This is a genomic window from Pseudomonas sp. GB2N2 (genome assembly GCF_054897705.1).
This window is the reverse complement of record NZ_CM142701.1, coordinates 1,894,079-1,949,752: the sequence shown is the minus strand read 5'-3', so window position 1 is coordinate 1,949,752 and position 55,674 is coordinate 1,894,079. Positions and strand designations below refer to the sequence as shown.

General features: G+C 59.0%; 54 protein-coding genes and 2 pseudogenes (1 of these 56 running past the window's edge). 27 read left to right on the top strand and 29 right to left on the bottom strand.

The features are described from left to right. From ACYZT4_RS08810 to ACYZT4_RS08800, 3 genes are all read right to left on the bottom strand, one after another. On the bottom strand, positions 1 to 893 hold the 5' portion of the coding sequence (locus ACYZT4_RS08810; RefSeq protein ID WP_461987003.1) for a cystathionine gamma-synthase. It extends 286 nt beyond the left edge of the window; 893 of the gene's 1,179 nt are visible here — the first part of the coding sequence; the start codon lies at positions 891 to 893; its stop codon lies beyond the left edge, outside the window. Next, positions 890 to 2,266 (bottom strand): pyridoxal-phosphate dependent enzyme, encoded by a 1,377-nt coding sequence (locus tag ACYZT4_RS08805; RefSeq protein WP_461987001.1) that lies wholly within the window; start codon positions 2,264 to 2,266, stop codon positions 890 to 892. Before ACYZT4_RS08805 ends, ACYZT4_RS08810 begins: the two co-directional genes overlap by 4 nt. A gap of 138 nt (positions 2,267 to 2,404) precedes the next feature. Beyond that, positions 2,405 to 2,671, bottom strand: coding sequence for a hypothetical protein (locus tag ACYZT4_RS08800; protein ID WP_461986999.1), 267 nt, complete (start codon positions 2,669 to 2,671; stop codon positions 2,405 to 2,407). Between the two features lie 375 nt (positions 2,672 to 3,046). Here ACYZT4_RS08800 and ACYZT4_RS08795 point away from each other — a divergent pair, with 375 nt between their 5' ends. Both ACYZT4_RS08795 and ACYZT4_RS08790 read left to right on the top strand, forming a co-directional pair. After that, on the top strand, positions 3,047 to 4,132 hold the full coding sequence (locus tag ACYZT4_RS08795) for a hypothetical protein (protein ID WP_461986998.1): 1,086 nt from the start codon (positions 3,047 to 3,049) through the stop codon (positions 4,130 to 4,132). 2 nt (positions 4,133 to 4,134) lie between these two features. Then, positions 4,135 to 4,488 carry a DUF1428 domain-containing protein gene (locus ACYZT4_RS08790; RefSeq protein WP_461986997.1) on the top strand — a complete coding sequence of 118 codons (354 nt, stop codon included), beginning with the start codon at positions 4,135 to 4,137 and terminating at the stop codon, positions 4,486 to 4,488. A gap of 13 nt (positions 4,489 to 4,501) precedes the next feature. Here ACYZT4_RS08790 and ACYZT4_RS08785 read toward each other — a convergent pair whose 3' ends face one another. Then, positions 4,502 to 4,696: a hypothetical protein gene (locus tag ACYZT4_RS08785; protein WP_461988609.1), complete on the bottom strand. Its 195-nt coding sequence runs from the start codon at positions 4,694 to 4,696 to the stop codon at positions 4,502 to 4,504. A gap of 141 nt (positions 4,697 to 4,837) precedes the next feature. Here ACYZT4_RS08785 and thpR point away from each other — a divergent pair, with 141 nt between their 5' ends. After that, entirely contained in the window at positions 4,838 to 5,377 is a 540-nt protein-coding gene (gene thpR, locus ACYZT4_RS08780) for an RNA 2',3'-cyclic phosphodiesterase (protein ID WP_461986995.1), read from the top strand. Between the two features lie 230 nt (positions 5,378 to 5,607). On the opposite strand, the gene ACYZT4_RS08775 is transcribed toward thpR, so the two are convergent. The 5 genes from ACYZT4_RS08775 to ACYZT4_RS08755 form a co-directional block, all read right to left on the bottom strand. Then, a complete protein-coding gene (locus ACYZT4_RS08775; RefSeq protein ID WP_461986993.1) occupies positions 5,608 to 6,705 on the bottom strand; it encodes a polyamine ABC transporter substrate-binding protein in 1,098 nt (365 codons plus the stop codon). 58 nt (positions 6,706 to 6,763) lie between these two features. Then, positions 6,764 to 7,648 carry an ABC transporter permease subunit gene (locus tag ACYZT4_RS08770; protein ID WP_461986991.1) on the bottom strand — a complete coding sequence of 295 codons (885 nt, stop codon included), beginning with the start codon at positions 7,646 to 7,648 and terminating at the stop codon, positions 6,764 to 6,766. Continuing rightward, positions 7,645 to 8,526, bottom strand: a complete 882-nt coding sequence (locus ACYZT4_RS08765; RefSeq protein ID WP_461988607.1) for an ABC transporter permease subunit — start codon at positions 8,524 to 8,526, stop codon at positions 7,645 to 7,647. The genes ACYZT4_RS08770 and ACYZT4_RS08765 overlap by 4 nt, the downstream gene beginning before the upstream one ends. Before the next feature lie 29 nt (positions 8,527 to 8,555). Further along, positions 8,556 to 9,698, bottom strand: a complete 1,143-nt coding sequence (potA, locus tag ACYZT4_RS08760; protein WP_461986989.1) for a polyamine ABC transporter ATP-binding protein — start codon at positions 9,696 to 9,698, stop codon at positions 8,556 to 8,558. Between the two features lie 215 nt (positions 9,699 to 9,913). Continuing rightward, positions 9,914 to 10,675 carry a gamma-glutamyl-gamma-aminobutyrate hydrolase family protein gene (locus ACYZT4_RS08755; protein ID WP_461986988.1) on the bottom strand — a complete coding sequence of 254 codons (762 nt, stop codon included), beginning with the start codon at positions 10,673 to 10,675 and terminating at the stop codon, positions 9,914 to 9,916. 280 nt (positions 10,676 to 10,955) lie between these two features. On the opposite strand from ACYZT4_RS08755, the gene ACYZT4_RS08750 reads away from it, so the two are divergent. The 4 genes from ACYZT4_RS08750 (at position 10,956) to ACYZT4_RS08735 (ending at position 16,263) form a co-directional block, all read left to right on the top strand. After that, positions 10,956 to 12,332 carry a glutamine synthetase family protein gene (locus ACYZT4_RS08750; RefSeq protein ID WP_461986986.1) on the top strand — a complete coding sequence of 459 codons (1,377 nt, stop codon included), beginning with the start codon at positions 10,956 to 10,958 and terminating at the stop codon, positions 12,330 to 12,332. 182 nt (positions 12,333 to 12,514) lie between these two features. Further along, positions 12,515 to 14,005: an aldehyde dehydrogenase gene (locus ACYZT4_RS08745; RefSeq protein WP_461986984.1), complete on the top strand. Its 1,491-nt coding sequence runs from the start codon at positions 12,515 to 12,517 to the stop codon at positions 14,003 to 14,005. A 52-nt stretch (positions 14,006 to 14,057) separates the two neighbouring features. Then, positions 14,058 to 15,356 (top strand): NAD(P)/FAD-dependent oxidoreductase, encoded by a 1,299-nt coding sequence (locus tag ACYZT4_RS08740; protein WP_461986982.1) that lies wholly within the window; start codon positions 14,058 to 14,060, stop codon positions 15,354 to 15,356. A 358-nt stretch (positions 15,357 to 15,714) separates the two neighbouring features. After that, positions 15,715 to 16,263: a cupin domain-containing protein gene (locus ACYZT4_RS08735; protein WP_008068184.1), complete on the top strand. Its 549-nt coding sequence runs from the start codon at positions 15,715 to 15,717 to the stop codon at positions 16,261 to 16,263. An 84-nt stretch (positions 16,264 to 16,347) separates the two neighbouring features. Here ACYZT4_RS08735 and ACYZT4_RS08730 read toward each other — a convergent pair. The 5 genes and pseudogenes from ACYZT4_RS08730 to ACYZT4_RS08710 all read right to left on the bottom strand — a co-directional run. After that, a pseudogene (locus ACYZT4_RS08730) lies at positions 16,348 to 16,683 on the bottom strand (alpha/beta fold hydrolase); the annotation flags it as partial. A 244-nt stretch (positions 16,684 to 16,927) separates the two neighbouring features. Further along, positions 16,928 to 18,049 carry an LLM class flavin-dependent oxidoreductase gene (locus ACYZT4_RS08725; RefSeq protein WP_461986980.1) on the bottom strand — a complete coding sequence of 374 codons (1,122 nt, stop codon included), beginning with the start codon at positions 18,047 to 18,049 and terminating at the stop codon, positions 16,928 to 16,930. 29 nt (positions 18,050 to 18,078) lie between these two features. Continuing rightward, positions 18,079 to 19,287 (bottom strand): LLM class flavin-dependent oxidoreductase, encoded by a 1,209-nt coding sequence (locus ACYZT4_RS08720; RefSeq protein WP_461986978.1) that lies wholly within the window; start codon positions 19,285 to 19,287, stop codon positions 18,079 to 18,081. 15 nt (positions 19,288 to 19,302) lie between these two features. Next, positions 19,303 to 20,526, bottom strand: coding sequence for a lipase family protein (locus tag ACYZT4_RS08715; protein WP_461986976.1), 1,224 nt, complete (start codon positions 20,524 to 20,526; stop codon positions 19,303 to 19,305). A 14-nt stretch (positions 20,527 to 20,540) separates the two neighbouring features. Continuing rightward, positions 20,541 to 21,614, bottom strand: coding sequence for an ABC transporter substrate-binding protein (locus ACYZT4_RS08710; RefSeq protein ID WP_461986974.1), 1,074 nt, complete (start codon positions 21,612 to 21,614; stop codon positions 20,541 to 20,543). A 313-nt stretch (positions 21,615 to 21,927) separates the two neighbouring features. Here ACYZT4_RS08710 and ACYZT4_RS08705 point away from each other — a divergent pair, with 313 nt between their 5' ends. From ACYZT4_RS08705 to ACYZT4_RS08695, 3 genes are all read left to right on the top strand, one after another. Continuing rightward, a complete protein-coding gene (locus tag ACYZT4_RS08705) occupies positions 21,928 to 23,001 on the top strand; it encodes a sigma-54 interaction domain-containing protein (RefSeq protein WP_461986972.1) in 1,074 nt (357 codons plus the stop codon). Positions 23,002 to 23,054: 53 nt separating this feature from the next. Next, entirely contained in the window at positions 23,055 to 24,074 is a 1,020-nt protein-coding gene (locus tag ACYZT4_RS08700; protein ID WP_461986971.1) for an ABC transporter substrate-binding protein, read from the top strand. Between the two features lie 190 nt (positions 24,075 to 24,264). Continuing rightward, on the top strand, positions 24,265 to 25,197 hold the full coding sequence (locus tag ACYZT4_RS08695; RefSeq protein WP_461986969.1) for a hypothetical protein: 933 nt from the start codon (positions 24,265 to 24,267) through the stop codon (positions 25,195 to 25,197). A gap of 210 nt (positions 25,198 to 25,407) precedes the next feature. Here the strand turns inward: ACYZT4_RS08695 and ACYZT4_RS08690 are convergent, their stop codons facing one another. Then, positions 25,408 to 25,812 carry a RidA family protein gene (locus ACYZT4_RS08690; protein ID WP_461986968.1) on the bottom strand — a complete coding sequence of 135 codons (405 nt, stop codon included), beginning with the start codon at positions 25,810 to 25,812 and terminating at the stop codon, positions 25,408 to 25,410. Positions 25,813 to 25,955: 143 nt separating this feature from the next. Here ACYZT4_RS08690 and ACYZT4_RS08685 point away from each other — a divergent pair, with 143 nt between their 5' ends. Next, positions 25,956 to 26,897, top strand: a complete 942-nt coding sequence (locus tag ACYZT4_RS08685) for a LysR family transcriptional regulator (RefSeq protein ID WP_461986966.1) — start codon at positions 25,956 to 25,958, stop codon at positions 26,895 to 26,897. A gap of 18 nt (positions 26,898 to 26,915) precedes the next feature. On the opposite strand, the pseudogene ACYZT4_RS08680 reads toward ACYZT4_RS08685, so the two are convergent. Further along, positions 26,916 to 27,221: pseudogene (locus tag ACYZT4_RS08680) on the bottom strand (alcohol dehydrogenase); the annotation flags it as partial. Between the two features lie 211 nt (positions 27,222 to 27,432). Between ACYZT4_RS08680 and ACYZT4_RS08675 the strand changes: the two are divergent. After that, positions 27,433 to 30,231 (top strand): amino acid adenylation domain-containing protein, encoded by a 2,799-nt coding sequence (locus ACYZT4_RS08675; protein ID WP_461986964.1) that lies wholly within the window; start codon positions 27,433 to 27,435, stop codon positions 30,229 to 30,231. A 93-nt stretch (positions 30,232 to 30,324) separates the two neighbouring features. Further along, entirely contained in the window at positions 30,325 to 30,993 is a 669-nt protein-coding gene (locus tag ACYZT4_RS08670) for an ATPase (protein ID WP_461986962.1), read from the top strand. Between the two features lie 90 nt (positions 30,994 to 31,083). Here ACYZT4_RS08670 and ACYZT4_RS08665 read toward each other — a convergent pair whose 3' ends face one another. Continuing rightward, positions 31,084 to 31,935, bottom strand: a complete 852-nt coding sequence (locus ACYZT4_RS08665) for a CAP domain-containing protein (protein WP_461986960.1) — start codon at positions 31,933 to 31,935, stop codon at positions 31,084 to 31,086. A 200-nt stretch (positions 31,936 to 32,135) separates the two neighbouring features. Here ACYZT4_RS08665 and ACYZT4_RS08660 point away from each other — a divergent pair, with 200 nt between their 5' ends. Next, positions 32,136 to 32,756, top strand: a complete 621-nt coding sequence (locus tag ACYZT4_RS08660; RefSeq protein ID WP_461986958.1) for a cell wall hydrolase — start codon at positions 32,136 to 32,138, stop codon at positions 32,754 to 32,756. A 130-nt stretch (positions 32,757 to 32,886) separates the two neighbouring features. Further along, on the top strand, positions 32,887 to 33,822 hold the full coding sequence (locus tag ACYZT4_RS08655; RefSeq protein WP_461986957.1) for a Ppx/GppA phosphatase family protein: 936 nt from the start codon (positions 32,887 to 32,889) through the stop codon (positions 33,820 to 33,822). Positions 33,823 to 33,958: 136 nt separating this feature from the next. Here ACYZT4_RS08655 and ACYZT4_RS08650 read toward each other — a convergent pair whose 3' ends face one another. From ACYZT4_RS08650 to ACYZT4_RS08640, 3 genes are all read right to left on the bottom strand, one after another. Next, on the bottom strand, positions 33,959 to 34,657 hold the full coding sequence (locus tag ACYZT4_RS08650; protein ID WP_461986955.1) for a dienelactone hydrolase family protein: 699 nt from the start codon (positions 34,655 to 34,657) through the stop codon (positions 33,959 to 33,961). Between the two features lie 87 nt (positions 34,658 to 34,744). After that, entirely contained in the window at positions 34,745 to 35,260 is a 516-nt protein-coding gene (locus ACYZT4_RS08645; protein ID WP_461986954.1) for an HvfX family Cu-binding RiPP maturation protein, read from the bottom strand. A 54-nt stretch (positions 35,261 to 35,314) separates the two neighbouring features. Next, positions 35,315 to 35,518: an HvfA family oxazolone/thioamide-modified RiPP metallophore gene (locus ACYZT4_RS08640; protein ID WP_461986952.1), complete on the bottom strand. Its 204-nt coding sequence runs from the start codon at positions 35,516 to 35,518 to the stop codon at positions 35,315 to 35,317. A gap of 355 nt (positions 35,519 to 35,873) precedes the next feature. On the opposite strand from ACYZT4_RS08640, the gene ACYZT4_RS08635 reads away from it, so the two are divergent. After that, the gene (locus ACYZT4_RS08635; protein ID WP_461986950.1) at positions 35,874 to 37,376 is read left to right on the top strand and encodes an aldehyde dehydrogenase family protein; all 1,503 of its coding nucleotides are present in this window, start codon (positions 35,874 to 35,876) and stop codon (positions 37,374 to 37,376) included. A 53-nt stretch (positions 37,377 to 37,429) separates the two neighbouring features. Here ACYZT4_RS08635 and ACYZT4_RS08630 read toward each other — a convergent pair whose 3' ends face one another. Further along, on the bottom strand, positions 37,430 to 38,359 hold the full coding sequence (locus ACYZT4_RS08630) for an alpha/beta fold hydrolase (protein ID WP_461986948.1): 930 nt from the start codon (positions 38,357 to 38,359) through the stop codon (positions 37,430 to 37,432). A 259-nt stretch (positions 38,360 to 38,618) separates the two neighbouring features. Here ACYZT4_RS08630 and cynR point away from each other — a divergent pair, with 259 nt between their 5' ends. From cynR to ACYZT4_RS08595, 7 genes are all read left to right on the top strand, one after another. Beyond that, a complete protein-coding gene (gene cynR / locus ACYZT4_RS08625; protein ID WP_461988605.1) occupies positions 38,619 to 39,512 on the top strand; it encodes a transcriptional regulator CynR in 894 nt (297 codons plus the stop codon). Positions 39,513 to 39,636: 124 nt separating this feature from the next. Next, positions 39,637 to 40,266 carry a glutathione S-transferase family protein gene (locus ACYZT4_RS08620; protein ID WP_461986946.1) on the top strand — a complete coding sequence of 210 codons (630 nt, stop codon included), beginning with the start codon at positions 39,637 to 39,639 and terminating at the stop codon, positions 40,264 to 40,266. 200 nt (positions 40,267 to 40,466) lie between these two features. Further along, positions 40,467 to 41,387, top strand: a complete 921-nt coding sequence (locus ACYZT4_RS08615) for a LysR family transcriptional regulator (RefSeq protein ID WP_461986945.1) — start codon at positions 40,467 to 40,469, stop codon at positions 41,385 to 41,387. Beyond that, positions 41,387 to 42,298 (top strand): LysR family transcriptional regulator, encoded by a 912-nt coding sequence (locus ACYZT4_RS08610; RefSeq protein ID WP_461986943.1) that lies wholly within the window; start codon positions 41,387 to 41,389, stop codon positions 42,296 to 42,298. The genes ACYZT4_RS08615 and ACYZT4_RS08610 overlap by 1 nt, the downstream gene beginning before the upstream one ends. Positions 42,299 to 42,446: 148 nt before the next feature. Beyond that, positions 42,447 to 43,070, top strand: a complete 624-nt coding sequence (locus ACYZT4_RS08605) for a DJ-1/PfpI family protein (protein ID WP_461986941.1) — start codon at positions 42,447 to 42,449, stop codon at positions 43,068 to 43,070. Positions 43,071 to 43,102: 32 nt separating this feature from the next. Next, entirely contained in the window at positions 43,103 to 43,783 is a 681-nt protein-coding gene (locus ACYZT4_RS08600) for a glutathione S-transferase family protein (protein ID WP_461986939.1), read from the top strand. A 70-nt stretch (positions 43,784 to 43,853) separates the two neighbouring features. Then, positions 43,854 to 45,926, top strand: a complete 2,073-nt coding sequence (locus tag ACYZT4_RS08595; RefSeq protein ID WP_461986937.1) for a 2Fe-2S iron-sulfur cluster-binding protein — start codon at positions 43,854 to 43,856, stop codon at positions 45,924 to 45,926. A 56-nt stretch (positions 45,927 to 45,982) separates the two neighbouring features. Here ACYZT4_RS08595 and ACYZT4_RS08590 read toward each other — a convergent pair whose 3' ends face one another. From ACYZT4_RS08590 to cynS, 3 genes are all read right to left on the bottom strand, one after another. Beyond that, positions 45,983 to 46,645, bottom strand: a complete 663-nt coding sequence (locus ACYZT4_RS08590) for a carbonic anhydrase (protein WP_461986935.1) — start codon at positions 46,643 to 46,645, stop codon at positions 45,983 to 45,985. Between the two features lie 58 nt (positions 46,646 to 46,703). Further along, positions 46,704 to 46,952 carry a DUF2790 domain-containing protein gene (locus ACYZT4_RS08585; protein WP_461986933.1) on the bottom strand — a complete coding sequence of 83 codons (249 nt, stop codon included), beginning with the start codon at positions 46,950 to 46,952 and terminating at the stop codon, positions 46,704 to 46,706. A gap of 105 nt (positions 46,953 to 47,057) precedes the next feature. Continuing rightward, positions 47,058 to 47,525: a cyanase gene (gene cynS / locus ACYZT4_RS08580; RefSeq protein WP_461986931.1), complete on the bottom strand. Its 468-nt coding sequence runs from the start codon at positions 47,523 to 47,525 to the stop codon at positions 47,058 to 47,060. A 413-nt stretch (positions 47,526 to 47,938) separates the two neighbouring features. Between cynS and ACYZT4_RS08575 the strand changes: the two genes are divergently transcribed. Beyond that, on the top strand, positions 47,939 to 48,385 hold the full coding sequence (locus ACYZT4_RS08575; RefSeq protein ID WP_461986929.1) for a cupin domain-containing protein: 447 nt from the start codon (positions 47,939 to 47,941) through the stop codon (positions 48,383 to 48,385). A 322-nt stretch (positions 48,386 to 48,707) separates the two neighbouring features. Further along, on the top strand, positions 48,708 to 50,771 hold the full coding sequence (locus tag ACYZT4_RS08570) for a pyridoxamine 5'-phosphate oxidase family protein (RefSeq protein WP_461986927.1): 2,064 nt from the start codon (positions 48,708 to 48,710) through the stop codon (positions 50,769 to 50,771). A 12-nt stretch (positions 50,772 to 50,783) separates the two neighbouring features. On the opposite strand, the gene ACYZT4_RS08565 is transcribed toward ACYZT4_RS08570, so the two are convergent. Next, positions 50,784 to 51,698: an NmrA family NAD(P)-binding protein gene (locus tag ACYZT4_RS08565; RefSeq protein WP_461986925.1), complete on the bottom strand. Its 915-nt coding sequence runs from the start codon at positions 51,696 to 51,698 to the stop codon at positions 50,784 to 50,786. 70 nt (positions 51,699 to 51,768) lie between these two features. On the opposite strand from ACYZT4_RS08565, the gene ACYZT4_RS08560 reads away from it, so the two are divergent. Continuing rightward, a complete protein-coding gene (locus ACYZT4_RS08560) occupies positions 51,769 to 52,689 on the top strand; it encodes a LysR family transcriptional regulator (RefSeq protein WP_461986923.1) in 921 nt (306 codons plus the stop codon). 430 nt (positions 52,690 to 53,119) lie between these two features. Beyond that, positions 53,120 to 53,344, top strand: coding sequence for a DUF2188 domain-containing protein (locus ACYZT4_RS08555; protein WP_461986921.1), 225 nt, complete (start codon positions 53,120 to 53,122; stop codon positions 53,342 to 53,344). Positions 53,345 to 53,453: 109 nt separating this feature from the next. Here the strand turns inward: ACYZT4_RS08555 and ACYZT4_RS08550 are convergent, their stop codons facing one another. From ACYZT4_RS08550 to ACYZT4_RS08535, 4 genes are read right to left on the bottom strand one after another with little or no spacing between them, the layout of a single operon-like run. Further along, positions 53,454 to 53,636 carry a DUF1289 domain-containing protein gene (locus ACYZT4_RS08550; protein ID WP_461986919.1) on the bottom strand — a complete coding sequence of 61 codons (183 nt, stop codon included), beginning with the start codon at positions 53,634 to 53,636 and terminating at the stop codon, positions 53,454 to 53,456. Then, a complete protein-coding gene (locus tag ACYZT4_RS08545) occupies positions 53,629 to 54,009 on the bottom strand; it encodes a hypothetical protein (RefSeq protein WP_461986917.1) in 381 nt (126 codons plus the stop codon). Before ACYZT4_RS08545 ends, ACYZT4_RS08550 begins: the two co-directional genes overlap by 8 nt. 39 nt (positions 54,010 to 54,048) lie before the next feature. Beyond that, positions 54,049 to 54,972, bottom strand: coding sequence for a CDF family Co(II)/Ni(II) efflux transporter DmeF (dmeF, locus tag ACYZT4_RS08540; RefSeq protein WP_461986915.1), 924 nt, complete (start codon positions 54,970 to 54,972; stop codon positions 54,049 to 54,051). Between the two features lie 17 nt (positions 54,973 to 54,989). Next, positions 54,990 to 55,265, bottom strand: a complete 276-nt coding sequence (locus ACYZT4_RS08535) for a metal/formaldehyde-sensitive transcriptional repressor (RefSeq protein ID WP_461986913.1) — start codon at positions 55,263 to 55,265, stop codon at positions 54,990 to 54,992. Between the last annotated feature and the right edge of the window lie 409 nt (positions 55,266 to 55,674).

The following is a 55,674-nucleotide window of genomic DNA, read 5'->3' as shown; positions in this document are numbered from 1 at the left end:
GCCAGTTCATGCTGCGGGTGTGACGGCAGGCCCGGGTAGTAAACGCGTGCCACTTGCGGCTGGCGCTCCAGCCATTGCGCCAGGTCCAGCGCGTTGCTGCAGTGGCGTTCCATGCGCAGCGCCAGGGTTTTTACGCCGCGCAGCGTCAGGAAGGCGTCGAACGGCCCGGCGATGGCGCCTACCGAGTTCTGCAGGAAACCCAGACGTTCAGCCAGTTCCGGATTCTGCCCGACCACGGCGATGCCGCCGATCACGTCGGAATGGCCGTTGAGGTATTTGGTGGTCGAGTGCAGGACGATGTCGAAACCCAGCTCCAGCGGGCGCTGGATCCATGGGCTGGCGAAGGTGTTGTCGGCCACGCAGATGATGCCCCGGTCACGGCACAGGCGCGCGACGGCGGCGAGGTCGGTCAGGCTCAGCAGCGGATTGCTCGGCGTCTCGACCCAGACCATCTTGGTGTCGGGCTGCAGCGACGCTTCGAAACCCGCGAGGTCGGTCAGGTCGACGAAGCTGAAACGATGCCCGGCGCTGCGTTTGCGCACCTTGTCGAACAGGCGAAACGTGCCACCGTACAGGTCGTTGCCAGAGACGATGTGCGAGCCGGCGTCGAGCAGCTCCAGCACGGTGGAAATCGCCGCCAGCCCGGAGGCGAACGCGAAGGCCTGGGTGCCGCTTTCAAGGTCGGCGACGCAACGTTCCAGGGCAAAGCGCGTCGGGTTGTGCGAACGCCCGTAATCGAAGCCTTTGTGCACGCCGGGGCTTTGCTGCAAGTAGGTGGAGTTGGCATAAATCGGCGGCATCAGCGCCCCGGTGGTCGGGTCCGGCGACTGCCCGGCGTGGATCACCCGCGTGGCGAAGGCGCGAGGGGCAGCGTGTTCATCGTGTTGACTCATGCGAGGGTTCTCCGTAAATGGTTGAGCAGGTCGACGCGGGTAATCAGGCCGTGAAAGCCCGACGCGTCGGCGATGATCGCCACCAGCCCGCGATCGAGCTCTGCCTGCAACGTCGCCAGACTGGCGCTGGCCGGCAGGGTTTCCACTTTGTCGGTCATTGCGCTGGCCACGGTCAAGCGGAAGTGTGTAGCGTCTTCGGCCATGCCCAGCAGAATGTCGGATTCGTCGATCACGCCGACCAGGTGCTGGCCGTTTTCCAGCACCGGCAACTGCGAGACGTCGGCCAGGCGCATGCGCTGGAACGCAGTTAATAACGTGTCATCCGGGGCGACGCTGATCACCCGGCCATCCTCGAAGCGCCGTGCGATCACGTCGCGCAGATCGCCATAAGGTTTGCGCGCGAGCAGGCCCTGATCGTTCATCCACTGGTCGTTATACACCTTCGACAAATAGCGGGTGCCGGTGTCGCAGACAAAGCTGACCACGCGCTTCGGTTCGGTTTGCTCGCGGCAGTAGCGCAACGCGGCGGCCAGCAAGGTGCCGGTCGAAGAACCGCCGAGAATGCCTTCGGCGCGCAACAGCTGGCGGGCGTGATCGAAGCTTTCCTCGTCGCTGATCGAATAGGCGTGGCCGACGCTGGAGAGGTCGGCAATCGACGGAATGAAGTCTTCGCCAATGCCTTCCACCGCCCAGGAGCCGGGGGTGGTCATGGTGCCGCTGCGGCTGTACTCGGCCATCACCGAGCCGACCGGATCGGCCAGCACCATGGTCAGGTTGGGCTGCACGCGTTTGAAGAACCGGGTCAACCCGGTCAGCGTGCCGGCGGAACCGACGCCAACGACAATCGCGTCGAGGTCGTGCTGAGTCTGCGCCCAGATCTCCGGCGCGGTGCTGCATTCATGGGCGAGCGGGTTGGCGGGGTTATTGAACTGGTCGGCGAAAAACGCCTCGGGAATCTCCTGCGCCAACCGTGCCGCCACGTCCTGGTAATAATCGGGATGGCCCTTGCCGACGTCGGAGCGGGTGATGTGCACCTCGGCGCCCATGGCCTTGAGGTGCAAGACTTTCTCGGTGGACATCTTGTCGGGCACCACCAGCACCACCCGATAACCCTTGGCGCGACCGACCAGCGCCAGGCCAAGCCCGGTGTTGCCCGCGGTGGCTTCGACGATGGTACCGCCGGGCTTGAGTCGGCCGTCGCGCTCGGCGGCGTCGATCATCGCCAGGCCGATGCGGTCCTTGATCGAGCCTCCGGGGTTCTGAGATTCGAGCTTGAGAAACAGGGTGCACGGGCCCGTATCAAAACGGCTGACGCGGACCAACGGCGTATTGCCGATCAGTTCAAGCACGGCAGGGCGGGAGTCGTTCGGCATGTTGTCACCTCTTTGCGATCATTCGCACGGGAAGGACAGCAACCGGCCACGCGTTTTCGCACGCCAGTCGCCAGCAATGCATCGCTAGGACCATAGGCCGCGAACGCGCTGCTCGCAACTTTTGCGGTACGACGGGTTTTAGAAGGTAAATGAACGGGATCGGGAACTATGTTGGGCCATTTCGGCATCCAGCAGGTGCTCGGCCAGCACATCATTCAAAAAGCGGAACTGATCGTTGAGACCGACCACTTCGTTGCTGAAATGGTTGGCGGCGGCGGGCATCAGCAGGGATTCGAAGTTCTTGTCGAACACCAGCGCCAGCACTTTGCGCGAAACAACCTGCTGCGCGTAGTAGTTGGTGCCGAATACCGGAAAGCTCACGGACAGGGTGACGTGGTGAATCATGATGTGCGCTCCTCGGTCAGGACGTACCACGAAAAAAAGCTCAGCGTGAGGGCTGTCAGGGCCAAGCAGGTCAGCAGATGAATCAACATGATTGTTCCCTCCGATGCGAGGTTTCGTGGTGGATTGAGGTTGATCCTACGCTGACGGTTTTTTAGCGGAAGGCATTCGCGGCGATGGTGAATATCGATGTGAATGATGGTCGGGTTTTTCGGTGTTCTTCAGGGCCTCATCGCGAGCAGGCTCACTCCCACAGGTGACCGCATTCCAATGTGAGAGTGAGCCTGCTCGCGATGAGGCCCTCGGCAACGCCTTTAATCTCGCCGCCTATACTCAAACCAGATCGCCTTCAACCCCAATGTTTAGGACACCGCGACCTTGAACCTGCGTGCGCCGATCATCGCCGTGCTGCTGGTGCTGGCAGGATGCGCCATGCCCGCGCGTGCGCCGGCGCCAGCGCCGCCGGTGATCATTTCCCAAATGACCTGGCAGCAAGTCGACCGGGACATTGTCGCCGCCTCCCAATCCGCTACCGAGCAGGCAAAAATCTATTCGCGCGGCGCCATGGATTACTGGCGAACCCGGGTCTATCAACTGACCGAAGAGAATTTCATACCCTGGTTCAGCAGCTATTGGACTCAGGAATGGTTGTCGATGAAAGTCAGCTGGTATTCCCTCAGCGCCCAAGGCGAGCAGGAAGCCTCGGCGAAACGCCTGGCGGAGTATCTGCTGGAGCAATACCAGAAGCGCGTGCTGGCCCCGGTCGCGGTCGAAATTGACCCGGAGCAGATCCTCGGCCTCGCCACGGCGTTCTACATCGACATCCTTCAGGAAGAGCTGCAGAAAATCTCCCAGCGCCACGGCGTGCCCATGGCCCAGCTGAATGGCCGCCTGCAGAAAATCCCCGCCATCGCCCTCGGCCCGCCGCCGGCCCGGGATGCGTCGCTGTATCAAGTGGTGCACACCCAGCCGCTGAATACGCTGCCGGCCTACGCCGCGCTGATCGACAAGATCCACAAGGCCGGCGGCAGCAAGGGGGTTGATTCCACCGACACCGCCATGGCCCCGGTGGCCAAGCGCGCCAGCCAGCGGATGGAGGCCGAAATGGCCCCGCGCGGTGCCGCCAGTGCGGTGGCGGCAGTGGCGGGCAAACTGGCCGGGGGATTGATCACCGTGGGCGTTGCGGGGATTCGCGCGTTGCTTCAGGCCAGCGACCGGCCGGACAGCGAAGCGCTTATCCGCAGCAGTCTGGGCAACACGTTCGACAAGGCCTGGACCAAACTGGTGCAGAATCCGACCAGCGGCGTGATGGCCGGCACGTTATACATGGCCGGGCAGATCGAAGGCAATCTGGCGAAGAGTGCCGACGGACCGTCGGTCAGTTCGGGCGGCGGCGCTGTCGATTGGCGTGCGCCGCAACCGACTAACCAGCGGTTCGACCCTCTACCCCCGGCAGGAGAATGACCATGTCTTACGTTGATGGCTTTGTCGCGGCGGTGCCCACCGCCAATCGCGAAAAATTCAAGAAGCACGCGGAAACCGCCGCGCTGATTTTCAAAGAGAATGGCGCCCAGAGCATTGTCGAATGCTGGGGTGACGACGTGCCCGACGGCAAACTGACCTCGTTCCCGTTGGCGGTAAAACTCAAGGACGACGAAACGGTGGTGTTTTCTTGGATCATCTGGCCGGACAAAACCACCCGCGATGCCGGCATGCAGAAAATGATGGGCGACCCGCGCATGCAGCAGGACGTCAACCCGATGCCGTTCGACGGTCAGCGGATGATCTTTGGCGGCTTCAATATCCTCATTCAGTCCTGAATGCCCGACAGGATCACTCGGCGGCCGGAGTGATCCTGCAGCTCTTGCGATTGCGGATTTCGTTTTCCGTCGGTCGCTGCCTGACGAATTCGAAACGCGGCTCACCTTCGCTATAGTGAACCAGCCAGCCCCATTCCAGCTCTGACTCATCCTGACCCGGTTGCGGTGGCATGGCCCACCATGGCTCTTTGCTGATGATCTGTCGCATGGCCCCGTCCCGTTCAATCGATTGGTTCAACTGGTTCAACTGGTTCAACTGGTTCAACTGGTTCAACTGGTTCAACTGGTTCAACTGGTTCAACTGGTTCAACTGGTTCAACTATAACGTGCAAGTCAGGAGGTGCCAGGCGTGAGCGACGAAACCCCGAAGCCGGTCAAACGGCTGTTTTTCGCTTTGAACTGCCCGCCCGAGCAGCGCAAGGCCATCGCACAATGGCGCGCCGCGCTGCAGTTGCGCAACGGGCGCCCGGTGCCGGCGGAAAATTTTCACCTGACTTTATTATTTTTGGGGGCGGTGGGCGTGGCGCAGATCGCCGAGATTTGCGCGGCGGCGGCGAAGGTTCGCGTGCCGGGTGTGCCGTTGAGGATCGCGCTGGATCGGCTGGACGTCTGGCGTAGGGCCGGCGCGTTGGTGCTCGCGGCGGAGCAGGCGCCGCCGGAGTTGCTGCGGCTGGTGTATGCGCTGGAGCAGGCAATGTTGCCATTCGGGTTCGAGGACGCGCCAAAGGAGTTTCGGCCGCACCTGACGTTGATGCGCGACTATGGAGCGCCAGTGCCTGAGTCGGCGACGCCACCGGAGTTTTTTCTGCGGGCTGATCGGTTTGTCTTGTTTGAATCGCACAAGGGGCACTATCGGGCGCTGGCCGAGTGGCCGCTGGTGCCCGCCTAAAAAAAGGCGCCCGAGGAGGGCGCCGAATTCACCTGAACCGAGGAAGCCAGGTGAGGCCGTTCTGGAGAGAGGTGCAGCGGTGGTAAGGCGCTGCGTGAACGGAAACAGTCAAGTTTGATGTTGCCAGTGATGGCCTCATCGCTGGCAAGCCAGCTCCTACAATGATCTGCGGTGCAACATTTAACTTGCAGGAGCCGGCTTTCCGGCGATAGCAATCCCAGGCCCGGCGATTATTTCCCGAGCTTCACCCGGGTCCAGCCGCGCGTCATCACCCGTTGCACGCCAATCGGCATGTCCGGAATCGCGTACAGCGTCGCCATCACCGCCAGCGGTGGATACGAGCCCGGGTCATCGCGAATCGCTTCATCCACCAACGGCGTCGCCGCGGCGTTGGCGTTGCTGTAGCCGATGTTGTTGGTGATCTCGGCAATGATGTCCGGGCGCATCAGGAAGTTCATGAACAGGTAAGCGTTCTCGACGTTCGCAGCATCCCGCGGGATCGCGACCATGTCGTAGAAACTGCCAGCCCCTTCTTTCGGAATGCTGTAGGCGATGGTCACGTCGTTGCCCGCTTCCTGCGCGCGGGCCTTGGCCTGCAACACGTCACCGGAGTAACCAACGGCCACGCAAATGTTGCCATTGGCCAGGTCGGAGATGTACTTCGATGAATGGAAATAAGCCACCGACGGCCGAATCTTCATGAACAGCGCTTCAGCTTCAGCGATCTGTCCTTTGTCTTGCGAGTTCACCGGGTAACCCAGGTAGTGCAGGGCGGCCGGCAGCATCTCTGTCGGCGAATCGAGGAAACTGATGCCGCAGGCTTTCAGCTTCTCGGCGTTTTCCGGTTTGAACAGCAAGTCCCAGGAATGGGTCGGCGCGTTGGTCCCCAGCACTTCCTTGACCTTGGCCGGGTTGAAACCGATACCGATCGAGCCCCACATGTACGGGAAGGCGTGGGCGTTATCCGGGTCGCTGGCCGAGGCGTTTTTCAGCAGCACGGGATTTAGGTTTTTCCAGTTGCTCAGCTTCGATTTGTCCAGTTCCTGATAGACGCCGGCCTTGATCTGCTTGGCCAGGAAACTGTTGGACGGCACGACGATGTCATAGCCGGATTTACCCGCGAGCAGGCGTGCCTCAAGGGTTTCGTTGCTGTCGAACACATCGTAGGTCACGCGAATGCCGGTCTCGTCTTCAAACTTCTTGACGGTGTCCGGGGCAATGTAATCCGACCAGTTGTAGACGCGCAGAACCTTGTCATTGGCCTGGGCGCCGGTGGCGATCGCGCCCAATAAGGACAGTGTCAGCAGAGTCCTGCCAAACATTTTCATCGGTACAACTCCAATTCTTCTTATCAAATCAAACGCAAAACCGTGAAACGTGACGGCACTAGGCCGTCGCTTCTACCCTTTGCTTTTCAGGTTGCTGCCAAGACTCGCTGGCGGTCTGGTCCATCGCTTCCTGGATCGCCCGTTTGCGGGTGGCTTCGGCGCGGCGGCTGAAGTACCAGACCATGAAGGTCACGATCGAAACGGCGAGCAGGATCAGGCTGGCCACGGCGTTGATCTCGGGCTTGACCCCCAGACGTACCGCCGAGAACACTTCCATCGGCAGGGTCGTGGAACCCGGGCCGGAGACGAAGCTCGCCAACACCAGATCATCCAGCGACAGGGCAAACGACATCATGCCGCCGGCCGCCAGCGAGGGCGCAATCATCGGGATGGTGATCAGGAAAAACACCTTGAAGGGTTTCGCCCCGAGGTCCATGGCCGCTTCCTCGATGGACAGGTCCAGCTCTCGCAGGCGGGCGGAGACTACCACCGCCACATAAGCCGCGCAGAACGTGGTGTGGGCGATCCAGATCGTGACAATGCCACGCTCCATCGGCCAGCCGATCAACTGCGCCATCGCCACGAACAGCAGCAACAGCGACAGACCGGTGATCACTTCCGGCATCACCAATGGCGCGGTGACCAGGCCACCAAACAGCGTGCGACCCTTGAAACGCGTGACGCGGGTCAGGACAAACGCGGCCAAAGTTCCCAGCGCCACGGCGGCAATCGCGGTGTAGCAGGCGATTTCCAGCGAGCGCACCACTGAGCCCATCAGCTGCGTGTTGTCGAGCAGGCCGGCATACCACTTGAGCGACCAGCCACCCCACACCGTCACCAGTTTCGAGGCGTTGAACGAGTAGATCACCAGAATCAGCATCGGCAGGTAGATAAACGACAGGCCGAACACCAGCATCATTTTTGAAAAACCGAAACGTTTCATCCCCGTGCCTCCATCTCTTTGGCCTGGCTGCGGTTGAACAGCAGAATCGGCACAATCAGAATCAACAGCATCACCACCGCCAGCGCAGACGCCACCGGCCAGTCGCGGTTGTTAAAGAACTCTTGCCACAACACACGGCCGATCATCAGGGTTTCCGGGCCGCCCAACAGTTCCGGAATCACGAACTCACCAACCACCGGTATAAACACCAGCATGCAGCCGGCAATAATCCCGTTCTTGGCCAGCGGCACCGTGATTTTCCAGAAGTTGTTGAAATTGCTCGAACCCAAGTCCGACGCGGCTTCCAGCAACGTCTCGTCGTGCTTGACCAGGTTGGCGTACAGCGGCAACACCATGAACGGCAAGTACGCGTAAACCACGCCGATGTAGACGGCGGTGTTGGTGTTGAGGATCTCGATCGGGTGATTGGTCAGGCCGGTCCACATCAAGAAGGCGTTGAGCAAACCGTTGTTGCTGAGGATGCCCATCCACGCGTAAACGCGGATCAGGATCGCAGTCCAGGTAGGCATCATGATCAACAGCATCAGGACGTTCTGCGTTTCTTTTTTCGCCTTGGTGATCGCATAGGCCATCGGAAAACCGATCACCAGGCACATCAGCGTGCTGAAAAACGCGACCTTCAACGAGCCGAAGTAAGCCGAGATGTACAGCTCATCCTCGGTCAGCAACAGGTAGTTGCCGACGTTAAGGAACAGCTGGAATTTCTGCTCGGCGAAGGTGTAGATCTCGGAATATGGAGGAATGGCCAGCGCCGCTTCCGAGAAGCTGATCTTCATCACCAGGAAGAACGGCAACAGGAAAAACAGGCACAGCCACAGGAATGGAATCCCGATGACGAGCTTGCGACCACTCGGCATCAGCCGCATGAACTGCTGATTGAGTGTTTTCATGAGCGCAGTACCACGCCGCTGTCGTCTTCCCACCACACGTAGACCTTGTCGTCCCAGGTCGGACGCGCGCCACGGCGTTCGGCGTTGGCCATGAACGACTGGACGATTTTGCCGCCAGGCAATTCGACGTAGAACACCGAGTGACCGCCAAGGTAAGCGATGTCGTGCACCTTGCCGCTGGACCAGTTGTAGCGGGCCTCAGGCTTGGTCGTGCTGACCAGCATTTTTTCCGGGCGAATGGCGTAGGTGATCGACTTGTCCTGCACCGAGGTGCTGACGCCGTGACCGACGTAAATCTTTTGCTCCAGGTCCGGGCTGTGAATGATCGCGTGACCTTCAAGGTCTTCCACGACGGTGCCGTCAAAGGCGTTCACGTTGCCGATGAATTCGCAGACCATGCGGCTGACCGGGGCTTCATAGATGTCGACCGGACTGCCGATCTGCGCGATCCAGCCGAGGTGCATGATCGCGATGCGCTGGGCCATGGTCATGGCCTCTTCCTGGTCGTGGGTCACCATCACGCAGGTCACGCCGACCCGCTCGATGATTTCCACCAGTTCGAGTTGCATCTGCGAACGCAGCTTTTTATCCAGCGCGCCCATCGGCTCGTCGAGCAGCAACAGCTTTGGACGTTTGGCCAGGGAGCGGGCGAGGGCCACGCGCTGACGCTGACCGCCGGACAGTTGATGCGGTTTGCGCTTGGCGTATTGGGTCATGTGCACCAGGCGCAGCATTTCTTCAACGCGGGCGTCGATTTCGCTGGCGGACAAACGATCCTGCTTGAGGCCGAAGGCGATGTTCTGCGCCACAGTCATGTGCGGGAACAGGGCGTACGACTGGAACATCATGTTGATCGGCCGTTCATACGGCGGCATGTCGGTGATGTCCACGCCATCGAGCAAAATCCGTCCTTCGGTCGGACGCTCGAAGCCGGCGAGCATGCGCAGCAGCGTCGACTTGCCGGAACCCGAACCGCCGAGCAGGGCAAAGATTTCGCCTTGATGAATCTCGAGCGAAACATCGTCTACTGCGCAGGTTTCGTCGAACTTCTTGGTGACGCGGTCGATTTTCACCAGAACCTTTTTCGGTGCCTGGTGACCTTCAAGAGCCTTCCTGTAAATGCTGGAGGCGTTTGCCATGTGAAACTCCCAACAGGTTTCAGTCGTCGGGCCAACGCGGCCTGACTTAAGAGTGGATTGCAAGCCCGGGTGGTGTGCGTTCGGGCTTATTCGGCGCCGCCGTCCTGGCTGCCTGGGTCGTACTTGTTGTTATTGCAGTGTGGTGTTATCGCGAAGGACGGACGCGCAAAGGCACGCCCGCCTGACTCGCGGGGGCAATCATTCATGGGTGTGGGTCAGCGGGTTTTACGTAGCGCGGCCCGTCGCCGGCATGCATCGCCGAACGCCTGGAAAATACTCAAATAAGGCGGGTTCGAAAGCACCTGCCATTCCGGGTGCCATTGCACGCCGACCGCGAAGGTCGGACTGTGGTCCACGGAAATCGCCTCGATCAAACCGTCCGGGGCAATCGCTTCAGCGCGCAGGCCCGGGGCGAGGCGGTCGATGCCCTGGCTGTGAATCGAATTGACCCTGAACTCCAACGGCAACGCCAGTGCTTCGAACACACCGCCCGGTTGCACCGTCACCGCATGCGCCGGGGCGTACTGCACCGCCAGCTCGGGACTGTCCGCTTCCCGGTGATCGAGCATGCCCGGCAGTTCATGCACCTTCTGGTGCAGGCTGCCGCCGAACGCCACGTTCATTTCCTGGAAGCCACGGCAGATGCCCAGCACCGGAACGCCCGCCGCGATGGCTGCACGTAATAAAGGAAGGGTCGTGGCGTCCCGCGCCGGATCGTGATCCGTGCCGGGAGCGCTGGCCGGGCCTTGATAGTGGAAAGGTTCCACATTCGATGGCGAGCCGGTCAGCAACAGACCGTCGAGATGCGCGAGCACATCCTCGATGTCGGTCAGTTCGCCTAAAGAAGGAATAACCACAGGCAGCCCCAAAGCCGCGACGCTGACAGCACGCAAGTACTTGTCGCCGCTGATGTGGTAGGGGTGCAGGCCAATCTGTTTGACGCACGCTGTAACGCCGATCAATGGCTTGAATGCCATTTTTATCACCTCGAAGTTTCACACTTGAACGAGCTTTTCCGGAGCTTAGCCTTGTTGATTTTAATTAACAACTCTCATGTAAAAAATTCTAAACGCCACACGTCCGATCGTTAGTCTTTACGCGGTGTCGGCGACCTATATGGCACTCTCGCGCCCAAAAAACCCCCGAAAATAAAGGATGAGAGGCGCGGTGTTCGCTATTGACTTCACTTTGCCGTTCGGGTTGACTGGGCTCCAGAAAGTGAAGTGAACATAATAATTAACAGCTAATAGGTGCAAAATGTCGGTCCCTCTGCGTACCGTTCAACTCAACGAAGCAAACGCATTCCTTAAGAAATATCCTGAGGTTTTGTACGTCGACCTTCTGATTGCGGATATGAACGGTGTGGTGCGCGGCAAGCGCATCGAGCGCACCAGTCTTCATAAGGTTTACGAAAAAGGCATCAACCTGCCAGCTTCTCTCTTTGCTCTGGACATCAACGGCTCCACGGTGGAAAGCACCGGCCTGGGTCTGGACATCGGCGACTCTGACCGGATCTGTTTCCCCATCCCGGGCACCCTGAGCATCGAGCCGTGGCAAAAACGCCCGACCGCTCAATTGCTGATGACCATGCACGAACTGGAAGGCCAGGCATTCTTCGCTGACCCCCGTGAAGTGTTGGCCAATGTGGTGCGCAAGTTCGACGATCTGGGCTTGACCATCTGCGCCGCGTTCGAACTCGAGTTCTACCTGATTGACCAGGACAACGTGAACGGCCGTCCGCAGTCGCCGCGTTCGCCGGTGTCGGGCAAGCGTCCGGTGTCGACCCAGGTCTACCTGATCGACGACCTCGATGAATACGTCGATTGCCTGCAAGACATCCTCGAAGGCGCGAAAGAGCAGGGCATTCCTGCCGACGCCATCGTCAAGGAAAGCGCCCCGGCGCAGTTTGAAGTCAACCTGCATCACGTCAACGACCCGATCAAGGCCTGCGACTACGCGGTGTTGCTCAAGCGTCTGGTGAAGAACATCGCCTACGACCACGAGATGGACACCACGTTTATGGCCAAGCCGTATCCTGGCCAGGCCGGCAACGGTTTGCACGTGCACATTTCGATTCTCGACAAAGAAGGCAACAACATCTTTGCCAGCGAGGATCCCGAGCAGAACGCCGCGCTGCGTCACGCGATCGGCGGTGTGCTCGAGACCCTGCCGGCGCAGATGGCGTTCCTTTGCCCGAACGTCAACTCCTACCGTCGTTTCGGCGCAGCGTTCTACGTGCCGAACTCGCCGAGCTGGGGCATCGACAACCGCACCGTCGCGGTCCGTGTGCCGACCGGTTCGGCGGACTCCGTGCGCATCGAGCATCGTGTTGCCGGCGCTGACGCCAACCCGTACTTGCTGATGGCCTCGGTGCTGGCGGGTATTCACCACGGCCTGACCAATAAGATTGAGCCGGGCGCCCCGGTGGAAGGCAACAGCTACGAGCAAAACGAGCAAAGCCTGCCGAACAACCTGCGCGACGCCCTGCGTGAGCTGGACGACAGCGATGTCATGGCCAAATACATCGACCCGCTGTACATCGACGTGTTCGTGGCGTGCAAGGAAAGCGAGCTGGCCGAGTTCGAGAACTCTATCTCGGACCTTGAGTACAACTGGTACCTGCATACCGTTTAATGGCTTGAGCCCGGTTCCAGGCTGAAACCCGATCCACTGTAGGAGTGAGCCTGCTCGCGATTGCGGTGAATCAGGCGGCATCAATGCTGACTGATGCGCCGCTATCGCGAGCAGGCTCACTCCTGCAGGGGGCTGAGCGGCATTCAGTCCCACTCCTTATTCCTCTGCGTCGAGTCACAACAATGACAAACACTCGCAGCGACTGGGAACAACGCTTCCAGTCCTTATCCATTGAAGGTCGCGCCTTCATCGACGGTCGCTACCGCGACGCACTCAGCGGCGACTCCTTCGAATGCATCAGCCCGGTCGATGGCCGGTTTCTGGCCAACGTCGCCAGCACGGACGAAGCCGACGCCAACGAAGCCGTCACGGTCGCGCGCCGCACGTTCGATTCCGGCATCTGGGCGCATTTGGCGCCCGCAGAACGCAAGCGCATTCTGATTCGCTTTGCCGATCTGATCCTGGCCAACCAGGAAGAACTGGCCCTGCTCGAAACCCTCGACATGGGCAAACCGATCACCGATTCGCTGAACATCGACATTCCGGCGACCGCTAACGCGATTCGCTGGAGCGCCGAAGCCATCGACAAGATCTACGACGAAGTCGCCGCCACGCCGCACGACCAGCTCGGCCTGATCACCCGCGAACCTGCCGGTGTGGTCGCCGCCATCGTGCCGTGGAACTTCCCGTTGATCATGGCCAGCTGGAAGTTCGCCCCGGCCCTCGCGGCGGGTAACTCGTTCATCCTCAAGCCGTCGGAAAAATCGCCACTGACCGCGATCCGCATCGCTCAGTTGGCCTTGGATGCCGGTATCCCGAAAGGCGTGTTCAACGTGCTGCCAGGCTACGGTCATACCGTCGGCAAGGCACTGGCGTTGCACATGGACGTCGACGTGCTGGCCTTCACCGGCTCAACCGCGATTGCCAAGCAGCTGCTGATCTACGCTGGCCAAAGCAACATGAAACGCGTCTGGCTCGAAGCAGGGGGAAAGAGCCCGAACGTGGTGTTTGCCGACGCGCCGGATTTGCGCGCGGCAGCACAAGCAGCGGCCAGCGGCATCGCCTTTAACCAGGGCGAAGTCTGTACCGCCGGTTCGCGCTTGCTGGTCGAGCGTTCGATCCGCGAGCAGTTCATTCCGCTGCTGGTGGAAGCGCTGCAAGCCTGGAAGCCCGGACATGCACTGGACCCGCAAACCACCGTCGGTGCGGTCGTCGATCAGCGTCAACTGGACAACGTGTTGCGCTACATCCAGATCGGCAAAGACCAGGGCGCGCAGTTGATTGCGGGTGGTAGTCGTACCCTCGAAGCCACCGGTGGCCTGTATGTAGAACCGGCGATCTTCGACGGCGTGACCAACGCCATGACCATCGCCCGCGAAGAAATTTTCGGCCCTGTGCTGTCGCTGATCACCTTCGACACGGAAGAAGAAGCGCTGGCCATCGCCAACGACAGCATCTTCGGCCTTGCCGCCGGTGTCTGGACCAGCAACCTGAGCAAGGCGCACACCTTCGCTCGCGGTTTGCGTGCCGGCAGCGTCTGGGTCAACCAGTACGACGGCGGCGACATGACCGCGCCGTTCGGCGGGTACAAGCAGTCGGGTAACGGTCGGGACAAATCGCTGCACGCGTTCGATAAATACACCGAACTCAAAGCGACCTGGATCAAGCTCTAATACTTCTACAACGGCGGTCGCTGGCGCGTGCTGGCGGCCATCGGAGAAACCTATGAAACAAGCCTCTACAGAACAAACACACGTCGACAGCTACTACGCTGCCACCCGCAACTTCACCGGCGACTTCCCGGTGCTGGAACAAGCGGTGGACTGCGACGTCTGCGTCATCGGCGCCGGCTACACCGGTTTGTCCTCGGCCCTGTTCCTGGCCGAAGCCGGCTACAGCGTCACCGTGCTCGAAGCCGCCAAAGTCGGTTTCGGCGCCAGCGGCCGCAACGGTGGCCAACTGGTCAACTCCTACAGCCGCGACGTCGATGTCATCGAAGAACGCTACGGCGACAAGACCGCTGAAGTGCTCGGCAGCATGATTTTCGAAGGCGCCGACATCATCCGTCAGCGCATACAGCACTACGACATTCAGTGCGACTACAAGCCGGGTGGCATCTTCGCTGCGCTGAACAAAAAGCAGCTCAAGGGCCTGGCCGAGCAGAAAAGCAGCTGGGAGCGCTACGGCAACAAAAACCTGAAGATGCTCGACGCGGCGGACATCAAGCGCGAAGTCGGTAGCGACAACTACGTCGGCGGCCTGCTCGACATGCAGGGCGGCCACATTCACCCGCTGAACCTGGCGCTCGGCGAAGCCTCGGCCATCATCGGCCTGGGTGGCAAAATCTACGAGCAGTCGGCAGCGGTGGAGATCACCTACGGCGAACCGATCACCGTGCGCACCGCCAAAGGCGTGGTCCGCGCCAAGTACCTGCTGATCGCCGGCAACGCCTACTTGCCGCAGGGTCTCGACAATCGTGTGACCAGCAAAAGCATGCCGTGTGGCTCGCAAATCGTCGTCACCGAACCGTTGTCGGAAAAGGTTGCGCGCAGCCTGATCAAAAACAACTACTGCGTCGAAGACTGCAACTACCTGCTCGACTACTACCGCCTCACGGCCGACAACCGCCTGCTGTACGGCGGTGGCGTGGTTTACGGTGCGCGCGAACCGGACGACATCGAACAGCTGATCAAGCCGAAAATCATCAAGACCTTCCCGCAATTGAAGGACGTGAAGATTGATTACCGCTGGACCGGCAATTTCCTGCTGACCATGTCGCGCATGCCGCAATTCGGTCGCATCGAGAAAAACGCCTACTACATGCAAGGCTACAGCGGCCACGGCGTCACCTGCTCGCACCTGGCCGGCAAGCTGATCTCGGAAATGATCCGCGGCGACGCCGAACGCTTCGACGCCTTCGCCTCGCTCCCGCACATGCCAATGCTCGGCGGCCGCACCTTCCAGGCCCCGCTCACCGCCATGGGCGCCGCGTACTACGCACTGCGAGATCGCTTCGGTATCTGACGTTGTGGGAGCGAGCCTGCTCGCGATGACGGTGGCACATTTAATATTGATGTCGCCTGACACACCGCCTTCGCGAGCAGGCTCACTCCTACATTGGATCTCCAGCGAACACGAAATGTGGAATCAGCACGCATCAAACTTTAGGCGCGAGCCTGCTCGCGAAGAGGCCGGAATAGCCGACATCCATATCACTCGACCCACCCCCATCACCAAAAACCATGCTTCTACAGCAACACCCCCAAACGTGATTTAATACCCGCCTTTCAAATATCCGGGACAGGGAAGCGGTACTTTCGCGGCCAAAAGTCGCCCGCCATCCACCCCCATACCCCTTAAGTATTTCTCGCATAAGGCTGTCATGGACACGGGCTCACGACTCAAATTAGTACGCGAAAGCTACAAACTCTCCCAGCGCGAGCTGGCCCGGCGTAGCGGCGTCACCAATGCCACCATCTCCCTGATCGAACAGAATCGCGTCAGTCCCTCCGTCAGCTCACTGAAAAAACTGCTCGAAGGCATCCCCATGTCCCTGGCGGACTTCTTCACCTTCGACCAACCCCCCCGCGAACACCAATACGTTTTCCGCGCCAATGAACAACCGGATCTCGGCCGTCATGGTCTGCGCCTGCTGCTGATCGGTGCCTCAGTACCGAGCCGGCAAATGCGCTTGCTGCGCGAGCAATACGCGCCGGGCGCCAGTTCGGGGGAAGAACCGATCGTGCACGCGGAAGGCGAGGAGTGCGGGCTGGTAACGCGGGGTACGGTTGAGTTGACGGTGGACGGGCAGATCAGCGTGCTCAATGCCGGTGACGGCTACTACTTTCCGACGACGTTGCCGCACCGGTTTCGCAACATTGGGCAGGATGAGGCGGAAATTATCAGCGCGAATACGCCGGCTAACTTCTGATGGTGAAATCGGCCAGTTAGCCGAATTCATTTCTTGCGATTGCACCACTTTGTATCGTTAACAAAGTGGTGCAATTCCACCCATTTACCCTTTGATAAACGCCAACAGGTCAGCGTTGATCATCTCGGCATGCGTGGTGGGCATGCCGTGCGGGAATCCCGGGTAAGACTTCAGCGTGCCTTGCTTTAACAACTTCACCGACTTGGCCCCGGTCGCCGGGAAAGGACAGATCTGATCGTCCTCGCCGTGCATCACCAGTACGGGAATGTCGATGACCGCGAGATTGTCGAAAAACTCGGTCTCGGAAAGTACCCTCACACCGTCGTATTGAGCCTTGATGCTCCCCATCATGCCCTGCCGCCACCAGTTCCAGCGAATACCTTCCGAAATGGTCGCACCGGGCCGATTGAAGCCATAAAACCTTTGAGGCTCGATAGGTCAGTTGAAGCCTGCACGCCGGATTTACGGCTGCTTCGCAACCGAACGCAGGCTTCGCCGGCTGCTACAGGGGTTGGGTGTTGTTTAAAGGTTTGAGATCCGGCAGGGCGAATGACCCCAGCATTGAGGACGCTTTCCTACACGATTTTCAGAACATCACGTCCCTGAGCAATCACCATCGCCGCGGTGCGACGATTCGACAAGCCGGGCTCCCACAGTTTTTGCGTCAGCCGACGATACGAACTGCCTCCGATTCTGTAGGCGAAGCCACCCGCGCCTTGCGCCGCCGTACTTCCTCACGCACCGCCGGAATAATCCAGCGTCCATAATCGACCGTGTCATACAGCGGGTCGTAGCCGCGGTTGAGGAAGGTGGTCACGCCCAGGTCGACATAATCGAGCAAGGCCTGGGCCACGGTTTCCGGGGTGCCGACCAGCGCGGTGGTGTCGCCGTAGGCGCCGACGGCGGTGGCGGTGGGCATCCACAGGGCGCGGTCGTGGCGGTCGCCCAGTGCGGCGGCGGCGAGCAAGCGTTCTGAGCCGGTGCCCTTGATGCGTTTTTGCCAGGGGCTGCCGGCGGCAAACTGCGGGTTGGCCTTGATCTGCTGAAGGATCTGCTCCGCGCGCTGCCACGCCAATTCCTCGGTCGCGCCGAGGATCAGGCGCACCGACAGGCTCACTCGTGGCGCCTCGACTCCGGCTGCACTCGCCGCCGCGCGCAGTTTGCCGATCTGTTCGGCGACACCGCTCAACGGCTCGCCCCACAACGCGTAGAGGTCCGCGTGCTTCACCGCGATCTGGTAGGCGATGTCCGACGACCCGCCAAAGGAAATCGGAATGTGCGGCTGCTGCAACGGTTTGACCGGCGAGAAAGCACCCTTGATGTTGAAATACTGTCCTTCGAAGTCGAACGGTTCTTCAGCCGTCCAGGTGCGCCGCACGATCTCCAGGTACTCATCGGTGCGCTTATAGCGCTCGGTCTTGTCCAGCAGGAAATCGCCTTCCTGCGGTTCAGCGGTAATGCCGGTAATCGCGTGCAAGCGAATGCGGCCGCCGCCGGTGGTGTGGTCCAGCGTGGCGAAGGCCCGAGCGGCGACGGTGGGCGCGGTGAGGCCGGGGCGATGGGCAATCATGAAACCCAGGCGCTCAGTGTGCGTCGCTGCGTACGCGGCAATCTGCAAACTGTCGGCGCTGCCGGGGCCGCTGGCGATCAGCACGCGATCGAAGCCGGCGTGTTCATGGGCGCGGGCGTGGTGGCGGATGAAATCCAGATCGAAATCCGGGCTGCGGATACCGCGGGTCTCGGACCACTGGCGGGGGAAGATCATGCCGACAAATTCAATGGACATGGAACGCTCCTTTTAGGTTTTTCATCGCCTCAGACGCCGGCCGGGCCGTTGGCCGAGCGCAGTTCCAGCGGCGCCGGCAGCGCACGACTCAACTCGGCGCGCTCACTGCGAAAGTGCGGAAGGATGTGCTCGCCCAGGCGGTAGGCTTCTTCCAGGTGCGGGTAGCCAGCCAGGAAGAACAGGTCGATGCCGAGGGCGTTGTACTCGCGAATCCGCGCCACCACGTTTTCATAACTGCCCACCAGCGCGCAGCCCGGCGGGATGCCGATGTAGCCGAAACCGGTCCACACGTTCGGGTGGATGAAGAAGTCATCGAAGCTTTGGGTTTCGGTCTTCTGCGCGAACTCGTTTTCGTAGCTGAGTTTGCGCGCGGTGCGCAGGCCGGCGTGTGCGGCCACGGCTTTGACGGCGCCTCGGGCAATGCCTTCGTCGAAGAAACGCTTGGCTTCGGTGCGCGCCAGTTCTTCGGTTTCGCGGGTGATGACGTCAATCGACAGACCAAAGCGAATATCGGTGCGCCCGTACTTCAGCGCGCGCTCGCGAATGTCGGCGATCAGTGCGGCAATCTCGTCCGGGTGCTCGGCGCGCATCAGATAAAAGTCAGCATGTTTGGCCGCGAACTCACGGGCCGGAATCGACGAGCCGGCGGTGCAGATCAGCGGCAGTTGGGCCTTCTTCAGTGGCCCGCGCAGGCCACCGCCCTCGGCCCGGTAGAATTTGCCTTCGTAGTGAAAGTTTTCGTTGTGCCAGTAACCCTTGACCACGTCCATGAACTCAATGGCGCGTTCGTAACGCTCGTCGTGAGCACTGAAGTCGCCGACCTGACGCTGAATCGCATCCGAACCGCCATTGATGATGTTCCACACCAGGCGGTTGCCGGTGGCGCGTTGATAGGTCGCCGCCTGCTGCACCGCCACCCACGGCGTGTAGTGGTAGGGCTGGAACGCGGTGATGAATTTCAGCGTGCGGGTTTCTCGCGCCAGCAGCGAGCAGACCGTCCACGGCTCCTCGCCGGACGGCGCGTTGACCATCAGCGCGCCGCCGAAACCGTTGATTTCCGCAGCCTTGGCGATTTGGCCGAGGTAGTCGATGTAAGTGAAGTGATCGCCGACGCTGAACCCCGAGACCGCGCCGGTGCTCGTGCCGCCCGCGTGCCAGTCGCCGCGATTGCGCGGGTCGCCGGGGAGGAATTGGGTTTCGCCATGCAGGGGCAGGCGGGTGAAAAATTCAATGCTCATGAGGGGCGCTCCGTCTTACTGCACGCTTGGGCTGCAGATCGGGGTGATGGGCTGGTCATTGATGACTTTGTGGGCGAACGGCACCGAATCCTTGAGTGACGCGTTGACCGTTTCGCTGTGGCCCAGGCCTTTGTAGAGATGGCCTTCGACCACCGAACCGGTTTTGCAGGCGTCCTGCATCAGCGCGACCTGGGTAGAGGCGGCCGGGGTTTTGTCTTCGGCGCCGGTGCCGATGAAAATCGGCTGGGCCAGTTTCAGGGTCGGGTAGGAAACCTGTTTTTGCCATGCGGCGAGTTGGTCGCCCTTGTAGTCTTTTTTCGCATTCGTCGGGGTCAGGCCGACGCCGATCACGTCGCTGACCAGTGCCGAGAGGCAACTGGTGCGCGCCTGTTCGAACAGCGGCAGGGCCTTGTCGGTGTAGAAGTCTTTCGGGTTGATGCTTGGGTCGTATTGCTGGGCGGCGAGCAGGGTGTAGAAGCCATAGGCGAGCGAGGCGTCGACTTTGTTCTCGTCCTGTTCACCGACGTTTTTTGCGCCGACGGTGTAAATCACACCGGTGCCGATGCTGCCTTTGACGCCGAGGTCCGGGGCATAGGTCGGTGCATAGGCCGCTGAAGCGAAGGCGCCGGCGCCGCCCTGGGATTGACCGACGATCAGCACTTTATTGGCCAGCCCCGGAACACCCCCGACCACCGCTTTTGCCGCATCGAGAATGCCGTAGGCGGCCATGCGATTGTTCAGCAGCGGATGCCCGCCGGGGACGCCGAGGCCCTGATAGTCGGTGGCGACGATGGCGTAACCTTCATCCAGCCAGCGGCTGAGGTATTGCACATCGCGGTACGAGCGACCTTGCCAGGACGGCGCACACACATCCGCCACACCAACGGTGCCATGGCCCCAACTCGCCACCGGCCAGCCACCGGCGGGCGCCTTGCCTTTGGGCAGGAACAGCGTGCCCGACACCACGATCGGGGTCTTGTTATCGATGCCGTCGGTGGAGGTGTAGAGAATGCGTTGGGCGCTGGCGGCGTTGGGCAGGCTCAGGGTTTTTTCCAGCGGCTCGCTACGCAGCAGTTTGCCCGGCGTGGCGGGAATCACCTCTTTCCAGGTGTAGAACGCCGAGACGCGGCCATCGCCTTGTTGCGGATCGGGTTTTGGCGCGTGCGCACCGGCGGCCAGGGCACTCATCGACAGCGCCAAAACGCTCAGGCCGAACACGAATTTTTGCGGCAGTTTCATCTGGATGTCCCTGTTCATGGGTTAGTACTGACCTGGCCACGCAGGGCCGGCCAGTAGTCGGCGAGTTGCAGATCGATCAGCGCCTGGTTGGTGAAACCGGTGGCCAGCGAAGGAGTGATGTCATAGGTGTCGCGAATCAGGTGGTTGGCCAGCGCATAGGCGGTCAGCGCTTGGTAATGGGCCTTGAGTTGCTGGTCGCTTTTTGGGGCCCAACGGTCTTTCCAGGCCACCGGGTCGTTCTGGTCATCGCGCCGTAGCACGCTTTCAGCAGTACCGGCGCGGGACGAGAGCTGGTAATAGGCGTCTTGATTTTTTTCCTGGGAGATCCACCACGCGGCTTTGATCCAGGCGGTCGCCAGCAGTTGAGTGATGTCCGGGTGCTGTGCGACAAAGCTGTCGGTGCCCCAAAGGTCCGAGACCAGACGCCAGTCGTTGGCGCCTTGCTTGGTCGACCAGATGATCTTGCCGACGCCTTTGTCTTCCAGCGCATACGCTTCGCTGAGCAGCACGGCGGCATCGACTTTGCCGGCAGACACGGCGGCCGCACCGACTTGCGGATTGAGGTTGGCGATCTTGAAATCGTCGAGCTGCAGGCCCTTGCTGGCGAGGAAGTTGCTGAAAGCGAATTCCCACGGACGGCCGCGATGCAGGGCCAGGCGTTTGCCCTTGAGGTCTTCGATGCTGTTGGCGCTTGAGCCGGCGGGTACCACCAGATAGATGTTGTTGCCGCTGCCGCCGGGCACGATCAGTTTGCCCGGCACGCCACCCGCGCCGGCGATCACCGACGGCAGGTCACCGCGCACGGCGAAGTCGATGCTGTTGTTGCTGAAGCCTTCGTTGATCTGTGGCCCGGCGCCGGCGTGGGGCAGGGCGATCCAGTCGAGCTTGACACCACGCTGTGCCAGTTGCTGCTCAAGCCAGCCGTCCTCGATCACCCGCCCGGCGATGCCGCCGAACACCGGTTTACCGCCCTGCGTGTAAGCGACGATGGCGATCTTCACCGACGCCGGTGCCTGTTCCGCCAGTGCCGTGGCACTGAGCAGTAACCCGGTCAAGGCGACCAGGCTGTTGCGCCAGAAACGTTTCATTGAAATCTCCCCAAAAAGTGGTTCTGTCTTGTTCTGTCCTGGAGAGGAGAGAGCAGATTGCATGCCAGTGGATTAAAAATGGCCTGCAGGCCCTGCGCTGTATGGGTTTCAGGACGATGCAGGCGGGGGGCGAGAACAGCCCGGTGTTGATAGGTAAGCAGACCGATGCTTGCCCATTGCTGCTCCAGCAGCAGGCTGGAAGCAATCGCGCCGCATATGGCTTATAGGAATATACAAATACTAATTAAGAATTTTTTAGTCTAAACAAACTCATGCACTATTGATCACGCGCTTTTACTGCCAGGAATGCACCATGTCGCTGATCACTCACCCAAACGCTCGCGAATTGACCAAGTCGGTGCGGGCCACCGTTCTGGTATTCAAGGACCCGCGCTCTCAGGAATTGCTCAGTCGCATCGAGCGTCTGGCGCCCAGCGAAGCCAACACGTTGATCATTGGCGAGACCGGCACTGGCAAGGAGTTGGTCGCCCGGCATATCCATCACTTGAGCCGCCGCGGCCGCGAACCTTTCGTGGCGGTGAACTGCGGGGCGTTTGCCGAGACCCTGGTGGAAAGCGAGTTGTTTGGCCACGAGAAAGGTGCATTCACCGGTGCCACGACCAATAAGGCCGGGTGGTTCGAAGCGGCCAATGGCGGCACGCTTTTTCTTGATGAGATTGGTGATCTGCCGCTGAACATGCAGGTCAAATTGCTGCGGGTTTTGCAGGAGCGTGAAGTGGTGCGGCTGGGCTCGCGCACGCCGATTCCGATCAATGTCCGTCTGGTGGCAGCGACCAACGTCAACCTCGCGGATGCGGTGGTCGCCGGGCATTTTCGCGAAGACCTGTTTTACCGTCTGCATGTCGCCACCATTCGCCTGCCGCCCTTGCGCGAACGGCCGGGCGACATCCTGCCACTGGCCGAATTTTTCCTCGAAGAACACTGCCAGCGTCTTGGTTACAACCGTGCCACCTTGAGTATCGAAGCCGAACGCAAGCTGCTGGAACACAGTTGGCCCGGCAACATTCGCGAGCTGGAAAACTCCATCCATCACGCGTTGCTGGTGTGCCGCAACCAGCGGGTTGCCCCGGCCGATTTGCACCTGGTGGACATGCGCTCCTCGGGCATGCGCCAGGAGCAGGCCGCGCAGGTCAGTCACGCGGCTGCCGGCCCGGTGGATCTGGAGTCAGCCCTCAACGCGCTGTTCGAACGGAACATCCCGGACCTTTACGAACACATCGAAGAAACCATCTTCCGCGCCGCTTACCGATTCTGCCACGGCAACCAGTTGCAGACCGGACGCCTGCTGAATATCAGCCGCAACATCGTCCGCGCGCGGCTGGAAAAAATCGGCGAATTGAACAAGACACTGACGGTGCAAGAGTAGCCATTCGTTCACCGTCGCTTTTTTCTGACCCGTCCACTCACAGCGAGTACTTCATGGCAACTCCCTACAAACCTTCAACGCTGACACATCTGGCAGCCTCTCTGGCAGCGGTCAGTGCGTTACTCAGCCCCGGCGCTCACGCCGAAGGCACGATCAGCATCGCCCAGCAATTCGGTATCGGTTACCTGATTCTGGATGTGGTGCGCGATCAGCAACTCATCGAGAAACACGGCAAGGCTGAAGGCCTGGACATCAAGGTCGACTGGAACAGCATTTCTGGCGCCACTGCGATGAACGAAGCGTTGTTGGCCGGCGCGCTGGACGTGGTGTCGGCGGGCGTGCCGCCGATGCTGACCATCTGGGATCGCACCAAGGGCAAGCAGAACGTCAAGGCCATCGCCTCGCTGGGCTCGATGCCGAATTACCTGCTGACCAACAATCCGAACGTGAAGGCACTGAAAGACTTTTCCGAGAAGGATCGCATCGCAGTGCCAGCCGCTGGGGTAGGGTTCCAGTCGCGCACTTTGCAGATTGAAACGGCCAAACAATTTGGCAATGACCAGTACAAGAAATTCGACGACATCTCGATCAGCCTGGCGCACCCGGACGCGACGGCGGCGCTGGTCGCCGGCGGTTCTGAAATCAACTCGCACTTTTCCAGCCCGCCGTTCCAGTATCAGGAATTACAGAATCCCAACGTGCATAAAGTGCTGAGTTCGTACGATGTGCTGGGCGGTCAGGCGACGTTCAACGTGCTGTACACCACCGAAAAATTCCACGACGAAAACCCGAAAACCTATAAGGCGTTTTACGACGCACTGGCCGAAGCGGAGAAGATCATCAAAGCCGACAAGTCCGCCGCTGCCCAGACCTATATCCGCGTCGAGCAATCGAAACTGCCATTGTCGCTGGTCGAGACCATCGTCAACGATCCGGAAATCAACTTCACGATTGTTCCGCAGCGCACGGCGATCTACGCCGAAAAACTGCAGGAGTTGGGTGTGCTGAAAAACAAGGCAGGGAGCTGGAAGGATTACTTCTTTGAAGAGGCCCACGACGGCGCCGGCAGCTGATTAAAGACGGCCAATGCATAAAACCCGCTGATATTGGCGGGTTGTTGCATTTTGCATGGTGCTGGGAAGTTCAAACTTTATAAGTCGTTGAAAAATATCTGTTTATTAAAAACTTGCGACTGGCACGTTGACTGCAATTCATCAGATGACGAGTTGTAACAACATCTTTCCTGCCTGGAGCGACACAATAATGAATAGATCCTCTGATGGTTTCTATCCTGCCGCTGAAGAATCAAGCTCGCTGTCGGGCGTTTCCTGGGGCGCGATTTTCGCGGGGGCCGCTGCGGCCGCCGCGTTGTCGCTGATCCTGGTACTGCTCGGTTTCGGGCTGGGTTTTTCCGCCGTTTCCCCATGGGCCCACGAAGGCGTCAGCGCCAAGGGCTTGGGCATTTCAGCGATCATTTGGCTGGCCGTGACGCAAATCGTCGCTTCCGGTCTGGGTGGTTACATTGCCGGTCGTCTGCGGGTGAAGTGGGCGAACATGCATGGCGATGAAGTTTACTTTCGTGACACGGCCCATGGCTTCCTGTCGTGGTGCGTGTCGACACTGGTGGCGGCGATCCTGATCGTCGGCTCGGTCAGCAGCGTTATCAGCGGTGGTGTGCAAGCCGGGGCGAGTGTAGTCGGTGGCGCTGCCAGTGCCGCGACTCAAGCGGCCGGGACTGCAGCCGGAAATACCAACAGTGATCAGTACGGTTACTTCGTCGACAGCCTGTTCCGCGACGATCGCCCTGCCGCCGTCAGTGATGATGCGGCCCGCGGCACTGTGACCCGAATCTTCGTACGCTCCCTGGGCAATGGCGGGCAACTGGCTGCAGAAGACCGTACCTATCTGGCGCAACTGGTGGCGCAACGGACCAACCTGACCCAGGCCGATGCCGAACGTCGCGTTGACGAAGTCTATGCCCGCACCCAGAAAGCCGTAGCCGACGCCAAACTGGCCGCGCAGCAGGCTGCTGACACGGCTGCCAAAGTCGCTGCGTTGACATCGTTGTGGATGTTCATCTCGCTGCTGATCGGTGCGTTTTTTGCCAGCCTCGCCGCTACCTTCGGTGGTCGTCGTCGGGATGCCGTGGTGTATCTGGAAACCGACGCTTACGTGACTACTGCACCTGTTCGTTAACCCTGGAGAATTTTCATGCGCTCATTACTGTTGCTCTTTCTCGGTGTACCTATCCCGATCATTATCCTGATCGCTCTGTTTATGCATTGATCCTCTGAGGCTCATGCCTCTGCCGCTTCTGCCTCTGGTAGAAGCGGCTTTTTTGTATTTTGCGGGAAGCATGCCAGAGTCTACGTGACGGCAAGTCTGCCTCCTCGAGCACGTTCCGAATTACTCAGGGCTGGTTTCCGGAAGCCGGGCAATCACCTTGATCTCGAACCGGAACCCATACAGCCAGGTCACGCCGACCCCCGTCAGCGTCGGGTGCGGCGCGTTCCCCCAGAACTCCGGCACGATGTTCCAGATGGTTTCGAATGTCGACTCGGGATCGACGATGAACACGGTCACGTCGACCACATCGTCGAAGGTGCAACCGGCGGCGCCGAGGATTGCATTGAGGTTGTTGAAGGCCAGTCGGACCTGAGCCTCCAGATCTTCTTCGGGCGAGCCATCCTCGGTGCTGCCGACTTGTCCCGACACGAATAGAAAGCCATTGGAACGAATGGCCGGCGAATAACGATTGCGCTCATAAAGCGCCTGGCGTCCGGGCGGAAAAACAACGTCGCGCTGTGTCATAAAGTACTTCCTTCGAGGGGTCTGGATCGTCCCGAAACTGATGATGGGGCAACTTTAGGGACTTGCGCCGGGGCGATAAACGAGCAACCTTGGTGCTCACTGTTTGGGATATCCAAACAATTCGATCGACATCCGGGGCAGCCATGGACCGTTTTGATGCAATGCAGGCCTTTGCGCGCGTGGTGGAGGCGGGCAGCTTCACCAAGGCTGCCGAAACGCTGCACATGAGCAAGACCACCGTGACCCAACTGGTGCAGCAACTGGAGGCGCGCTTGCGCGTCAAGTTGCTCAACCGCACCACACGCAAGGTCAACGTTACGGCCGATGGCGCGGTGTATTACGAGCGGGTGCTGCGGTTGCTGGCGGACATGGACGATGCCGAAACCAGCCTGTCCGGTGCCTCGGCAGTGCCGCGTGGCCGGTTGCGAGTGGACGTGCCGAGCCCGCTGGCCAGCCTGATTCTGATGCCCGCGTTGCCCGGGTTTTATGCGCGCTACCCGGATATTCAGATCGACATGGGCGTCAGCGATCGCATCGTCGACATCATCGATGAAAACGTCGATTGCGTGGTACGCGGCGGCGAACTCATGGATCAGTCGTTGATGGCGCGACGGGTCGCTGACCTGCCGCTCGGGGTTTTTGCCGCACCGAGTTATCTCGACCGGCTCGGCACACCCACGCATCCGCGGGAGCTGGAAGACTCGGAGCATCGTATCGTCGGTTTCCTCTGGGCGCGCACCGGCAAACCGCTGCCTTATACGATGCGCAACCACAGCGAAAACCTGCAGATCAAAGGTCGCTACGTGTTGGCCGTCGACGACGGCAATGCCTACCTCGCGGCGGGTCTCGCCGGGCTGGGTGTGCTGTGGTTGCCCCAGTACATGTCCACGGCGTATGAGGCGCGGGGCGAGTTGGTGCCGCTGTTTCCCGACTGGACCCTCGAGACGATGCCGCTTTATGTGGCCTACGCGCCCAACCGGCATATCAGCCTCAAGCTGCGCGTGTTCATCGAATGGATTGCCGAGTTGATGGCGCAGCATGCGCCGGTCAGTGGTCGGCCTGACACGCCACCGGGCGCTGAGTGATCGATCAGTTTCGAACGGTCATTTGCTCGCGTCCAGCACCACGCGGTAGCGCGCCTTGCCGCTGCGCAAGTGATCGATGGCTTCGTTGACTCGACTCATGGGGAAGTGCTCGACCTGCGGCAGGATCTGATGCCGGGCGCAGAATTCGAGCATGGTCGCCGTGGTGCCGGGCGATCCGACAGGGGAGGCGGACAGGCTCTTCTGTTGCGGGATCAGGTTGAACACGTGCACCGGAATTGCATCGGGCACGATGCCGACAAAATGCAGGCGACCCTTGGCGCGCAGGGTGCCGAGCATGGCCGGCCAGTCGAGGTGCCTGCCCGCGAAAAACGCCCAGGCAACGCGTTCATTCAGGTTGCACGCGTTACCGTTAATGTCCATCGCGAGCAGATCGTTCCTGCAGTATGCAGTCGACCTAAACTGAACTAGGCTATTTGTCTTTTGTTCGGCAACTGATAAATACCGAATCCTCTCCGCCAGGGTTTTCGGGGTAAGACGTCAACCTCGCATAGATCACGCAGAGCATGAAAACACTATGGCCGACCTTCGCCCAAACCCTGTGCTCAGCCTGGAATACCGTGCTGAGCGTCCGATCTTTTGGGATTTCCTGCAGCAAGCGAGTAGAACACCGGATGCCATTGCGGTGCTTTCCCCGGGCGCAACGTGCAGCTATCGTCAGCTTGAAGAGATCAGCCGGGGCATCGCTTCCAGCCTGATCGCCAAGGGCGCCACGGACGCAGACCGGGTGGTGATTGTCGCGAGCCGCAGTGCGGGGCTGGTCTATGCCATGCTCGGCGCGTTGCGTGCCGGATTGATCTTCACCGTGGCCGACTCCGCCTACCCGGCGGCACGCGTCGAGCAAATCGTTCAGGCGCTTGAGCCATCCTTTGTGTTGCTGTGCGGCGACGCGACCGTCGCTGAATCAACGGCGGAGCGTGCGGTTCATCCGCACATCGTTCGCATAGCGGAAAGTCCCGAAGCGGCATTGCATGCGTTCGGCGGTGAGCCGCAGCGTTTGCCGGAAGTCGATCCGGCCCGACCCGCCTATATCACTTTCACCTCGGGCAGCACGGGCGAACCGAAAGGGATCGTGACCCATCACGCACCGCTGGTGCACTTCATCGAGTGGCACACACGGCAGCATTCGCTGACGAAAGAAGACTGTTTCTCCTTGCTGTCCGGCCTGGGCCATGACCCTGTTTACCGGGATGTATTTACGCCGCTGTCGATTGGCGCGAAGGTCATTTGTCCTGCCCAGGCGACCCTCATTGATCCGGTGGCGTTGGCGACATGGATACAGGCGCACGGGATTTCCATCATTCACCTGACGCCGCCATTGGGGAAACTGATTGAGACCGGGGCGAAACTCGGCGGGCTGACTTTTAACGCCCTGCGATTCCTGTTCTGGGGCGGCGATGCGCTCAGCCAGACGTTGTATGAACAAATTCGCGTTATTGCACCGAATGCCGTCAATGTGAATTTTTATGGCACCACCGAAACACCCCAGGCCATGGGTTACCACTGCATTGAGCCGCAGGCCGGCAGCGGCAAAATCCCTCTCGGCAAAGGCATTGAAGGCGCACAACTGCTGGTGGTGAATGAGGCCAATCAGTTGGTCAGTGAAGGGGAAGTCGGAGAAATTATTATCCGCAGTCCTTACTTGTCGCTGGGTTACTGGAATGACACCACGCAAACCCGGGACAAATTTGTGGTGAATCCCTTCACCGATATTGTCGACGACATTTGTTATAAAACCGGCGACCTGGGTACTTATCTGCCTGATGGCAGTGTCACGTTTCTGGGACGCGGTGACAGTCAGGTGAAAATTCGCGGTCACCGAATCGAGTTGGCGGAAATCGAAGGCGCACTGTCGCGGCATCCACGCATCAAGCAGTGCGTCGTGATCGCGAACCAGGAGACGTCGCTCGCGAGGCTGGTTGCCTATTGCGTCGCTGCCACGCCGGTTTCAACCGCTGAACTGCGTGACCATCTCAGCAACGAATTGCCGGACTATATGGTCCCGGCGTTGTTTGTTTTCCTGGACGCTATTCCACTCACGCCTAACGGCAAGATTGATAAACGCGCGCTGCCCTCGATCGACCGTGACGCGACGTCGCTGGACTCGAGCCTCTCGCCGCTGACGCAAAAGCTGGTGGCTGCCTGGTCGGAAATACTTGAAGTCCCGCGCATTGATGCAAACCTGACGTTTGTCGAACTGGGCGGGGATTCCCTGTCGTTTGTCCAGGCGTCCATGGTGCTGGAAGGGCTGATTGGCCAACTTCCGCATCAATGGGAAATGATCCCCGTGCGGGAACTGGGTGAGCTGACTCATGCAGGCAGGTCGTCCAGGTTTGCACTTCGGGCCATGGAAGTTCCCGTGCTGTTACGCGTCATTTCCATCCTGCTGATCGTGGCTGGCCATCTGCATCTGTTTTCCAACTGGATGATCGCGGGCGAGACCAAGGTATTGTTTATCGTCTCGGGAATCAGCCTGGCGAGGTTTCAACTTCAAGCCATCAATGAGCGCGGTGACGCACGCACGCTTCTGAAGTCCGTCGTCAGTATTGCGGCACCGACCATACTCTACGCCGCTCTGGTACAGGCCGTGTTTGACAAGGTTCATTGGCAAACCCTGTTGCTGATTTCCAATTGGTTTCCAGAGCGAACTGTCGGGCTATTTACCTATTGGTACATCGAAGTGCTGCTGCAAATGATCCTGCTCATCGGGTTCGCCTTGTCGTTCGAGCGCGTCCGGAAACTGATCAGGGCCAACCCGTTTCAAAACCTTGTCATTGCAGCCTGTGCGCTGGCAGTGGCTGACATTCTGATCAGTGCCTATGTGTTTGATGCAACCGCACTCTATAACCGGGTGCCGCAGCACTATCTGGCGATCATGGTGCTCGGGATGGCCATTCATTATGCGAATTCGAGCACGCAAAAGTGGGTGATCAGCGCGGTGACCGTCATTGTGCTCGGAGGGCAGGATCTGCTGCTCCTTTTCGGCGGCGGACCGGAGGCTGAGGTGGCGAGAAGCTATATCGACATCGCCGTGCCGGCGGTGCTCGCGGTGGTCTGGTTCAAATCCATTCCCGTGCCCGGAGTGCTATCGCGAGGGCTTGCGTTGATAGCCTCGTCCACGCTGTACATCTATTTGACCCATTTCCAGTTCCAGTCGGTGGCCCGTCATATCGTGGATCAGCCAGCGGTCGCGGTCGTTGTTGCGCTAGCCGGGGGTGTCGGGGTGGCTTATGCCTGGAATAAGGTCGTTCGAGTGGTCTTGATGCGTTGGAATAAAGGGAAGAAAACCCGGATGAAACCCCAACCATCGGTTTAATCAATAACCACCATCAATAAACGCAAGTTCTGTTTTTCCGGCATCGGAGGAGGATGGCTACATACCGAATTCGCTTCCGAAGGAACCTGCGCGATGAGAATCCCTGCCTTGCTCGCCCTGGTCGCCGTGCTGACCGCCAGCGTTGCCGTCACTGCGCCAGCCTACGCCGCTGAACAGTCCTGCCACTTTGCGCCAGTCGCCGACAGCGCCGCCAACCTGCAGCATGCCCAATCGGTGGGTGTGCTCTACAGCGAAAACACCGTCAACACCCTCGAATACCTTGAGCAGTACCACACCGTAGCGCTGAACGGCGCGAAGAACCCGGCGATGGATTCACGCATCAGCAGCGCCTTCGTCAACAGCTCCGACCCGAAACTGGCGATCAACTGGCTAATGGGCTCGTTGCAGAAAGAATTTGCCTCGGTGACCGTCTACGACAACCTCGACGCGCTGGTGCAGGCGCATCCCGACGTGGTGGTGATGCTCGACACTTACAGCCGTCTGGTGTCCAAGCGCAATAATCAGGTGGAAGCGCGGTTCATGGCGAAATTCTACGACGCGAACCTGCAATACATTGGTCAGGCCGAAGGCTCACGCGCACAGCAAATGCCGTCGGTGTGGGTGCATGGCAAGGCTGCGCCGGAGATTGCCGCGCAGATCGACGAGCAAACCGCGCTGCAAGTGAGCGCGCTGAAACAGTTCGATGCCTCGCTGAAAGTACTGGTGACGTCGGGCAGTGTGGCGCAGGTCGCCAGCAACTGATCTCTTATATGGAGCAGCTGGCGAAGCCTGCGTTTGGCTCGGGCCGCGTTCGAACGCAGGCTTCGCCAGCGGCTACAAAGGGAGGGTGGTTCAGGGGGTACCGAACATCACCGTCCAGTAAATACCTGAGTCGCTTTTCGGGTCCACCGCGTACGCCGCGCCCAACTCCTGGAACTGCGGGTTCATCAGGTTGGCGCAGTGACCGGGGCTGGCGACCCAGCCGTCGACCACTTTGCGCACGGTGTCTTGGCCGGCGGCGATGTTTTCGCCGATCAACTGGGCGCTGTAACCCGCGAGTTCCGCCCGGTCACCCGGCGTGCGGCCGTCACGGTCCTTGTGGTCGAAGTAATTGTTGTTGGCCATTGACCGCGAGTGTTCCTCGGCCGCTGTCCCCAGTATCGCGTTCCAGGTCAGCGGTGCGGCGGCGGCGAAGGTTTGTGTGCCGCACTGACGCGCCCGGCCGCGGGCGGTGTTGAGCTCGGCCAGCAACTTCTGGCCTTCTGCCTGCCAGTCGCCCAAGCGTGCGCTCAACAGCGGGCGCGCCAACACGATGCGCCAGGCACGCTCGTCGCGGCTCACGCCGATATCGACGAATTGCGGGTCGAGCACGATCTGGCAAAAACTTTCCTGAATCGCTTTCATCGCCGACGCCGCATCACGCGGTCCGGACAGGCTGATCGCCTGCACATTCTTCATTGGGTAATTCGCCGCGACCATGGCCTGTTGCAGGTTGCCGATGCTGGTGGCGGACAGCGCCAGGCGTGGATCACCCGCCAGTGGCGGCAGCTCCGACGAGACTTCGCCCGCGCAACGCTGGACCTGGCTGCGGTAGTCGTTGATCGAGTCGATCAGTTGTTTCTCATCGACTGCCAGCGCTTTGGCGGCGAACAAAACGCCCAATGACAACGTGGCAAAACGCAAAACGGATGACAGGACACGCATGGAAATCTCCCTTGTTCGGACTGCGCCCATGATGCGCGATTTCCCCCCTCTGCGCGCAATGCCTTTTCGCGCCGAAATACAGGTGTTTGGCCGTCTGTCGGAATGAAAATGGGCTACTACAATCAAGCCATGTCGCCCGCCAGATGTACTAGGCGTCGATATTTTGTTGCCTGAATCCAGTCCACTCAGAAGGGTCGATCATGCGATTTATTTGTCTAGCATTCTGCTGTGCAATCACGTTACTCAGCGGCCAGGTATCGGCGACTGAACAGGATCAGAAAAAGGAAACGGCCGAAAACAAGGCTCAGGTGCTGGAACAGAAAGCGGCAGAGAAGGGTGCCGATGTGCCGGTGCCCAAAGCCGAAGCGATCACCACCTCTGAAGTGCAGGCGGTCGATCCGGCCGGCGTGGCGCCGCTGGACGATGCGATCACCTGCCTGGCGCGCTCGATCTACTGGGAAGCCAAAGGCAAATCGTCCGCTGACATGGAAGCCGTCGCCAGTGTGGTGATGAATCGCCTGGGTCATGAAGGTTTTCCGGACACGGTGTGCGGCGTGGTCAAGCAGGGCTCGGAAAGCAAGAACTGCCAGTTTTCCTGGTGGTGTGACGGCCGTTCCGATCAGGTCCAGGAAGAAACGCAATACGCGATCGCCAAGGAGATCGCGCGCAAGGCACTTAACAAACAACTCAACGACCGCACCAACGGCGCGATGTATTTCCATGACCGCGGGGTGAAACCCGACTGGGCGAAAAAATACATCAAGACCACCGAGACCGAGATGTTCCTCTTTTATAAACCCAAGGGTGGGGACGCCAAATAGCGGGTGTTATCGGGATGTGATCGGCCTGTCATCGGCCTGTCATCGAGCTCGTGCCAAGATCCTTGCAAACCGTCTTGAGCGTTCAGCAGGCCGGCGTCAGCTGACGGATGAATGTGCAAGGAAAACCACAATGAAAGGCGACGCCTCCCTGTTTGCGGCCATCGACCTGGGCTCCAACGCGTTTCGCTTGATGATCGGCCAGTCGGTCAAGCGCAACCAGCAACTGGTGATTCAGGAAGTGAAAACCCTGCGTGAACCGGTGCGGTTGGCGGAGGGTTTTCAGGGCGGCGCGCTGGACGAAATGGCGCTGGACCGGGGATGGCAGGCGCTCGCGCGCTTCGGCAAAAAACTCCGTGGCTTCGAGCCCGGTCGCGTGCGGGCGGTGGCCACCAGCGCAGTTCGCGAGGCCGACAACGCCCAGTTGTTCCTGGCCAGCGCCGAACGTCATCTGGGGTTTCGCATTGATGTGATCTCCGGGCATGAAGAAGCGCGGCTGGTCTACGCCGGCGTAGCTCATACGGTGCCCGGCACCCAGCGCAAACGGCTGGTCATCGACATCGGTGGCGGCTCCACGGAATTGATCCTGGGGCAGGGCGCGCAACCGCTGTTGACCGAGAGCATTGCCATCGGCAGCGGCAATTTCGGTGCGCGTTACTTTCAGGATGGCCGCATCACGGCGTCGGCGCTGCTGGAAGGCGAGCGTGTGGCCATCCTGCAGTTTGAAGGCGTGGCGCGGCGCTATCGCGCGTTGGGCTGGCAGCAAGTCATCGGCTCTTCCGGCACCGCGCGGATGCTGGCCAAAGTGCTCAAGGCCAACGGTTTGAACGACGTAGGCCACAGCGGCATTACTTACAGCGGTTTGCTACGCCTGTCGCTGCGCCTGCTGGAAGTGGGCCACGTCCAACAGCTGAGGCTGGCGGGTTTGCAAAGCCATCGCCAGAGCATCCTGCCCGGCGGCCTGGTGTTGATGCTGGCCGCGTTCAAGGTCTTCGGCGTTTCGCACATGACTCCTTCGGAGCCGGGTTTGCGCTTCGGCGTGATGCATGGATTGATGTCCAGACACTAAGGGCTGTTATCAGATTGCCGGTTTCGGCGTGCAGAGGACGGCGTCCGACACTCGCCCGTTTGACACGCTGCTGGCGATGGCGTCCGTGGGATAGCCATCGCCGGCACGCTGCGTTCCTGCAGAAAACGCTTGGGTTTTAGAGTTCCATACCCAGGAAGATCAACGTATTGCCATGGGCCTCAGCCGCTGCGCGCTGGTTGTAGCTTTCACGATGCGAGCAGTTGAAACCATGTTCGGCTTCCGGGTACACGACTATTTCAACGTTATCGTTGGTGTCGAACCGCTCGGCGATTTGCTCTACGGCTTCCAGGGGGATGTGGCTGTCCGCTTCACCGAAGTGCATCAGCAACGGCACTTCAATCTCATCGGCCCGGTCGAGTTGATTCTGGATGCCGCCGCCGTAGTAGGCGATGGCCACATCCACCAGCCCGTTGGCGGCGGTGTGGTACGAGAGCAGGCCGCCGAAGCAGTAGCCGATGGATGCAACGCCGCCATTCAGACCCGGTTGAGCTTTCAGGGCGTCGATGGCCAGTTCGATGTCCTTCTGCGCCTTGCCGACGTCGGTGGCGTTCATCAGCTCGACCGCGCGTTTCCAGCCGGCTTCGTCGTAGGTCAGTTCGATGCGGTGGCCGCTGCGCCAGAACAAATCGGGTGCGATTACCAGGTAACCGTCGGCAGCGTATTGCTCGGCGACGGAGCGGATGTGTTCATTTACACCGAAGATTTCCTGGATCAACACGATCCCCGGGCCTTTCTGGGTGTGCGGGATCGCCAGGTAAGCGCCGAATTTGCCTTCGGCACTGTCGATCTCGATCCATTGGGTGGTCACGCTCATGGTGGCTCCTGTCTTCGCAAGTGAAATGAGTCGGGAAACAGATGGTAGCCGAACACCGAGGCCAGTGCGCTGCCGAACGCTTACGTTTCAACGTTTATTACGACGCCAGAAGAATCGGGCCAGCAACGTATCGAGACTGAGCTTGCCGGCACCCGCGAGCAGCAGCGGCATCAGGGCGGCGAGGTAGATCAACGGCAGCTTGAAGTTGCCGTGGCCCTTGTTGCTGATGGAATAACCTTGTGCAAGCTCACTCACTGTAGACCAATCGGTCGGCCAGTGAACGGCAGCAGTCGCCACGATGGTCACCACGATCAACACGATTGCCGAAATCCGCGTGCCCAGACCGACCAGTATCGCCAGGGCGCAAATCAGTTCGGCCCACATCGACAGTTCCCAGTTCAGCGTGGCTGGCACTTGGTCGAAGGGAAACGGAAAGCGGTCCTGGATGTCGGCGAACCAGTTTTCGCCGTTCCATTTTTCCAGACCTGACTCGAAAAACTCCCAGGCGATGAACAGACGCAAGGTCAGGGGGGCGAGCCAGTTGCCGGCGCGGTCGATGTTCAGGTGCAGGCCCTTCACGGCCGACGAGATCGTATTGTTCATGAAAGTGCTCTCCGTTCAGTCAGGAATGCGGGGCCTGGCGGCCCCTCGCAGGGTTTACTCGCTGGCGCCGCACTTGCCTTCGCCACATTTGCCTTCGGCCGGTTTTTCTGCGGTGTCGGCTTGAACCTGGCTGTAGCCGTGGGCCAGTTGCTTCATGCTGAACGCTTCGGACTCGGAGGCCGATGCGACGCTGGACAGGGCCAGGCCGCCAGCGATGATCAGGCCGAGGGTCAGGGAGGAAGTCGAGAGCTTGAACATGGTGGTACTCCGTTGCATTGAGTGAGTTGAGCGCTTTGATCGGCTGAGCCAATCGACAGGCACATTTCATCAATCGGGTGTATCTGCGATGTGTCGCGGGTGCGGGGATTTATGGGTGGGGTGTGTCAAGGGTGGCGCTGTACACACTCTGATACCTAATGTCTGAATGTTTTTGAACACACTGCAATCCTGTAGCAGCTAGCTTGCTCCCGGCGGCGTTGCGACGAAAAACGCCCCGGCAACGCGTTTATTCAGGCAGCACGCGTTATCGTTGACGTCCTTCGCGAGCAAGCTCGCTCCTACTGGAAATTTGCGATACATTTTCCGGCCGTCCATTGCATGGTGAAACCGCTTCATGTCCTCTGCGCTCGAACGTCTAGTCGCTGGCACGCAAATCCCTTTCGCTGGTAACCGCGTCACTGTGGTCAGCCCCGAACTGGCCTTGCGCTTTCAGCCCGGGGACCACCTGCTGGTGGAGCAGGTCAGTGGCGAGCTATTGCTGATTCCGGTCGCTGACCAGAAAGCCGCGGCGGTCGCGATCGAGCGCGCGGAAGCGGCGTTTGCGGCGATGTCCGCCGTATCCGATCAGGCGATCAGCGAGTTTTTCGACCTCTTTGCCCAACGCCTGGAAGACCAGGACTGCTGGGACCTGATCGAGACGGCCAACCTGGCCGATATCGAGTGGGCCAAGTCGCGAGGACGCTCGACTACCCGATTGCTCGCCGACGAACGCATGCGCCGCGACATGGTCGCCGGCCTCAGGGCCTGGCGTGATGCGGCAGCTACCCGTGGCAAAGTGATCAGCTGTGTCGAGCATGACGGCTGGAAAGTCGAGCAGGTGGTGTCGCCCCTGGGCATTGTCGCCTTCGTCTTCGAAGGCCGGCCGAATGTCTTCGCCGACGCCGCAGGCGTGTTGCGTACCGGCAACACCGCCGTGCTGCGCATTGGCAGCGATGCCTTGGGCACCGCACAAGCCATCGTCACCCACGCATTGAACCCGGCATTGAACGACGCCGGATTGCCGGTGGGCGCGGTGTCGCTGGTGGAAAGTGTCAATCACGCCGCCGGCTGGGCAATGTTCGCCGACCGGCGCCTGTCGCTGGCGGTGGCCCGTGGTTCGGGGCGTGCAGTCAGCCAACTGGGCAGCATCGCCCAACAGGCGGGCACCGCCGTCAGCCTGCACGGCACCGGCGGCGCCTGGCTGATCGCCGACAAGGACGCCGACGCCACGCGCTTTGCCGCCGTCGTGCGCAATTCCCTCGACCGCAAAGTCTGCAACACGCTGAACGTCTGCCTGATCCACCGCGACCGCGCCGCCGAATTGGTTCCGCTGTTTCTGCAGGCCTTGAAACAGGCGGGTGCTGCGCGGGACGAGGGCTGCAAGTTGCACATCGTCGAGGGCAGCGAGACGTACCTGCCTTACGACTGGCGCCACGGCACCGTCGATGTTTGCCGGGCTGAAGGCTACGTGGCCGAAGCGCAGGCCGAACCGTTGCCGGAAGACCAGTTGGGCCGTGAGTGGGAATGGGAAGAAACCCCGGAAGTCAGCCTGAAAATCGTCGACGACCTGGACAGCGCCATCGACCTGTTCAATCGCTACAGCCCGCAATTTACCGTATCGCTGATCAGCGAAGATGCCGAGGCGCATGAGCGTTTCTACAACGCGGTCAACGCGCCTTTTGTCGGCAATGGAATCACCCGCTGGGTCGACGGCCAGTACGCGCTGAACAAGCCGGAACTGGGGCTTTCGAACTGGGAGAGCGGCCGCCTGTTTGCCCGCAGCGCGATTCTCTCGGGCGACGGCGTTTTCACCATCCGCAGCCGCATGACCCAGGTTGATTTGTCGGTCAAACGCTAAGTCCTGAGCACTACCGAACGCACGCGCCGGCATTGCCGGGGCGTGCGTTTTCGTTATTGCTTGATCAGAAATTGACGGGTGAGGGCGGCCACAACATCGAGCCTTGTGTCCATCACAAAATGTCCGCCTTCGAGGATAGCGATCTGTGCGTCGGGCAGGTCCCGCCTGAACGCTTCGGCCCCAGCAACCGTAAACGCCAGGTCATGCTTGCCCCAGATCACCAGTGTCGGCAGGTGATGCTCGCGCAACCATGTCTGCCAGGTCGGATAGGCCTCCAGGTTCGTACGATAGTCGAAAATCAAGGCCATCTGAATCTCGCCTTCACCCGGACGATTGAGAAACGCCACTTCGTCTTGCCACAGATCGGGGTTGTAAGCGGTGACGTCCGGGTCGCTGCCAATATGCCGCTGGCGTGTCACATCCAGAGAAAGATGGGCAGCCTGGAACTTGGCCTCGTACGCGTTCCTGTCGGCCCAATAGGCTTTGCGGCTTTCCCACATCTTGCCCAGACCGTCGGCGTAGACGTTGCCATTCTGGAACACCATGGAAGTCACTGCCTGCGGTCTGGCCATCGCCAATCGCATACCGACAGGTGCGCCGTAATCCTGCATGAACAGGCTGTACTTCTTGAGCCCGACGGTATCGGTGAAGTGTTCGATTAACGTTGCGAGATGATCAAACGTGTAGACGAAATGATCCGGCGAGGGCGCGTCGCTATTGCCGAAACCGGGATAGTCCGGTGCGATCAAGTGAAAGCGATCACCTAATTGCCGCATCAGTCCGTCGTACATGCGTGAAGAGCTGGGCACACCATGCAGTAACAACACTGCCGGTGCGTTGACGTCGCCCATTTCCCGATAGGCGACGTTCACGCCATCGACCATGACTTGGCGATACATCATTTTTGGCGTTTGCGCTTGAGCGTGGCCGAAGCCCAACATCAATGGCAATGCCAACATCGAAAGGTATTTGAAAAAGGACATTGCCAATACTCCAGCGTCATGCAGAGCCGCTCTGCGAAGAGGTTCAAGTCAGCGCGCGATCACGCGCTTCTGCGAATACTCGACACATCGACGATTGATCGGAACGGCTAACCGTGACAATGCGGTATTTCACCGGATGAAAGAATCCTGCACCACGTGAATAAATCGGGTTGGAAGGCGCCAGCCTGCGGATTGACCGATAGCCTCCAGGATCGATCTACAATGCATCGCATCAGCAATGCCTATAGAGGAAGTTCTCATGCTGCTACGACATTTGCGGTATTTGCTGGCCGTTGCGGATCACGGCGGTTTTACCCGCGCCGCTGAGGCGCTGCATGTTTCCCAGCCGACCCTGTCGCAACAGATCCGGCAACTGGAAGAAACGCTGGGCGTCACGCTATTCGACCGAACCTCGCGGACGGTGAAGCCGACCGATGCGGGGGTGGCCTACATCGAGTGCGCACGCAGGGTGCTGGTGGAATTGGCAGCGGGTAAGCGGGCATTGCACGATGTGAAGGACTTGTCTCGCGGCACCCTGCGCCTGGCGATGACACCTACATTCATGGCGTATCTGGTCGGGCCGCTGATACGCGATTACACCGCGCACTACCCGAATATCCACCTGGAAATCTTTGAACTGTCGATGGATGAGATTGAGACAGGCCTGGCGGACGACGCGCTGGATATCGCCATTGCGTTTGATCAGGTGAAAAATGCCGACATTGAATCAATCCCTGCCTTCGTCGAAACGCTAGGGCTGATGGTTGGGCGCGAACACCCGTTATACGAATGCCGAGCGCCGTTGGGTGCGGAACAGGTGGCTCAGCTGGAGTTTGCGTTCTTGACCCAAGACTTTGTCACTCGAATCTGCATTGATGATTACTTCGCCAAGGCGAAGATCACTCCAAAAGTGGTTATTGAGGTCAACTCGGTAAACACCTTGCTGGAGGTGATTCGACACACAGCGGTCGCCACCATCCTTCCGGAACCCATAGCGACCCAGGACCGCGCGTTGCGCAAACTTGCGCTAACTGGCAATGGTCCTCAACGGGGCGCTTCGGTACTGCGGCGCAAAAACAACTACCACAGCGCTGCGTCAGTCGCCTTCATGAAATTAATGCTAGGCACGGTTGAGGTTAATCCCGGGACATAGATCATTACGCTCGGTGAAATGCTGGATTGTAATTACTGGTCATTCCGCTGTTTGTGAGGGGAGGCGAAGATAGCTCCATCGACGCGATCACCGGGTCGAACCCAAATAATATTCGGAGTACGTCATGTCCCAGCAAGCGATCAAACTTTATCGCCACCCTCTGTCCGGCCACGCCCATCGGGTCGAATTGATGCTGTCCCTGCTTGGCCTGCCGACCGAACTGGTGTTCGTCGATTTGATGAAAGGCGCACATAAAACCCCTGAGTTTCTGGCCCTCAATAGCTTCGGCCAAGTGCCGGTAATCGACGATAACGGTACTGTTCTGGCTGATTCGAATTCGATTCTGGTATATCTCGCCGCCAAATACGGCAACGGCCAGTGGCTGCCGAGTGATCCTGTCGCTCAGGCAAACGTGCAACGCTGGCTGTCGGTAGCCGCTGGTCAAATCAATTCCGGGCCCGCGACCGCTCGACTGATCACCGTGTTCGGTGCCGGATATGACGCTGAAGAGGCCATCAGCAAGTCTCACAATTTGCTCAAGGTCATGGAGCAAGAACTGGGTAGCAGCAAGTTCCTGGCCGGCGATCAACCGACCGTCGCGGATGTTGCCGCCTACACCTATGTTTCCCATGCTCCGGAAGGCAATGTCGCCTTGACTGACTACCCGCATGTCCGTGCCTGGCTGAGCAGCATCGAAGCCTTGCCAAACTTTGTGGGCATGCAACGTACTGCGAAGGGCTTGCAACAAGCTTGATTTCAACTGGCGGGAGCTTGTCGGGATACCTTCCGCCAAGCTCCCCTTTTGTTGTTCGCGCGTTTTTCCTTTCACATGCTGCAGCAATCTTCTCGAGAAATTAAGGCGAAAGTCGTCGCAGCCGACAATACTGAAAAATTGTCTTTGTACGCATTTGCGCTCAGATATATCGCTGTCCTTTCATCAAGATAGGGTCGCCAATGGATCGCTTTCAAGAAATGCAGATTTTTATGGCGGTATCCGAGGAGGAGGGGTTTGCCGCCGCCGCCCGTCGTCTGAATATTTCACCCCCCAGCGTCACACGTGCCATCGCCGCGATGGAGGAACGAATCGGCACGCAACTGTTGTCGCGAACCACGCGTAGCCTGCATCTGACCGAAGCGGGCCAACGCTATCTGGAGGATTGTCGCCGGATATTAAGTGAGGTAGATGAGGCGGAGGAGGCTGCCGCCGGTAGCTACTCCATACCCTGCGGCCATCTGACGGTGACGGCGTCTGTACTGTTTGGCGAGTTGTTCATTGCGCCCCTTCTGGCCGAGTACCTGGATCTGTTTCCTTCCGTGCATCTCAACGCGTTGTTGGTTGACCGTGTTGTCAGCATGGTTGACGAAGGTATCGATGTGGCTATACGCATCGGCCATCTGCACGAAAGCAATCAGCAAGCCATCAAGGTGGGTGAGGTGAGGCAGGTGATCTGCGGCTCCCCCGGGTATTTCGAGCGTTACGGCAGGCCACGGCATCCCGGCGAGTTAAGCTCGGCCAACATCGTCATGTCTTCGGCCAGTCATCTGTTGAGCGATTGGCAGTTCGTCCATGACGGCAACGCATTGAGCTTTCGCTTTAACCCGCGTTTAGTCGTCACGGCGAATCAGGCCGCTATCAACATTGCCTGCCTGGGATGGGGCATCACGCGGGTGCTGTCTTACCAGGTCGCCAGCCAAGTGGCGGCTGGCGAACTGGAGGTCGTTCTACAGGACTTTGAGCCACCCGCGTTGCCGATTCAGGTGGTGTACCTGAAGAGTAACCGGGTGCCGGCAAAGGTTCGAACCTTCGTGGACTTCCTGGCCGAACGGCTGGTCAGTGACGCAGCGCTGAAACCCGTGATCAAGGGCGCGACTTGATGGATCGCTACCACGAAATGCTCATGTTTGAAGCGCTCTCCGAGCGTCCGAGCCTCGCGGCGGCCGCTCGTCGTCTCGATGTCTCGGGGCCGACGGTTGTACGGGCCATCGCTCGACTGGAAGCACGCCTCGGTGTCCCGTTGTTACAGCGAAGCACCCGAGGGGTGTTGCTGACAGAGGCCGGCGCTGCATTCATGGCGGACTGTTCGCGGATTCTCAAGGAAATCGATTTGGCCGAAGCTTCGGCCAAAGGCTTGCATGTTCAAGCGCAGGGCAACCTGACAGTGCTGATGCCACTTCTGTTTAGTCGCTATGTCATGACGCCGATGTTGGGGAGTTACATGGAGGAGTATCCCGAAGTCAAAGTCTTCGCCGATTACCACGACCGTTTTCCGAACATGAATGAAGAGGGACTGGATGTGGCCGTGTTGGTGGGCCATTTGCCCAATTCATCATTGATCGCCCGACCGGTGGGCCACGTTCGCTCGATCGTCTGCGCCAGTCCCGCTTACCTGGCCGCTCACGGTGAACCTGTCGTGCCCGAGGACCTCAAGCAGCATCGATTGGTAGCGATCCAGGGTTATCGGGACAAGGTCCAGTGGGATTTCCAGCACCAGGGGGAGCCCAATAACATCAAGGCGCGTTCACGGGTCAGTTGCGCCACGGTCCAGGCGGCTATCGACGCCGCGTCTCACGGGGCCGGTCTGACTCGCTGTCCAAGCTATCCCGTTTACGACCATCTGAGCAGCGGGCAATTGCGCCGGGTTTTGCAATCTTATGAGCTGCCGGCGCTGCCCGTGCATGTGGTTTACCGGGAACGGCTCAAAGTCTCGATGCGGGTACGCAGTTTTGTCGACTACATGGTCGAGGGCTTGCGTGAGCATCCGGCCATGCGCCCGGATGCGCTTTGAAAACACTCGACGATTGCGCCATTGAACGTTTCAGTAAGCGAAACAGTGGATTGTATTTTTTGGTCATTCTCTCGATTGCGGTTAAGGCGGAGCATGCGTTTACCCGCTCTCGTTGATTTCAACCCCACACAGCCGAGGCCAATGCCTGATGAAACGCGTGCTCATGTTACTTGCCAATGGTGTTGAGCCTCTGGAAATGGCGGCCTTTACCGACGTGCTCGGCTGGGCCGATTTACTCGGTGACTACCCGCTGGAACTGGTCAACGCCGGGCTTCGCAGAACCATCGTGACAACGTTCGGACTCACGCTCAATCCCAGCTTTTTATTGGATGAACTGGACGTGAGCACCTTTGATGCCCTGGCGTTGCCAGGCGGTTTTGAACCGGCGGGCTTCTACGAAGAAGCATTGAGCGAACACTTTCTGGCCACTATCCGTCACTTTGTCGAAGCCGGGAAACCGGTGGCGAGTGTCTGTGTGTCGTCAGTGTGCCTTGGCGCGGCCGGCGTGCTGCGTGGCCGGAACGCAACGACTTACCACCAGGTGGGCGGTAAACGTAAAAACCAGTTGGTTGAATCCGGCGCTGTCTTTGTCGATCGGCCGATCGTGGTCGACGGTCAGATCATCACGTCAAGCGGACCGGGCACCGCGACAGAAGTGGCTTTTCGGTTACTGGAGCAATTGACCAGTCCCGAAAACGCGGCTCACATCCGCGAAAAAATGCGCTTCGCGACCCCAGGTCGTGATTGGTACGAGACGCCACAAGTGGCTTAGTTTTTTCGTCGTTCTGTCCAGAGATTGAAACAATGAGCAGCGATTCCCCTGCGGTGGATTTTTACTACTGGCCAACGCCCAATGGGCAGAAGGTCGCCATTTTTCTCGAAGAGTCAGGACGACCGTACACGGCGCATCCTGTGAATATCAGCAAGGGTGAGCAATTCTCAGCTGAATACACTTCAATTTCGCCCAATCAACGCATCCCCGCGCTTGTTGATAGCGAGGTCGATGTCTCGGTTTTCGAATCTGGCGCTATCCTGTTGTATCTGGCGCAGCGCCGTGGACAATTTTTCCCCAGCGATACGAAAGCAGCCGCGGACGTCCTCCAGTGGTTGTTCTGGCAGGCGGCCAGCCTGGGTCCGATATTGGGTCAGACAGTGTTCTTCCTGAACTATGCCTCCGAGCATGTACCCCTCGCCGTGGCTCGATTCAGTAAAGAGACTGAACGTCTTTACCGGGTGATGGAACAGCAGTTGAGCGAGCGCCCGTACATCGCAGGCGAGTATTCGATTGCGGACATGGCGATTTACCCTTGGGTGCTTCAATACGAAAAGCAAGGCATGACACTCGACAATTACCCCTGGGTGGCCGCCTGGCTGGCGAAAATCGGCGAGCGCCCGGCGGTGATTCGGGCCTACGCCAAAGGGGAGCAGATTCGTCCGTCAGGCCAGACCGATGAAGACAGGAAAAAACTCTACGATCTTCCGTAGTTCAACCCTTCACTCACCGGCCGGTGAGTGAAGGCACCTGTTTACCCATGCGTGACGTGTAGAGGTGAGCATGAATCAGATGGACGAGCCTGGGGCATCGCCCTGGCATGCGGGTGAATTGGAATTACAGAAAAGCGTTGGCGTCGCAGAGGTCATGGAGGCAAACGGACGCAGAGTCATACGCGATTTCATGCCGGACCAGCACCGATTGTTTTACAGTCAGTTGCCTTATCTGGTGCTGGGGGCCGTCGATGACCAAGGCATTCCATGGGCAACCTTGATCGAGGGGCCTCCAGGCTTTGCTCATTCCCCCGATCCGAAAATCTTGCAACTTGACCGCCTGCCCGCCGACGGTGACCCGGTGAAACCCGCCTTGCGAAAGGGCGCCGCCGTAGGTTTGCTGGGCATTGACCTGAAGACTCGAAGGCGCAATCGCATGAACGGCACTATCAGCACCGCCTCTTCTGGCGGTTGTTCCGTTTCTGTGGTGCACAGTTTTGGCAACTGCCCGCAATACATCCAGCTGCGTCAGGTTGACCCGGTCAACCTCGGACACTTCTCGTCGAACGCAGTGGCCGAACGTCTCAATGAACTCGATGAAGCCGCCAGGACAACCATCACTAACGCCGATACTTTTTTTGTCGCCAGTTACCTGGACCTGGAGGGCGATGCTCGCAGACGCTCGGTGGATGTTTCGCACCGGGGTGGCAATCCAGGTTTTGTCCGGATCGAAGGTAATGTGCTGACCATTCCCGACTTCGCGGGGAATTTGCACTTCAATACTTTGGGTAACTTGTTGCTCAACCCACAAGCCGGTTTGCTATTCATCGATTTTGAAACGGGCGATCTGCTGCAGGTTGCCGGGCGTACCGAGATCATTCTTGATGACCCGCAAATCGCTGCGTTCCAGGGCGCCGAACGGCTCTGGACGTTGACGGTGGAGCACGTCGTTCGGCGTGCGGCAGTGTTGGCCGTGCACTGGCGCTTCGAAGGGTTTTCTCCCAACAGCCTGATGACGGGCAGCTGGGAACAAGCCGCGGGGCGTCTACAGGCCGATGCCCTGCGCGATCAATGGCGGCAGCTGCGGGTGACGCGCATTGTTGATGAAAGCAGCACGATTCGCTCGTTTTACCTTGAGCCTGACGACGGTGCTGGATTGCCTCGATTCGAGGCAGGCCAGCATTTGCCGGTGCGAATTTGCGTAGCCGACGGCGAGACACCGGTGGTGAGAACCTACAGCGTGTCGAGCGCACCCTCCGACAGTTTTTTTCGCATCAGCGTCAAGCGCGATGGACGCGTTTCGTCGCACTTGCACCAGCGCATCCAGGTCGGAGACTTGATTGAGGCACGGGCTCCCCAGGGCCGATTCACCGTGCAAGCCGAGGAGTATCGACCGCTCGTCCTCATAGCCGCCGGGGTGGGCGTGACACCGATGCTCTCAATGCTGCGCGAGGTGATTTATCAAGGAGAGCGGATTCGTCGAACCCGACCCACCTGGTTTATTCAGAGCGCGCGGAGCCTGGCCGAAATGGGTTTCCGTGACGAGTTGTATGAGTTGGCGAGCCGTGCCAAGGATAAAATCCGCGCGTTGCGTCTGCTCAGTCAGCCGGAGACCCATGCTCGCGAAGGGGAGGATTTCGAATTGGCGGGGCGCGTCGATATTGAATTGCTCAAGGCGTTGCTGCCCCTGGACGATTATGACTTTTACCTGTGTGGCCCCGGTGCATTTACTCAGGCCCTGTACGACGGCCTTCGTCAGTTGCGCATCGGCGATGATCGTATTCACGCGGAGACCTTTGGCCCTTCGACGCTGGTTCGGCAACGAGACCAACTGACTCCAGCGGTTGAACAGGTGCCGGCGTCCAGTAGCCCGGTCAAAGTGCTGTTTACAGCGTCGGCCAAAGAGGCGCGTTGGGAGCCGGGCAATGGCAGTTTGTTGGAGCTGGCGGAAAGTCGAGGACTGAACCCGGACTTCAGTTGTCGGGGCGGATCTTGCGGTACATGCCGCACCCGACTGATCAGCGGGCAAGTCCATTATCTGAATATGCCAGCTGAAATGCCGGCGGAAGGGGAAGTGCTGATTTGCTGCGCAGTGCCGGCACACACCAAGGAGGGCGATGCCCCCCTGGTGCTGGATTTGTGAGTCGGGTGCCATGGGCCGCTCCTTCTAGCCGTTCGGGTACTCCTCGAATCAACGCTTCAGGCGACGGCTTTTGCAGGACGGGCTTGCACGGCGACGGTGGTCGGATGCTTGACCAGCGACTTGAACGTTTTGTTGTCGGCATCCAGCGCATCGATCGAACCGGTGCCAATTTCGTAGACCCAGCCATGAAGATTCACCAGGCCTTTTTCCTGTGCCAGGCGCACGCTCGGGTGGGTTTGAAGGTTGGCCAGTTGGGCGATCACGTTTTCCCGAACCATCGAACTTACTTTGGCGGTTTCATTGGCGTGAGGACGCGATTCGTTGATGACTTTCGCGGACTCGGCATGTTGCAACCAGCCGGCAACGGCAGGCAGGTGATCCATGCATGTGCACTTGGCGACAGCAGTCATGGCGCCGCAATCCGAATGGCCACAAATCACGATATCGGTGACGCCCAGCACAGCGACAGCGTATTCGACAGTGGCCGACACACCGCCGGAATGCGGGCTGTAGGACGGCACGATGTTGCCCGCGTTGCGGATCACGAACAGTTCGCCGGGCTCTTGTTGGGTCAGCAGTTCCGGCACGACGCGGCTGTCGGAACAGGTAATGAACAGCGTGCCGGGGTGCTGCGTGGTGGCCAGGTGCTTGAACAGGTCAGTCCTTTGTGGGAACGCTTCCTTCTGGAACTTCAAAAAACCTTCGATGAGCGCTTTCATGGTGTGTGCCTTTTAATGATTGATTGATTGATTAATAAATAAAGAGGTCGGGTGACGATCAGTTGGTGCAGCCGCTGCCTATCACGCTGTATTCCAGAACATGGGTTCCACCGTGCGAATCGCGGTAGGTCATTTGCACCGGCGTTGGAGCGCACACATCGGCTGCCGGGGTGATGTTGATGACCTTGGCGATATCCGGGTGCATGCCGTACGCATAGGGAACGGCGTCTGGCGCGACCACCGATTCCTGTGCGTAGGCGGACAACGAAGCCATTAGGGACACGGCGAGAAACAGAATTTTTTTCATGAGAAATCCTCCATGCATATTTGGTGATCGAGTCGAATGGGTTGAGAAATTTTTTGAAGCAGGCCCGCAGTGGCTGCGGGCCGTATTACAGAGCCAGTTGCATCCTTAGAAAGGGCGCAGTGGCAGGAACTTGCCGTCAAGGGTAATCACTGCACGGTGGCCGCCTTCCGGGTCTTCAACTTTTTTCATGTCCAGCTTGAAGTTGATCGCGCTGATGATGCCGTCGCCGAACTGTTCGTGAACCAGGGCTTTGAGGGTGGTGCCGTAGATCTGGATCATTTCGTGGAAGCGGTAGATGGTCGGATCGGTTGGAACACCGGCCAGGCTGCCGCGCAGCGGGATGATTTGCAGGCGGGCTACCGTGTCGGCGTCCAGGTCCAGTTTCTCGGCGATGACTTTGGCCGCTTTTTCTGGCAGTGGATGCTGGCCAAGCAGGGCGGCGGTGACGTAAGCCAAGCCCAGGCCGGTGCCTTCGGTAACGTCTGCGAAAGACAGGTTTTTGCGAGCCTTGGCGTCGAGGATTTTGGCGGTCAACTCCAGGCTGCTGTCGTTGTAAGCGTGGGACTGTTGCATGGTGTTTCTCCTATCAGATTGACTGGGTGGGTGTTGCCAGGTTGGTGTTGCTTGGTGTGAAGCAATCTTCTGCCGTTTGCTCGATAGCGTCCAAGACCGATATGCAATCCTTCGCATAAGTCCTGCCTATAGATGCAGATTCGAGTGTTCAGGAAATCCGGTCTGGATTGATGTGGCTGAAGCAATCATCGGAGGGGAGGGGACGGCCATCGCTTCGGATTACCGTTGCAGGCTCATCACCGCGAAATCGGGGCGAGCCTGTCCAGCGGGCTTGTATCAGAACGTATCTCAGGTCTCGCCAGCCAAGGTCGCATACAAAACCCCGGCTCACCGGACACGTGCGAGATACACCATTGTCTTGAAATGGCTCACCCCACACACGGCCTCTGCCGTGCACTGACCGGAGAATTTCAATGGCTCGTTTTAGTACCCGCAACACTATCGGCATGCTCGGTGCTGCCCTGGCCGCCACCGCTTTCCTGTCTACATTCACAGGGATGGCACAGGCTCAAGAAACGCCAGCGGCGAAAAGCTGGCAGACAGGGCTGCATCGCACGGATCTCGTGAAACGCGATCTCGGTGTCTCCGACCGTGAAGTTATCCAGGTCCGCGTCGACTTCGAACCTGGCGTGGCTGCACCCAAGCATTCTCACCCCGGTGTGGAAGTGGCTTACGTCATCAGCGGCACCTTCCAATATCAGCTGGAAGGGCAACCAACGGTGACCCTCAATGCCGGTGACTCCTTGTACATACCGGAAGGCACCTCACATATCGCGACGAACATCGGCACCACCACTGGATCAGAGTTGGCAACCTACATCGTCAAGAAAGGCGAACCTCTGGTTAACCTGCAGAAATAAGCAGTACACGCTGGGTGCCTGGTGGCCTGCCTGCTTTGTCGGCAGGCCAAACCTGCGCCTACACATTTCTGATGGGTTTATTCTGTTGGATGAAACGGAGGATTGTATTTTTTGGTTGTTCTCTCGTTGGTCGTTACGCGAGAGCATGGCCCACCGTGATTAGCCTGTTGGTACTAAAAGCAGTTGTTGTTCCAATGCGCGCGCTCCTCAAGGAGCGGCCCGGTACGCTCAGCTCCATTGCGCAATGGGTGCGGCAGCGCCCGATGAGGCTTTTGACGAATCACGCCAATAATAAATTCAACGTTCTTCCTGGTGAACCATCATGGGCGAGCATCAAGACCCTACCTCATCCCCCTTTCATAGAGGGGAGATCTATTTCCAGAACCTGGCCGGTGTCGCTGATCGGATGGCCGTATTCGGGCGCAAGGTCATACGCGGTTACATGACCGATCAACACCGCGATTTCTTTCGCCTGCTTCCCTATGTGTTTATGGGCTCCGCCGATCAGCAGGGGCGCCCTTGGGCAACCATCCTCGAAGGCCCCCCTGGATTTGCACATGCACTCGATACGAAGCAATTGCAACTGGATGTCGTGCGTGACACGGGTGATCCCGCCTTCGCAGGCTTGATTGAGGGTTCAAGGGTCAGTGTGCTGGGTATCGATTTGATGACGCGTCGACGCAACCGAGTCAACGGTTCGGTACTGGGTGTTTCAGAAGAAGGATTCACCCTGTCGGTCGAGCAGGCCATAGGGATATGCCCGCGTTACATACAGCTGCGCCAGATTGAGTCGACTTCTGCAACGGAGTCGATGGTATTCCCTGAAGTTGAACACATGGCGGAGCTCGATACAGCCGCAAGAAACATGATTCAGGGGTGCGACACGTGTTTCGTTGCCAGCTATGCCGAAATTGAAGGCGATACGGGAAAACGAAGCGTGGATGTCACCCATCGTGGAGGGAAAAGAGGTTTTATACGGGTAGAGGGCAACTGCCTGACGGTGCCAGAATTCGCCGGGAACCTGCATTTCAACACCTTGGGTAATTTTCTTCTCAATCCACTCGCCGGGCTGCTTTTCGTCGATTTTCAGACCGGAGACGTCCTGCAAATCAGTGGTAGGGCAGAGTTACTGCTGGAGCATCCTGAGGTGAAAGCATTTCAAGGGGCTGAGCACTTATGGCGTATGCATGTGGAGAAGGTTGTTCGACGCCCGGCAGCGTTAACATCACGCTGGAAATTCCTGGAGACTTCACCCAACTGTGAGATGACCGGTAGCTGGGAACAGACGGCCGCGCGCCTGGAAGCTGAATCGTTACGGGACACTTGGCGCCGGTTCAAAGTGATCAGTGTTGTAGAAGAGAGCCAAAATATACGCTCTTTCTATCTGGAACCTGCCGACGGCGCCGGATTTCCCCGCTTTGAAGCTGGACAACATTTACCCGTGCGCTTTCTTTTGGCCGGGCAGACCGCTCATTCCATTCGAACGTACACACTGTCGAGCGCGCCATCCGACGGTTTTTTTCGTATCAGTGTCAAACGAGATGGGACCGTCTCTTCGCACTTGCATGACAACATCAACGCCGGAGATTTGATTGAGGCGCGTGCGCCGCAAGGTCAATTCACCGTACGCGCGGATGAGGCGCGTCCATTAGTCTTATTGGCGGCTGGCGTAGGCGTTACGCCACTGTTGTCGATGTTTCGGGAAGTCGTTTATGAAGGCAAGCGCACTCGAAGCACGCGTGAGACATGGTTTGTGCAAAGTGCGCGTACCTTGGCTGACCTGGCATTTCGCGACGAGCTTCTTGAGTTGGCTCAGCGCGGTGGAGAGGGCGTACGGGTGCTTCGGTTACTGAGTCAACCGGAAATACATGCCCGCGAGGGAGAGGGCTTTGAGCTGGCAGGGCGCATTGATGTACAGCTGTTGAAGAGGTTGTTGCCATTCAACGACTACGACTTTTATCTGTGCGGTCCGAGCAGTTTCACCCAAAACATCTATGACAGTTTGCGGGCATTGCGTGTCCATGACGACCGTATTCATGCTGAGACTTTCGGGCCCTCGACACTCGTTCGCGATCTTGAAACCACTGTCCCTGGAGTTGAGCAAATTCCAGCGGCAACCGTGCCGGTAGCCGTCACATTCGCAACGGCCAATAAGGGCGCAAGCTGGGAGCCGAGCGTGGGTACTTTGTTAGACCTGGCAGAGCGTGCGGGCTTGTCACCCGAGTACAGTTGCAGAGGCGGTTCATGTGGCACCTGCAAGACAAGGTTGATCAGCGGTCAAGTGCATTATTTGAATGTGCCACCTGAACCGTTACCTGAAGGTCAGGTACTCATCTGCTGTTCGGTGCCGGCTCAAACATCCGAACCTTTAGTGCTGGCGCTGTGAACGCGGGGAGTCTTACAGCGAGAAAGCCGTCCGCAGGATCTCCGGCAGATCTTTCGGCTGGCGCCCCAACAGTTTTTCAAGCGCAGGACTGCTTTGGTCGAAAGCGCCTTTATCGATGGCATTACCCCAGCCGCTGATGAATTTCGCGACAGCGGCTGGCCAGCCGTCAGCCTCCCGAGCGGCGATGAATGCTTGAGCGGAAATGGGTTGGTAGTCAACCGGCTTCCCCGTCAGTCGGGCCAACTCGTCAGCGATGTCCTGGAACGACCACGTCTGTCCTGCATTCAGCAGGCAAGTGCGGTTTTCATAGCCTGTTTGGGTTAACAGTGCGGCACCGGCCTCTGCCAGCTCGGCATAAGTGGCGAAGCTGGCTCGACCCTGGCCTGTCGGGGCGCTGAAACCGTCTTTTGCCGCATCGGCACCGATGAGGAAGGGCAAGTCGTCAGCGTAGAGCGGATGTTGAATAATCGTGTACGTGAGGCCCGACTTCTCAAGCAATCGCTCGGTCGCTATATCGCTCTCCGTCACGCCTTCAATAGGTGCCAGCTCACCGTTGATGCGTTGAATACTGGTGTAAACCACATGGCGAACACCCGCCCGGCTGGCAGCAACAATCACATTTTTATGCTGGGCAAAACGATCACTGAACGCGACCGCTGACACCAGGTAGATTTTTTCTACGCCTTCGAATGCCGCCACCAGCGAATCGTAATCGGTGTAATCCCCTTGGCGTACTTTTATGCCTAATGCCGCCAACGGCTCAGCCTTTTCAATATCACGCGCCATTGCCACAACATCTGACGCCGGGATTTTTTGTACCAGTGAACGCAACACAGCATTGCCCAATCTGCCTGTCGCGCCCGTCACGAGAATTTTTGCCATGATGCTTTGCTTTCCAATGTTGATAATCGGGGAGGCAGCCATCATGACCAAAGCTTCAAGGATAAATTAGTCTTCGATCGGTAGAATCAGCTGCAACCAAAAGTTGGAGATAGGCGTGGAAACCCTCGGTAATCTTGAATCCTTCGTCCGTGCCGCCGAAGCCAGCAGCTTTTCCGAAGCCGCACGGCGCATGGGGGTTTCATCGGCTGCCGTCAGTAAAAACGTGGCGCGGCTTGAAGCCAACCTGGGCACTCGATTGTTCCAGCGCAGCACCCGAAAACTCACCCTGACTGAAGCCGGGGAGTTGTTCTACCAACAGGTCGCGGACGGCCTTGAGACGATTCAGGGCGCCATCGCCCAAATAGGTGATGCCCGGGAAGTTCCCGCAGGGCGATTGCGGGTCAATATGGCGCCGTCTTTTGCCTACGATTACGTTTTGCCACTGCTCAAGACCTTCAACCAGCGTTACCCCGCTGTGGTGCCGGATTGGCACTTGGAAATCCGTCGTGTCGATTTGATTGGCGAGGGTTTTGACATCGCTATCGGTGGCGGTATTGAGTTGTCACCTGGCGTCGTCGCCCGAGAGCTGGCCAAACTTCATCTTGTCGCTGTCGCGGCGCCGTCATGGCTGGAAGGCAAGCCGCGACCCACTGCGCCCAGCGAGTTGCAGGGGCTGGATGGCATCGTAATGCGTTCGACCAGCACCGGGCGTTTGTTGAACTGGACGCTGCGTGATTCAGGGGAGGGCCGTTTCGACGTCAACCTGAAACCCACGGCGATCATGAACGACCCGGAAGCGTTGTGCAGTTGTGCTGTGATGGGACTGGGTGTCGCGCTGTTACCCATGGAGCGAGCGTGGCCCTGGTTGCAGCGCGGTGAGCTGATTCGATTGTTGCCAGACTGGTATGTGGATTTAGGCGTTGTCTCGGTTTACTACTCGTCGAAAAAATCGTTGCCGGCGAAAACACGGGTGTTTGTCGATTTTCTATTGGAGCATTTTCAAGAATCGCTCAGCCAACGTTTCCGTGCCGTTTGAAGCCTATGGCAGGCCGGGAAGTATAGGAATGTGTAGCTGTAGTGGGAGATCAATCGGGTCTGATCCGTATCCGCCAATGCAGAGCCGTCACGGGTGGGGAAAGTATTTGCGTCAGGGTGGTGGCATTTTCCTCGGTCCAGGTGCACGGCAACCAGCGACGCCAGGTCCAGGCCAAAACCGACCGTGATTGGCCCCCGGAGGGACTGCCGGACGTAAGAATTTGGGGGAGGGCATTGCTCATTCTCATCGCCGATAAATCTTGGAACTCCGCAGGATACTGCGCGTTCTCAACACTATCCTTTGAAGAAATCGGTATTGGCGTCGACGGATGCGGTGAGCCTCTGTGAGCTCCATGAATCGGCTTTGATTGATAGACGCAGTCCACTCCTGAAAAGGGTGAACCCCACGGTCTCAAAATTTGGAGAGTTTCATGGATAACTATCACATCACGATAGGCGATAAGGGTTGGAAGCTAACGAAGGAGGGCGACGCCAAGGCACTGAAAATGGCCGAAACGAAGGCGGAGCTGGTCGAGAAATCCCGGGCGTTCTTCGAAGGCAAAACCGCCTCCCTCAAAATCCACAAAGAGGACGGTACGATCCAGGAAGAGCGGACCTATCCTCGATCTGAAGATCCCTCCAATAGCAAAGGCTAGACCCTTATATAGGCGAAAGCGAAATCCGCTTTGAGTCGATAACTGCCCTTCGTGACAGGCAGCTATCGACTGCAGATTCATCCTGTCGCAAACGACAACACTGACGGTTCTATCGCTGTGTTTTCTGCAGCCCTTTCAAGCGCACATTCGCCCTTTGCACAGCGGCCATTTTTTCAGGCCGCTTCATGCGTTTCCACTTTCTGATGTCTTCCTTGCTTCTCCCGCAACTCATACACAGATCACCACTGAGCTGGCAAACGGAGGTGCAGGGATTCTCGATTTCTTTAGCCATGGTCAGTCACCTTCGCCACACGTGATTGAGCCAAGCGGATTTTCCAGTCGCCTTGGTGAGTTCGCAGGCACTCCTCCTCAGAGTCGTAGCGGACATTATGGTCTGAAGGTATCAGGTCGATGTCGGCCTCATTCAACGCGATGGCCGTCAGCTCAAAGATGCGCGCCTTAGCGTCAACCATGGCGAGCCTTCTGTCAGCGAGGGAGTCGAAAACCCAGGTTATCTTCAGGGTTTCAGCCAGCGCGTTCAGGTCAGCGGTGTGGGTGAGCCAGGCAAAGCCTTTGATTTCACCTTTTGCTTTTTCGCACGCTTCGGTGAGCGCGGTAATCAACCGGCGTTCGATTCGGGCCACTTCACGTTTCCCTGGAGGCATTGCGGGTTCCTTTGGAGATAAGGGTGGGGAAGCGCTGAATCAGGCCGGTCGAAACTCGACCGTCAGATGGCTGACTTCGTGAACCGGCTTGAGTCGTTCACGAATGCTGTCGGCGTTGACACTCGCCTGACCAACGACGCTGACGATTGCCGCGTGGGCTTGCGGTCCAACGCGCCAGACGTGCAGGTCCGTGATGGTGACATCCCCCGGTTTCTCAACCAGTTCGCGGATTTCCTCGGCAACGTGCGCATCTGTTTGATCCAGCAATACACCTGCGGTGGCTCCCATCAAGGTCCATGCCCAACGCGCGATAACGATGGCGCCGACGATGCCCATGGCCGGGTCCAGCCACACCCAGCCCAGATACCGGCCGGCGAGCAGTGCAGCGATGGCCAGAACCGAAGTCAGCGCGTCGGCGAGGACGTGGACGTAGGCCGATTTCATGTTGTTGTCGTCCCCGTGATGGGCATGCGTATGGCCATGATCATCATGTTCGTGCCCATGACTGTGCCCGTGGCCCAGCAGCAGGGCACTGACAATGTTCACGATCAAACCGGCAATCGCGATGAGCGTAGCGGTGCCGAACTGAACATCCGTTGGCTGCAAAAGGCGCATGACAGACTCAACGCCAATTCCCAGGGAAACCATACCGAGAATCAGCGCCGAAGCGAATCCGCCCAAGTCTCCGACCTTTCCAGTCCCGAAACTGTATCGCTGACTGGAAGCGTGGCGTTTCGCGTATCCGTAAGCGGCCGCCGCGATGCCCAATGCGCCGGCATGGGTTGCCATATGAAATCCATCGGCCAATAACGCCATCGAGCCAGTGATATAGCCGGCAGTGATCTCGCCAATCATCATGACAACGGTCAGTGCCACAACCCAAAGCGTACGCTTGGCATTTTCGTCGTGCGCTGAGCCGAGGAATACGTGGTCATGTGTGTGGTTGATGTGGGTGCTAATCATGAGTGTCCCTGGATGCGTCACTTGGAGTAACGACGAATGGCTTCAAGAAGCTCTTCGACGCCCTTGTTACGCTCTTCTTCGCTCAGAGCAGGGTTCGCGACATGCTCCCGCGCGTGTTCCTCAATGATTTCCTCCATCAAGCCGCTGATGGCTCCGCGAGTGGCGGCGACAAGGTGCAGTGTCTTGGCGCAGTCAAGATCCGACTCCAATGCCCGTTCAACGGCTTGAATCTGTCCGGCGATGCGTTTTACGCGTTTGAGAAGATCGTTTTTGTTTGCTGCGATATGACCCATGGGATACCCCCCTTACCTATGTGGGCGGCATGATAGGCATACCCCCTATACCTATGCAAGGGTCGGGATTATCTATGGCCCTTGTATGGCTTCGGCGGTTAGCCTCGCGCGGGTCACCACGAAAAAATGCCCCTCGCCCAGCAGGACGTGCAGTTCGGCATGGCGAATGGTGCGGCGCCGGATGTGTGCGTTGTGCAGCCGCACCAGGCGGTGAGTTGGTGGTAATAGGTTTGCGGGCTGACCGAGAGCCGCTCACCACTCCAAATCGCAGCGCCTGTATTGAATTGCGCGAGCCGTCTTGCTTGCGCAGTTTGGCGCTCTTGCTCATGCGAAAAAAATCCAGGATGTCGGTGGGCTTCAATCAAACCACCCAGGCCGCTGAGCAAGAGCAGCGGTGAACCTTGGCAAC

Bases quoted from the DNA above. Each gene is read 5' to 3' on its own strand.
- ACYZT4_RS08615 (WP_461986945.1), top strand. From the start codon at position 40,467: ATGGATCGCTTTCAAGAAATGCAGATTTTTATGGCGGTATCCGAGGAG.
- ACYZT4_RS08765 (WP_461988607.1), bottom strand. From the start codon at position 8,526: ATGCCGAGTGGTCGCAAGCTCGTCATCGGGATTCCATTCCTGTGGCTG.
- ACYZT4_RS08775 (WP_461986993.1), bottom strand. From the start codon at position 6,705: ATGAAAATGTTTGGCAGGACTCTGCTGACACTGTCCTTATTGGGCGCG.
- ACYZT4_RS08800 (WP_461986999.1), bottom strand. From the start codon at position 2,671: ATGATTCACCACGTCACCCTGTCCGTGAGCTTTCCGGTATTCGGCACC.
- ACYZT4_RS08710 (WP_461986974.1), bottom strand. From the start codon at position 21,614: ATGAAACGTTTCTGGCGCAACAGCCTGGTCGCCTTGACCGGGTTACTG.
- cynS (WP_461986931.1), bottom strand. From the start codon at position 47,525: ATGCAACAGTCCCACGCTTACAACGACAGCAGCCTGGAGTTGACCGCC.
- ACYZT4_RS08655 (WP_461986957.1), top strand. From the start codon at position 32,887: ATGAAAGGCGACGCCTCCCTGTTTGCGGCCATCGACCTGGGCTCCAAC.
- ACYZT4_RS08745 (WP_461986984.1), top strand. From the start codon at position 12,515: ATGACAAACACTCGCAGCGACTGGGAACAACGCTTCCAGTCCTTATCC.
- ACYZT4_RS08755 (WP_461986988.1), bottom strand. From the start codon at position 10,675: ATGGCATTCAAGCCATTGATCGGCGTTACAGCGTGCGTCAAACAGATT.
- ACYZT4_RS08785 (WP_461988609.1), bottom strand. From the start codon at position 4,696: ATGCGACAGATCATCAGCAAAGAGCCATGGTGGGCCATGCCACCGCAA.
- ACYZT4_RS08650 (WP_461986955.1), bottom strand. From the start codon at position 34,657: ATGAGCGTGACCACCCAATGGATCGAGATCGACAGTGCCGAAGGCAAA.
- ACYZT4_RS08670 (WP_461986962.1), top strand. From the start codon at position 30,325: ATGAGAATCCCTGCCTTGCTCGCCCTGGTCGCCGTGCTGACCGCCAGC.
- ACYZT4_RS08700 (WP_461986971.1), top strand. From the start codon at position 23,055: ATGGCAACTCCCTACAAACCTTCAACGCTGACACATCTGGCAGCCTCT.
- ACYZT4_RS08550 (WP_461986919.1), bottom strand. From the start codon at position 53,636: ATGGCTAAAGAAATCGAGAATCCCTGCACCTCCGTTTGCCAGCTCAGT.
- ACYZT4_RS08705 (WP_461986972.1), top strand. From the start codon at position 21,928: ATGTCGCTGATCACTCACCCAAACGCTCGCGAATTGACCAAGTCGGTG.
- ACYZT4_RS08660 (WP_461986958.1), top strand. From the start codon at position 32,136: ATGCGATTTATTTGTCTAGCATTCTGCTGTGCAATCACGTTACTCAGC.
- ACYZT4_RS08675 (WP_461986964.1), top strand. From the start codon at position 27,433: ATGGCCGACCTTCGCCCAAACCCTGTGCTCAGCCTGGAATACCGTGCT.
- ACYZT4_RS08790 (WP_461986997.1), top strand. From the start codon at position 4,135: ATGTCTTACGTTGATGGCTTTGTCGCGGCGGTGCCCACCGCCAATCGC.
- ACYZT4_RS08770 (WP_461986991.1), bottom strand. From the start codon at position 7,648: ATGAAACGTTTCGGTTTTTCAAAAATGATGCTGGTGTTCGGCCTGTCG.
- dmeF (WP_461986915.1), bottom strand. From the start codon at position 54,972: ATGATTAGCACCCACATCAACCACACACATGACCACGTATTCCTCGGC.
- ACYZT4_RS08750 (WP_461986986.1), top strand. From the start codon at position 10,956: ATGTCGGTCCCTCTGCGTACCGTTCAACTCAACGAAGCAAACGCATTC.
- potA (WP_461986989.1), bottom strand. From the start codon at position 9,698: ATGGCAAACGCCTCCAGCATTTACAGGAAGGCTCTTGAAGGTCACCAG.
- ACYZT4_RS08575 (WP_461986929.1), top strand. From the start codon at position 47,939: ATGGCTCGTTTTAGTACCCGCAACACTATCGGCATGCTCGGTGCTGCC.
- cynR (WP_461988605.1), top strand. From the start codon at position 38,619: ATGCTGCTACGACATTTGCGGTATTTGCTGGCCGTTGCGGATCACGGC.
- ACYZT4_RS08610 (WP_461986943.1), top strand. From the start codon at position 41,387: ATGGATCGCTACCACGAAATGCTCATGTTTGAAGCGCTCTCCGAGCGT.
- ACYZT4_RS08595 (WP_461986937.1), top strand. From the start codon at position 43,854: ATGAATCAGATGGACGAGCCTGGGGCATCGCCCTGGCATGCGGGTGAA.
- ACYZT4_RS08645 (WP_461986954.1), bottom strand. From the start codon at position 35,260: ATGAACAATACGATCTCGTCGGCCGTGAAGGGCCTGCACCTGAACATC.
- ACYZT4_RS08630 (WP_461986948.1), bottom strand. From the start codon at position 38,359: ATGTCCTTTTTCAAATACCTTTCGATGTTGGCATTGCCATTGATGTTG.
- ACYZT4_RS08545 (WP_461986917.1), bottom strand. From the start codon at position 54,009: ATGCCTCCAGGGAAACGTGAAGTGGCCCGAATCGAACGCCGGTTGATT.
- ACYZT4_RS08695 (WP_461986969.1), top strand. From the start codon at position 24,265: ATGAATAGATCCTCTGATGGTTTCTATCCTGCCGCTGAAGAATCAAGC.
- ACYZT4_RS08620 (WP_461986946.1), top strand. From the start codon at position 39,637: ATGTCCCAGCAAGCGATCAAACTTTATCGCCACCCTCTGTCCGGCCAC.
- ACYZT4_RS08570 (WP_461986927.1), top strand. From the start codon at position 48,708: ATGGGCGAGCATCAAGACCCTACCTCATCCCCCTTTCATAGAGGGGAG.
- ACYZT4_RS08590 (WP_461986935.1), bottom strand. From the start codon at position 46,645: ATGAAAGCGCTCATCGAAGGTTTTTTGAAGTTCCAGAAGGAAGCGTTC.
- ACYZT4_RS08635 (WP_461986950.1), top strand. From the start codon at position 35,874: ATGTCCTCTGCGCTCGAACGTCTAGTCGCTGGCACGCAAATCCCTTTC.
- ACYZT4_RS08690 (WP_461986968.1), bottom strand. From the start codon at position 25,812: ATGACACAGCGCGACGTTGTTTTTCCGCCCGGACGCCAGGCGCTTTAT.
- ACYZT4_RS08585 (WP_461986933.1), bottom strand. From the start codon at position 46,952: ATGAAAAAAATTCTGTTTCTCGCCGTGTCCCTAATGGCTTCGTTGTCC.
- ACYZT4_RS08600 (WP_461986939.1), top strand. From the start codon at position 43,103: ATGAGCAGCGATTCCCCTGCGGTGGATTTTTACTACTGGCCAACGCCC.
- ACYZT4_RS08665 (WP_461986960.1), bottom strand. From the start codon at position 31,935: ATGCGTGTCCTGTCATCCGTTTTGCGTTTTGCCACGTTGTCATTGGGC.
- ACYZT4_RS08640 (WP_461986952.1), bottom strand. From the start codon at position 35,518: ATGTTCAAGCTCTCGACTTCCTCCCTGACCCTCGGCCTGATCATCGCT.
- ACYZT4_RS08535 (WP_461986913.1), bottom strand. From the start codon at position 55,265: ATGGGTCATATCGCAGCAAACAAAAACGATCTTCTCAAACGCGTAAAA.
- ACYZT4_RS08735 (WP_008068184.1), top strand. From the start codon at position 15,715: ATGGACACGGGCTCACGACTCAAATTAGTACGCGAAAGCTACAAACTC.
- ACYZT4_RS08605 (WP_461986941.1), top strand. From the start codon at position 42,447: ATGAAACGCGTGCTCATGTTACTTGCCAATGGTGTTGAGCCTCTGGAA.
- ACYZT4_RS08720 (WP_461986978.1), bottom strand. From the start codon at position 19,287: ATGAGCATTGAATTTTTCACCCGCCTGCCCCTGCATGGCGAAACCCAA.
- ACYZT4_RS08725 (WP_461986980.1), bottom strand. From the start codon at position 18,049: ATGTCCATTGAATTTGTCGGCATGATCTTCCCCCGCCAGTGGTCCGAG.
- ACYZT4_RS08715 (WP_461986976.1), bottom strand. From the start codon at position 20,526: ATGAAACTGCCGCAAAAATTCGTGTTCGGCCTGAGCGTTTTGGCGCTG.
- ACYZT4_RS08740 (WP_461986982.1), top strand. From the start codon at position 14,058: ATGAAACAAGCCTCTACAGAACAAACACACGTCGACAGCTACTACGCT.
- ACYZT4_RS08685 (WP_461986966.1), top strand. From the start codon at position 25,956: ATGGACCGTTTTGATGCAATGCAGGCCTTTGCGCGCGTGGTGGAGGCG.
- ACYZT4_RS08555 (WP_461986921.1), top strand. From the start codon at position 53,120: ATGGATAACTATCACATCACGATAGGCGATAAGGGTTGGAAGCTAACG.
- ACYZT4_RS08565 (WP_461986925.1), bottom strand. From the start codon at position 51,698: ATGATGGCTGCCTCCCCGATTATCAACATTGGAAAGCAAAGCATCATG.
- ACYZT4_RS08805 (WP_461987001.1), bottom strand. From the start codon at position 2,266: ATGCCGAACGACTCCCGCCCTGCCGTGCTTGAACTGATCGGCAATACG.